This is a genomic window from Rubellimicrobium aerolatum, assembly GCF_017872975.1.
GTDB classification, from domain to species: domain Bacteria; phylum Pseudomonadota; class Alphaproteobacteria; order Rhodobacterales; family Rhodobacteraceae; genus Rubellimicrobium; species Rubellimicrobium aerolatum.
Genome location: NZ_JAGGJP010000001.1, coordinates 111,048 through 165,831 on the forward strand (window position 1 = coordinate 111,048; position 54,784 = coordinate 165,831).

51 protein-coding genes (1 of these 51 running past the window's edge) are annotated in these 54,784 nt (G+C 71.2%); 27 read left to right on the plus strand and 24 right to left on the minus strand.

The features are described 5' to 3' along the window. The 3 genes from mfd to J2Z33_RS00560 all read left to right on the plus strand — a co-directional run. On the plus strand, positions 1-2,121 hold the 3' portion of the coding sequence (gene mfd, locus J2Z33_RS00550; protein WP_209836801.1) for a transcription-repair coupling factor. 1,422 nt of this gene lie to the left of the window's left edge; the window shows 2,121 of its 3,543 coding nt (coding positions 1,423-3,543); its start codon lies beyond the left edge, outside the window; its stop codon occupies positions 2,119-2,121. 68 nt (positions 2,122-2,189) lie between these two features. Further along, positions 2,190-3,596, plus strand: a complete 1,407-nt coding sequence (locus J2Z33_RS00555) for a glycosyltransferase family 39 protein (protein ID WP_209836804.1) — start codon at positions 2,190-2,192, stop codon at positions 3,594-3,596. Between the two features lie 36 nt (positions 3,597-3,632). Further along, positions 3,633-4,256, plus strand: a complete 624-nt coding sequence (locus J2Z33_RS00560; RefSeq protein ID WP_209836806.1) for a helix-turn-helix domain-containing protein — start codon at positions 3,633-3,635, stop codon at positions 4,254-4,256. Positions 4,257-4,317: 61 nt separating this feature from the next. Here the strand turns inward: J2Z33_RS00560 and J2Z33_RS00565 are convergent, their stop codons facing one another. After that, positions 4,318-6,150 carry an extracellular solute-binding protein gene (locus J2Z33_RS00565; RefSeq protein WP_209836808.1) on the minus strand — a complete coding sequence of 611 codons (1,833 nt, stop codon included), beginning with the start codon at positions 6,148-6,150 and terminating at the stop codon, positions 4,318-4,320. Positions 6,151-6,662: 512 nt separating this feature from the next. Here J2Z33_RS00565 and J2Z33_RS00570 point away from each other — a divergent pair. Beyond that, positions 6,663-7,442, plus strand: coding sequence for a 3-hydroxybutyrate dehydrogenase (locus J2Z33_RS00570; RefSeq protein WP_209836809.1), 780 nt, complete (start codon positions 6,663-6,665; stop codon positions 7,440-7,442). Here the strand turns inward: J2Z33_RS00570 and J2Z33_RS00575 are convergent, their stop codons facing one another. The 3 genes from J2Z33_RS00575 to J2Z33_RS00585 all read right to left on the minus strand — a co-directional run bounded on the left by J2Z33_RS00575 (position 7,443) and on the right by J2Z33_RS00585 (position 10,149). Further along, positions 7,443-8,249, minus strand: coding sequence for a DUF502 domain-containing protein (locus J2Z33_RS00575; protein WP_209836811.1), 807 nt, complete (start codon positions 8,247-8,249; stop codon positions 7,443-7,445). It lies immediately after the preceding gene. Between the two features lie 80 nt (positions 8,250-8,329). Further along, the gene (locus tag J2Z33_RS00580; RefSeq protein WP_209836813.1) at positions 8,330-9,244 is read right to left on the minus strand and encodes a pseudouridine-5'-phosphate glycosidase; all 915 of its coding nucleotides are present in this window, start codon (positions 9,242-9,244) and stop codon (positions 8,330-8,332) included. Further along, positions 9,241-10,149 carry a PfkB family carbohydrate kinase gene (locus J2Z33_RS00585; protein WP_209836815.1) on the minus strand — a complete coding sequence of 303 codons (909 nt, stop codon included), beginning with the start codon at positions 10,147-10,149 and terminating at the stop codon, positions 9,241-9,243. Before J2Z33_RS00585 ends, J2Z33_RS00580 begins: the two co-directional genes overlap by 4 nt. A 242-nt stretch (positions 10,150-10,391) precedes the next feature. On the opposite strand from J2Z33_RS00585, the gene rpsB reads away from it, so the two are divergent. Further along, positions 10,392-11,156 carry a 30S ribosomal protein S2 gene (gene rpsB / locus J2Z33_RS00590; RefSeq protein WP_209836817.1) on the plus strand — a complete coding sequence of 255 codons (765 nt, stop codon included), beginning with the start codon at positions 10,392-10,394 and terminating at the stop codon, positions 11,154-11,156. 85 nt (positions 11,157-11,241) lie between these two features. Then, a complete protein-coding gene (tsf, locus tag J2Z33_RS00595; protein ID WP_209836819.1) occupies positions 11,242-12,120 on the plus strand; it encodes a translation elongation factor Ts in 879 nt (292 codons plus the stop codon). Positions 12,121-12,174: 54 nt separating this feature from the next. Here the strand turns inward: tsf and J2Z33_RS00600 are convergent, their stop codons facing one another. The 4 genes from J2Z33_RS00600 to J2Z33_RS00615 all read right to left on the minus strand — a co-directional run bounded on the left by J2Z33_RS00600 (position 12,175) and on the right by J2Z33_RS00615 (position 16,638). Continuing rightward, the gene (locus tag J2Z33_RS00600; protein ID WP_209836821.1) at positions 12,175-12,930 is read right to left on the minus strand and encodes a LuxR family transcriptional regulator; all 756 of its coding nucleotides are present in this window, start codon (positions 12,928-12,930) and stop codon (positions 12,175-12,177) included. A 62-nt stretch (positions 12,931-12,992) separates the two neighbouring features. Beyond that, entirely contained in the window at positions 12,993-14,615 is a 1,623-nt protein-coding gene (locus tag J2Z33_RS00605) for a PAS domain-containing hybrid sensor histidine kinase/response regulator (RefSeq protein WP_209836823.1), read from the minus strand. Between the two features lie 5 nt (positions 14,616-14,620). Beyond that, complete coding sequence (locus tag J2Z33_RS00610) at positions 14,621-15,415, minus strand: alpha/beta fold hydrolase (protein WP_209836825.1); 795 nt, start codon at positions 15,413-15,415, stop codon at positions 14,621-14,623. A gap of 188 nt (positions 15,416-15,603) precedes the next feature. Then, positions 15,604-16,638, minus strand: a complete 1,035-nt coding sequence (locus J2Z33_RS00615) for an ATP-binding protein (protein ID WP_209836827.1) — start codon at positions 16,636-16,638, stop codon at positions 15,604-15,606. A 191-nt stretch (positions 16,639-16,829) separates the two neighbouring features. On the opposite strand from J2Z33_RS00615, the gene J2Z33_RS00620 reads away from it, so the two are divergent. Further along, positions 16,830-17,165: a hypothetical protein gene (locus tag J2Z33_RS00620; RefSeq protein WP_209836829.1), complete on the plus strand. Its 336-nt coding sequence runs from the start codon at positions 16,830-16,832 to the stop codon at positions 17,163-17,165. Here the strand turns inward: J2Z33_RS00620 and J2Z33_RS00625 are convergent. Genes J2Z33_RS00625 through J2Z33_RS00635 form a run of 3 tightly spaced genes read right to left on the minus strand, consistent with a single transcriptional unit; the run spans position 17,134 to position 19,229 of the window. Continuing rightward, positions 17,134-17,685, minus strand: a complete 552-nt coding sequence (locus tag J2Z33_RS00625) for a gamma carbonic anhydrase family protein (RefSeq protein WP_209836831.1) — start codon at positions 17,683-17,685, stop codon at positions 17,134-17,136. The two genes, J2Z33_RS00620 and J2Z33_RS00625, sit on opposite strands and share 32 nt — an antisense overlap. After that, positions 17,682-18,338: a guanylate kinase gene (gene gmk / locus J2Z33_RS00630; protein ID WP_209836833.1), complete on the minus strand. Its 657-nt coding sequence runs from the start codon at positions 18,336-18,338 to the stop codon at positions 17,682-17,684. Before gmk ends, J2Z33_RS00625 begins: the two co-directional genes overlap by 4 nt. Before the next feature lie 3 nt (positions 18,339-18,341). Next, positions 18,342-19,229 (minus strand): YicC/YloC family endoribonuclease, encoded by an 888-nt coding sequence (locus J2Z33_RS00635; protein WP_209836835.1) that lies wholly within the window; start codon positions 19,227-19,229, stop codon positions 18,342-18,344. A gap of 141 nt (positions 19,230-19,370) precedes the next feature. Here J2Z33_RS00635 and J2Z33_RS00640 point away from each other — a divergent pair, with 141 nt between their 5' ends. Continuing rightward, the gene (locus J2Z33_RS00640; RefSeq protein WP_209836837.1) at positions 19,371-20,045 is read left to right on the plus strand and encodes a PAS domain-containing protein; all 675 of its coding nucleotides are present in this window, start codon (positions 19,371-19,373) and stop codon (positions 20,043-20,045) included. Positions 20,046-20,082: 37 nt separating this feature from the next. Here J2Z33_RS00640 and J2Z33_RS00645 read toward each other — a convergent pair whose 3' ends face one another. Next, entirely contained in the window at positions 20,083-21,453 is a 1,371-nt protein-coding gene (locus J2Z33_RS00645; RefSeq protein WP_209836839.1) for a class II 3-deoxy-7-phosphoheptulonate synthase, read from the minus strand. 212 nt (positions 21,454-21,665) lie between these two features. On the opposite strand from J2Z33_RS00645, the gene J2Z33_RS00650 reads away from it, so the two are divergent. The 6 genes from J2Z33_RS00650 to J2Z33_RS00675 all read left to right on the plus strand — a co-directional run bounded on the left by J2Z33_RS00650 (position 21,666) and on the right by J2Z33_RS00675 (position 28,135). Further along, entirely contained in the window at positions 21,666-22,673 is a 1,008-nt protein-coding gene (locus J2Z33_RS00650) for a GlxA family transcriptional regulator (RefSeq protein WP_209836841.1), read from the plus strand. Positions 22,674-22,769: 96 nt separating this feature from the next. Continuing rightward, positions 22,770-23,957: an ABC transporter substrate-binding protein gene (locus J2Z33_RS00655; RefSeq protein WP_209836843.1), complete on the plus strand. Its 1,188-nt coding sequence runs from the start codon at positions 22,770-22,772 to the stop codon at positions 23,955-23,957. Between the two features lie 105 nt (positions 23,958-24,062). Further along, positions 24,063-24,839, plus strand: coding sequence for an ABC transporter ATP-binding protein (locus J2Z33_RS00660; protein ID WP_209836845.1), 777 nt, complete (start codon positions 24,063-24,065; stop codon positions 24,837-24,839). Continuing rightward, positions 24,836-25,669, plus strand: a complete 834-nt coding sequence (locus J2Z33_RS00665) for an ABC transporter ATP-binding protein (RefSeq protein WP_209836847.1) — start codon at positions 24,836-24,838, stop codon at positions 25,667-25,669. Before J2Z33_RS00660 ends, J2Z33_RS00665 begins: the two co-directional genes overlap by 4 nt. Positions 25,670-25,781: 112 nt before the next feature. Further along, a complete protein-coding gene (locus tag J2Z33_RS00670; RefSeq protein ID WP_209836849.1) occupies positions 25,782-26,792 on the plus strand; it encodes a branched-chain amino acid ABC transporter permease in 1,011 nt (336 codons plus the stop codon). Beyond that, complete coding sequence (locus J2Z33_RS00675; protein WP_209836851.1) at positions 26,789-28,135, plus strand: branched-chain amino acid ABC transporter permease; 1,347 nt, start codon at positions 26,789-26,791, stop codon at positions 28,133-28,135. Before J2Z33_RS00670 ends, J2Z33_RS00675 begins: the two co-directional genes overlap by 4 nt. Before the next feature lie 28 nt (positions 28,136-28,163). On the opposite strand, the gene J2Z33_RS00680 is transcribed toward J2Z33_RS00675, so the two are convergent. Beyond that, entirely contained in the window at positions 28,164-29,045 is an 882-nt protein-coding gene (locus J2Z33_RS00680) for an NAD(P)-dependent oxidoreductase (RefSeq protein WP_245218363.1), read from the minus strand. A gap of 82 nt (positions 29,046-29,127) precedes the next feature. On the opposite strand from J2Z33_RS00680, the gene J2Z33_RS00685 reads away from it, so the two are divergent. Next, a complete protein-coding gene (locus J2Z33_RS00685) occupies positions 29,128-31,596 on the plus strand; it encodes a penicillin acylase family protein (RefSeq protein ID WP_209836855.1) in 2,469 nt (822 codons plus the stop codon). A gap of 49 nt (positions 31,597-31,645) precedes the next feature. Here J2Z33_RS00685 and hflX read toward each other — a convergent pair whose 3' ends face one another. The 7 genes from hflX to dusB form a co-directional block, all read right to left on the minus strand. Next, the gene (gene hflX / locus J2Z33_RS00690) at positions 31,646-32,917 is read right to left on the minus strand and encodes a GTPase HflX (RefSeq protein WP_209837463.1); all 1,272 of its coding nucleotides are present in this window, start codon (positions 32,915-32,917) and stop codon (positions 31,646-31,648) included. Between the two features lie 6 nt (positions 32,918-32,923). Beyond that, complete coding sequence (hfq, locus tag J2Z33_RS00695) at positions 32,924-33,157, minus strand: RNA chaperone Hfq (RefSeq protein ID WP_139075918.1); 234 nt, start codon at positions 33,155-33,157, stop codon at positions 32,924-32,926. A 206-nt stretch (positions 33,158-33,363) separates the two neighbouring features. Further along, positions 33,364-34,761 (minus strand): nitrogen assimilation response regulator NtrX, encoded by a 1,398-nt coding sequence (gene ntrX / locus J2Z33_RS00700; RefSeq protein WP_209836857.1) that lies wholly within the window; start codon positions 34,759-34,761, stop codon positions 33,364-33,366. A 4-nt stretch (positions 34,762-34,765) separates the two neighbouring features. Continuing rightward, positions 34,766-37,018, minus strand: coding sequence for a sensor histidine kinase NtrY-like (locus tag J2Z33_RS00705; RefSeq protein ID WP_209836859.1), 2,253 nt, complete (start codon positions 37,016-37,018; stop codon positions 34,766-34,768). Between the two features lie 92 nt (positions 37,019-37,110). Then, positions 37,111-38,484 (minus strand): sigma 54-interacting transcriptional regulator, encoded by a 1,374-nt coding sequence (locus tag J2Z33_RS00710; protein WP_209836861.1) that lies wholly within the window; start codon positions 38,482-38,484, stop codon positions 37,111-37,113. Beyond that, positions 38,485-39,570 carry a two-component system sensor histidine kinase NtrB gene (locus J2Z33_RS00715; RefSeq protein WP_209836863.1) on the minus strand — a complete coding sequence of 362 codons (1,086 nt, stop codon included), beginning with the start codon at positions 39,568-39,570 and terminating at the stop codon, positions 38,485-38,487. Continuing rightward, positions 39,567-40,568, minus strand: coding sequence for a tRNA dihydrouridine synthase DusB (gene dusB / locus J2Z33_RS00720; RefSeq protein WP_209836865.1), 1,002 nt, complete (start codon positions 40,566-40,568; stop codon positions 39,567-39,569). The genes J2Z33_RS00715 and dusB overlap by 4 nt, the downstream gene beginning before the upstream one ends. Positions 40,569-40,758: 190 nt before the next feature. Between dusB and J2Z33_RS00725 the strand changes: the two genes are divergently transcribed. From J2Z33_RS00725 to J2Z33_RS00735, 3 genes are read left to right on the plus strand one after another with little or no spacing between them, the layout of a single operon-like run. Next, positions 40,759-41,895, plus strand: coding sequence for a bifunctional 2-C-methyl-D-erythritol 4-phosphate cytidylyltransferase/2-C-methyl-D-erythritol 2,4-cyclodiphosphate synthase (locus J2Z33_RS00725; protein WP_209836867.1), 1,137 nt, complete (start codon positions 40,759-40,761; stop codon positions 41,893-41,895). Next, entirely contained in the window at positions 41,892-42,392 is a 501-nt protein-coding gene (locus J2Z33_RS00730) for a phosphatidylglycerophosphatase A family protein (protein WP_209836869.1), read from the plus strand. The genes J2Z33_RS00725 and J2Z33_RS00730 overlap by 4 nt, the downstream gene beginning before the upstream one ends. After that, positions 42,389-42,862: a CinA family protein gene (locus J2Z33_RS00735; RefSeq protein ID WP_209836871.1), complete on the plus strand. Its 474-nt coding sequence runs from the start codon at positions 42,389-42,391 to the stop codon at positions 42,860-42,862. The genes J2Z33_RS00730 and J2Z33_RS00735 overlap by 4 nt, the downstream gene beginning before the upstream one ends. On the opposite strand, the gene J2Z33_RS00740 is transcribed toward J2Z33_RS00735, so the two are convergent. Beyond that, positions 42,838-43,296 (minus strand): type II toxin-antitoxin system RatA family toxin, encoded by a 459-nt coding sequence (locus tag J2Z33_RS00740; RefSeq protein ID WP_209836873.1) that lies wholly within the window; start codon positions 43,294-43,296, stop codon positions 42,838-42,840. The two genes, J2Z33_RS00735 and J2Z33_RS00740, sit on opposite strands and share 25 nt — an antisense overlap. Before the next feature lie 132 nt (positions 43,297-43,428). Between J2Z33_RS00740 and hpt the strand changes: the two genes are divergently transcribed. From hpt to J2Z33_RS00760, 4 genes are all read left to right on the plus strand, one after another. Continuing rightward, positions 43,429-43,971, plus strand: a complete 543-nt coding sequence (gene hpt, locus J2Z33_RS00745; RefSeq protein WP_209836875.1) for a hypoxanthine phosphoribosyltransferase — start codon at positions 43,429-43,431, stop codon at positions 43,969-43,971. A 92-nt stretch (positions 43,972-44,063) separates the two neighbouring features. Further along, a complete protein-coding gene (locus J2Z33_RS00750) occupies positions 44,064-44,324 on the plus strand; it encodes a GlsB/YeaQ/YmgE family stress response membrane protein (RefSeq protein WP_209836877.1) in 261 nt (86 codons plus the stop codon). Positions 44,325-44,509: 185 nt separating this feature from the next. Then, positions 44,510-44,980, plus strand: coding sequence for a c-type cytochrome (locus J2Z33_RS00755; protein ID WP_209836879.1), 471 nt, complete (start codon positions 44,510-44,512; stop codon positions 44,978-44,980). Continuing rightward, entirely contained in the window at positions 44,980-45,912 is a 933-nt protein-coding gene (locus J2Z33_RS00760) for a cytochrome c (RefSeq protein WP_209837465.1), read from the plus strand. The genes J2Z33_RS00755 and J2Z33_RS00760 overlap by 1 nt, the downstream gene beginning before the upstream one ends. A 64-nt stretch (positions 45,913-45,976) precedes the next feature. On the opposite strand, the gene lipA is transcribed toward J2Z33_RS00760, so the two are convergent. Beyond that, complete coding sequence (gene lipA, locus J2Z33_RS00765; RefSeq protein WP_209836881.1) at positions 45,977-46,921, minus strand: lipoyl synthase; 945 nt, start codon at positions 46,919-46,921, stop codon at positions 45,977-45,979. A gap of 149 nt (positions 46,922-47,070) precedes the next feature. Between lipA and J2Z33_RS00770 the strand changes: the two genes are divergently transcribed. Next, positions 47,071-47,676 carry a LysE family transporter gene (locus tag J2Z33_RS00770; RefSeq protein ID WP_209836883.1) on the plus strand — a complete coding sequence of 202 codons (606 nt, stop codon included), beginning with the start codon at positions 47,071-47,073 and terminating at the stop codon, positions 47,674-47,676. 15 nt (positions 47,677-47,691) lie between these two features. Here the strand turns inward: J2Z33_RS00770 and J2Z33_RS00775 are convergent, their stop codons facing one another. Beyond that, the gene (locus tag J2Z33_RS00775; RefSeq protein ID WP_245218365.1) at positions 47,692-48,912 is read right to left on the minus strand and encodes a DUF6456 domain-containing protein; all 1,221 of its coding nucleotides are present in this window, start codon (positions 48,910-48,912) and stop codon (positions 47,692-47,694) included. Positions 48,913-49,133: 221 nt separating this feature from the next. Here J2Z33_RS00775 and J2Z33_RS00780 point away from each other — a divergent pair, with 221 nt between their 5' ends. Further along, positions 49,134-49,433 carry a DUF6477 family protein gene (locus J2Z33_RS00780; RefSeq protein ID WP_209836885.1) on the plus strand — a complete coding sequence of 100 codons (300 nt, stop codon included), beginning with the start codon at positions 49,134-49,136 and terminating at the stop codon, positions 49,431-49,433. Positions 49,434-49,501: 68 nt separating this feature from the next. Here the strand turns inward: J2Z33_RS00780 and J2Z33_RS00785 are convergent, their stop codons facing one another. Then, the gene (locus J2Z33_RS00785; protein ID WP_209836887.1) at positions 49,502-51,055 is read right to left on the minus strand and encodes a trimethylamine methyltransferase family protein; all 1,554 of its coding nucleotides are present in this window, start codon (positions 51,053-51,055) and stop codon (positions 49,502-49,504) included. Positions 51,056-51,190: 135 nt separating this feature from the next. On the opposite strand from J2Z33_RS00785, the gene guaA reads away from it, so the two are divergent. The 3 genes from guaA (at position 51,191) to J2Z33_RS00800 (ending at position 54,708) form a co-directional block, all read left to right on the plus strand. Next, a complete protein-coding gene (gene guaA / locus J2Z33_RS00790) occupies positions 51,191-52,774 on the plus strand; it encodes a glutamine-hydrolyzing GMP synthase (protein WP_209836889.1) in 1,584 nt (527 codons plus the stop codon). Positions 52,775-52,842: 68 nt separating this feature from the next. After that, positions 52,843-53,832: a zinc-dependent alcohol dehydrogenase family protein gene (locus tag J2Z33_RS00795; protein WP_209836891.1), complete on the plus strand. Its 990-nt coding sequence runs from the start codon at positions 52,843-52,845 to the stop codon at positions 53,830-53,832. Positions 53,833-53,844: 12 nt separating this feature from the next. After that, the gene (locus J2Z33_RS00800; protein ID WP_209836893.1) at positions 53,845-54,708 is read left to right on the plus strand and encodes a DMT family transporter; all 864 of its coding nucleotides are present in this window, start codon (positions 53,845-53,847) and stop codon (positions 54,706-54,708) included. Positions 54,709-54,784 lie beyond the last annotated feature (76 nt).

The following is a 54,784-nucleotide window of genomic DNA, read 5'->3' on the forward strand; positions in this document are numbered from 1 at the left end:
AACGCGCTGACGCCCGGCGACCTCGTGGTGCACGTGGATCACGGGGTCGGGCGCTACCTGGGGCTGGAGGTGCTGCGCGCGCTGGGCGCGGCGCACGAGTGTCTCGCCATCGAATACGCCGAGAACTCCAAGCTCTACCTGCCGGTCGAGAACATCGAGCTGCTGTCGCGTTTCGGGCACGAGGAGGGCCTTCTCGACAAGCTGGGGGCCGGGGCGTGGCAGGCGCGCAAGGCCCGGCTGAAGGAGCGCATCAAGCTGGCGGCGGAGCGGCTGATCCGCACGGCAGCCGAGCGGGCCTTGCGGAAGGCCCCGGAGCTGGAACCGCCTGACGGCATCTGGGAGCAGTTCCTGGCGCGGTTCCCCTATGCCGAGACCGATGACCAGTTGCAGGCCATCGAGGACGTGCTGGGGGATCTGGATTCGGGCAACCCGATGGACCGGCTGATCTGCGGCGACGTGGGCTTCGGCAAGACCGAAGTGGCGATCCGCGCCGCCTTCGTCGCGGCCATGTCGGGGGTGCAGGTGGCGGTGGTCGCGCCGACGACGCTGCTGGCGCGGCAGCACTACCGCACCTTCGCCGAGCGGTTCCGGGGCTTCCCGCTGGAGGTGCGGCCCCTGTCGCGCTTCGTGAGCGCCAAGGAGGCGGCGCAGACGCGGGACGGGATCGCCAAGGGGACCGTGGACATCGTGGTGGGCACCCATGCGGTGCTGGCCAAGGGGGTGAAATTCGCGAACCTCGGTCTGCTGGTCATCGACGAGGAGCAGCATTTCGGCGTCGCGCACAAGGAGCGGCTGAAGGAGCTGCGGTCGGACATCCACGTGCTGACGCTGACGGCGACGCCGATCCCGCGGACGCTGCAACTGTCGCTGTCGGGGGTGCGCGACCTGTCGGTGATCGGGACGCCGCCGATCGACCGGCTGGCGATCCGCACCTATGTGAGCGAGTTCGACACCATCACCGTGCGCGAGGCGCTGCTGCGCGAGAGGTATCGCGGCGGGCAGAGCTTCTTCGTGGTGCCGCGCCTCTCGGACCTGCCGGAGATGGAGGACTGGCTGCGGCGCGAGGTGCCGGAGGTGTCCTTCGTCGTGGCGCATGGGCAGATGGCGGCGGGCGAGCTCGATGACCGCATGAACGCCTTCTATGACGGGAAATACGACGTGCTGATGGCGACGAGCATCGTCGAGTCGGGGCTGGATATCCCCACCGCCAACACGATGGTCGTCTGGCGGGCCGACATGTTCGGGCTCGCGCAGCTGTATCAGATCCGGGGGCGCGTCGGGCGGGCCAAGACGCGGGCCTATGCGTATCTGACCACCCGGCCCCGGCAGAAGCTGACGCCGCAGGCGGAGCGGCGGTTGCGGGTGCTGGGGAGCATCGATTCGCTGGGCGCGGGGTTCCAGCTCGCGTCGCAGGACCTCGACATCCGGGGCGCGGGGAACCTGCTGGGCGAGGAGCAGTCCGGGCAGATCCGCGAGGTCGGATTCGAGCTGTATCAGCAGATGCTGGAGGAGGAGATCGACCGGCTGCGGTCGGGGCAGGGCGAGCTGGTGGAGACGGACGGTCCATGGGCCCCGCAGCTCAACCTCGGCGTGCCGGTGCTGATCCCGGAGGAGTATGTCCCGGACCTCGACGTGCGGCTGGGGCTGTATCGGCGGCTGTCCGCGCTGTCGACCAAGGTGGAGCTGGAGGGCTTCGCGGCCGAGTTGATCGACCGCTTCGGGGCGCTGCCGCGCGAGGTGAACACGCTGCTCCTCGTGGTGCGGATCAAGGCCATGGCGCGCAAGGCGGGCGTGGCGCGGCTGGATGCCGGTCCCAAGGGGGCGACGGTGTCGTTCCACAACGACAAGTTCGCCTCTCCGGCGGGCCTCGTGGACTACATCCAGGCGCAGGGGGGCCAAGCGCGCATCAAGGACAACAAGATCGTCGTCCTGCGCGATTGGAAAACCGAGGCCGACCGGATCAAGGGAGCCTTCGCCATCGTCAAGGACCTCGCCGAGAAGGTGGCCGAGGCGCAGCCGGCCAAGGCGAAGCGGGACGGCGGGGGCAACGATGCGTCGAAGCCCGCGAAGGTCGCCGAGCCGGCGCCGTCCCCGGCCAAGGTGGCCAAGCGCGCCCGCTGAGGGGCTTTGCGCTCGCCGGAGCCCGGTGCTAGGCCCCGCCACGGGGCAATCGGGCAAGGAGGTTCGGGGTGGGCCGAGGTCAGGATGCGCGCTGGATCGGCGTGTTCGCCGCCTACTTCGCCCTTCAGGCGCTGTCGCGCTGGCTCCTGGGCGGCACGTCGCTGAACTGGGACGAGGCCGAGGCCTTCTTCTTCGCGCGCAACCTCGCCTGGGGCTACGGGCCGCAGCCGCCGCTGTATTTCTGGATGCAATGGGGGGTGTTCCAGCTTCTTGGCGAAGGCGTCCTCGCGTTGACGGCGTTCAAGAACCTGCTGCTCCTCGGGGGGATGGCGCTGCTGTATCGGTTCCTGCGGCGGGAGGTCGGCCCGGCCCCGGCCGGCGTCGCCACGCTGTCGCTGGGGCTGGTCGCGCCCCTGGTCTGGGAGATGCAGCGGGCGCTGACCCATACCGCTCTCGCCATGCTGGTCGCCGTGGCGGCGCTCTGGCTCGCGGTGCGGGCGCTGGAGCGGGGGCGCTGGGGCGACTACCTGCTCCTGGGCCTCGCGGTGGGCTTGGGGACGCTGTCGAAGCTCAACTTCCTCGTCTGGGCGGCGGCGCTGCTGCTGGCGGCGCTGGCCTTGCCGGAGTGGCGGGGGCGGGTGCGGTGGGTCCGCGTGCTGGGCGCGGCGGCGCTGGCGGCGGCGCTGAACGGCCCGGCCGCGCTCTGGATGCTGCGGAACCCGGAATGGTCCACCGTGGGGCTGCAACGGCTGGAGCCCACGGCGGACGGGGGCTGGGCCGCCCGGCTGGAGGGGACGGGCGCGCTGGCCGTCGCGGCGCTGAACCTCCTGATCCTGCCGCTCCTCGTGCTGGGCGGCTACTGGTGGGTCGCCCGCCGGCGGCCCCGAGGCGAGGGCCTGCCGCCGGGCGTGAGGCTTTATGGCCTCGCCTCGGCCCTGACGCTCGGGCTGCTCTGGGCGATGGTGCTGGTCACCGGGTCCACCGAGATCGACCATATCTGGCTGATCCCGCTGGCCTCGGGGCTGGTGCCGGTGGCGGTGCTGGCGCTCTGGCCCCGGTTGAGCGGGCGGGGGCGACGGGGGCTGGCCGGCGCGGCGGCGGGTCTGTGGCTGCTGGCGATGGTCGGGCTGCCGCTGTCGGGGGTGGTCTCGCCCAGCACGAGCAACCGGGGGCTCGACGTCGGGCCGCTGGCGGCGCGGCTGGGGGTGCTGGAGGCCGAGGGGCGCGTGGTGGCGACGGGGAACGTGCATCTGGCCGGGAACCTCGTGCTGCGGGAGCCGGGGCTGGGGCTGCGGATCCTGCGGCCGGGGGCGCGGGACCTGCCCGAGGGGCCGGCGGCGCTGGTGGGACGGCCGAACGATCCCCTGCTCGAATCGTCCGAGGTGCTGCGCCGGATGGAGGGGACGGAGATCTTCGAGCTGCTGCCCGGCGTCGAGGCGCGGCGGCAGGTGGTGACGCGGCTCGCGCCGCGCTGAGTTGCGGGGCGGGCGGGCGGTCGTGTAAGGAGCGCCATGGCCGGACAGGACCCCCGCACGCTCATCCGCATCGCCCGCGCCGACGGCTCGGCCGACCACGCGGCGCCCATCGACCTCGGGCAGCGCGTGAGGGAGCTGCGGCGGGCGCGGGACTGGACGCTGGAGCAGGCGGCCTCGCAGGCCGGGCTGGCGCGGTCCACGCTGTCCAAGATCGAGAACGGGCAGATGTCGCCGACCTACGACGCCCTGAAGAAGCTGGCGGTGGGGCTGGGGATCTCGGTGCCGCAGCTCTTCACGCCGGCGCCGCGGGCGCAGGTGAACGGGCGCATGGCGGTGACCAAGGCGGGCGAGGGGACGGCGCACCTGACGACCACCTACGAGCACGAGCTGCTGGCCGACAGCCTGAGCCGCAAGCAGATGCTGCCCTACCGGGCGCGGGTGCGGGCGCGCAAGCTGGAGGAGTTCGGCGGCTGGGTCCGGCACGAGGGGGAGGAGTTCCTCTACGTGCTGACGGGGGCGGTGCGCCTTTACACCGAGTTCTACGAGCCGGTGGAGATGCGGCGCGGCGACAGCGCCTATTACGACGCCGCGATGGGGCACAACGTCGTGTCGATGAGCCAGGACGACGCCACCATCCTGTGGGTGACGTCGCTGGCATGACGGCTGCGGCGGCGGACTGAGCCCGCCCCGCGGCATCGGGAGGCAGGTCCCGGCGCGCCGATCAGTTGGCGGGGTCGCGCGGCTCCCACCACCAGACGTCGGGCTGCCATCCGGGCCAGTCGCCCATCAGCGGCAGGCGGTCGGGATGGCGCAGCGAGGCCGAGTGCGCGATCAGCGCGGCGTTCCACTGGTAGAAGGGGACCACGTAGCGGCCCGCCGTCAGCACCCGGTCGAGCGCCTGGGCCGTGGCCACGAAGTCCTCGGTCGATTCCACGGTGAGGAGGCGCTCGATCAGACCGTCGATGGCCGGGGACCTGACGCCCATCAGGTTGCGGCCGCCGGGCTCGTCCGCGATGGCCGAGCCCCAGTAGAGCGCCTGCTCGTTGCCGGGCGAGAGCGAGACGGCGCGGCGGAAGTAGGTCATGTCGAAGTCGTAGCCGTCGGTGCGCTGCTTGTACTGCGCGGGATCGACCGAGTTCACCGTCACCTGCATCCCGAGCCGGCCCAGCGCCTCGACATACATGTCCACGATGGAGGCCACCTCGGAGGAGCCGTTCTCCAGCAGGATCTCGAAGGCGAAGGGCTGCCCCTGGGCGTTCCGCAGCACGCCGTCGTCGGCGACGACCCAGCCGGCCTGCATGAGCGAGTCGAGCGCCCGGCGGGTGCCGGCGCGATTCCTCTCGCCGCCCTCGGCCACGGGCAGGGCGTAGCCTTCGAGCGCGTCGGGGGGCAGGGAGGCCTCGTAGGGGGCCAGCGCCTCGGCGACGCGGCCCTCGGCGGGGCCGGAGGTCATCCCGAGGGGGCTGTTGGCGAAATAGGACGTGATGCGGGGCTGCTCGCCGCCGGTCATCGTGTCGTTGATGAACTCGAAGTTGAAGGCCTGGATCATTGCCTCGCGCACGCGGAGGTCCGAGAAGATCGGCTGCCGGGTGTTCATCACGAGGCCGGTCATGCCGGTCGGTCGCTGGTGGGGGATCTCGCTCAGGACGACCCCGCCCTCCCGCGCGAGGGGGAAGTCGTAGGCGGTCGCCCAGCGCGCGGGGTTGGTCTCGCGCATGATGGTGACCTCGCCGGTCTTGAAGGCCTCGAAGGCGGCGGTCTCGTCGCCGAAGAACTCGAAGCGCACCTCGTCGAGGTTCATCGTGCCGCGCCGGAAGGGGATGTCGGCACCCCAGTAGTCGGGATCGCGCCGCAGGGTCACCGAGCGGCCGGGGTCCACCGCCTCCACCACGTAGGGGCCGGAGGTGACGGGGATCGTGTCGAACCCGTCCGAGCTGGCGAAGTCCAGCCCCTCCCATTGCGCCTTCTTGAGGATGGGGCGCAGGCCCGCGAGCATGGCGAGCTCGCGGTCGGGGGCGTTGAAGGCGATGCGGACGCCACGCTCGCCCACCGGCTCGATGGACTTCACCTTCCGCCAGAAGGTGAGGTAGCGGGGATGCCCCTCGGTGCCGATGGTCCGAAAGGACCAGATCACGTCCTCGACGGTGACGGGGCTGCCGTCGGAGAAGCGGGCGTCGGGGTTCAGCGTGAACTCCACCCAGCTCCGGTCGGGGGCGGCCTCGACCGATTCGGCGAGGAGGCCATAAAGGGTGAAGGGCTCGTCGAGCGAGCGGCCCAGGAGCGATTCGCTGGTCAGGAAGGTGAGTTGCCAGGGGACGGTGCCCTTGAGGATGTAGGGATTGAGGCTGCTGAAGCTGCCCAGCTCGGCGGAGACCACGGCGCCGCCCTTGGGGGCGTCGGGGTTGGCGTAGGGCAGGTGGTCGAAGCCGGGCGGGAGCGCGGGCTCCCCGTACATGGCGAGGCCGTGGGCGGGCTCGGCCGAGGCCGCTCCGCCCAGGAGGAGCGGGAGGAGCAGCGCCCTCCAACCGAGACGTGTGGCGAGGGACGGTGACATGGCGAAGGCTCTCCCCTGGTGCCGTGCTGCGGGTCCGAGGGACGCTACGCGCCGGGGCTTGCGAAATCAAACTTTTGGCTAGCGGAGCGACTGCGGAACGCTTATAAGGAAGTCACTGCTCGATAGGTTTCTTGCCTGTATGAAACCTGCCTCAACAACTCAACGCCCGCCCTTTGGCGGGCGTTTTTTTGTGCGCCGGGCCGGGCCTCGGCACGACTTCATCTGATTCCTGAGGATTCCGTGGGATTCCCGTCGTGATGGTCGGTTCGCCTGGCCAGCGGCGGGGTGTGGCGTGCTCTACAACGAAGCGGCGAATCACGTCAAGGCGAGCCGTGAAGGCCGAGTCGCCGCCGGTGTTTGCCCGTGCGCGCAACGGCTTGGGACGGCCCGCTGCGGCGCTGCGTCAGATCGACGGGCCGGCGGGAACCTGCCGATCAGCCTGGATTGGATGAGCCATTGCCGCCGCGCCGCCGTCGCCTAGGATGCCGCGGTGCAACAGGAAGGAGGCTCCCATGGAAGCAGCGCGTCCCCTCGTCGGTCGCAGGGCGGTCGTGACCGGATCGACCTCGGGGATCGGGCTTGGCATCGCCCGGGCCCTGGCCGGGGCCGGGGCCGAGGTGGTCCTCAACTCCTTCACCGATGCGGAGGCGGATCACGCGCTGGCCCGCGAGATGGGCGCGGAGTTCGGGGTCGCGGCGAGCTACCGGCGGGCGGACATGGCACGGGCCGAGGACTGCCGGGCTCTGGTGGCCGGGGGATGCGACATCCTGGTGAATAACGCGGGCGTGCAGCACGTGGCGCCTATCGACTCCTTCCCGCCCGAGGCCTGGGACCGGATCATCGCCATCAACCTCAGCTCGGCCTTCCACACGATCGCGGCGGCGCTGCCCGGGATGCGGGAGCGGGGCTGGGGGCGGGTCGTCAACGTCGCCTCGGCGCATGGCCTGACGGCCTCGCCCTACAAGTCGGCCTACGTGGCGGCCAAGCACGGGCTGGTGGGGCTGACCAAGACGGCGGCGCTGGAGACGGCGGGGCAGGGCATCACCGCCAACGCGATCTGTCCGGGCTATGTGCTGACGCCGCTGGTCGAGGCGCAGATCCCCGACCAGATGGCCGCGCATGGCATGGACCGCGAGACGGTGATCCGCGAGGTGATGCTGGCGCGGCAGCCGTCGCGGCAGTTCGCGACGGTCGATCAGATCGGCGGGACGGCGGTGTTCCTCTGCTCGGAGGCGGCGGCGCAGGTGACGGGGACGACGATCAGCGTCGACGGGGGGTGGACGGCGCTGTGATCATTCGGCGGCGCGGGCGGGCTCGGGGGGCGGCGCGCCATCCACGATCCGCAGGGCCCCGCTTTCGCCCGGGTAGACGAGGCCCGCCGAGATGACGAGCTTGGCCGCGTCCTCGAGGCTCATGTCCAACTCGATGATCTCGCTGCGGGGGACGAAGATGACGTAGCCGGTGGTGGCGTTGGGGGTGATCGGGCGGAACAGCGACACGATCTCCTCGCCGGGGCTGCGGGCCATCAGCTTGTCGCGGATCTCTCCCTTGGGGGGGGCGGAGATGAAGGCGAGGGACCAGGAGCCCTTGCGCGGGAACTCCACGAGGCAGGGACGGTCGAAGCGGACGTCGGACTGTGTGAACAGCGTCTCGGAGAGCTGCTTCACGGCGTTGTAGATGGAGCGGATGACGGGCACGCGGCCGACCATGTTCTCGCCGAAGCGGAGCATGGAACGGCCGACGAGGCCCTTGGCGATCCAGCCGATCAGGAAGGTGAAGACGAGGAAGACGACGACGCCGACGCCGCGGATGTCGAGGTCGATCCAGTCGGCGCTGTCGCGCGGGTTGCCGAGCCAGCGGTTCACCATCGAATCGGGGTGCCAGTAGTTCGGCACCAGCGGCATGACGACGTTGTCCACCCAGCCGACCGCCGTCCAGATCAGCCAGACGGTCAGGCCGATGGGGGCGATGACGACCACGCCGGCGAAGAAGTTGTTGCGGAGCGCGCCGAGGATGCGGGTGATGAGCCAGTGCTGCTGGCGAGGCGGTATCTTCGGCGGGGGGTTCTTCGGCGGGGGGTTCGTCTGCGGCGGGCGCATGGCGGGAGACCTTTGGCTGTCGCCAAGGTTCTAGGCCACGGCCGGGCCGGGGGGCAACACGCCGCTTGGGCGGGTGGGCGTCAGGCGGGCAGGGTGCCCAGTTCCACGGCGATGCGCGCCGCGAGGCGGGCGTTGTTGAGGACGAGGGCGATGTTGGCCTGGAGGCTGCGACCCTCGGTCAGCTCGAAGATGCGTTGGAGGAGGAAGGGGGTGACGGCCTTGGCGGCGATGCCCTGCGTCTCGGCCTCGCGCAGAGCCCGGGCGACGTGGGGGGCGAGCGTCGCGGCCGGGATCTCGTCGGTCTCGGGTATCGGGTTGGCGACGAGCTGGCCGCCGGGGAGGCCGAGGGCGGCGCGCATCCGGTGGGCGCGCGCGATCTGGGCAGGGTCGTCCATCCGCAGGGGCGCGCGCAGGCCGGAGGAGCGCGACCAGAAGGCCGGAAGGTCGTCCTGGCCGTAGGCGATGACGGGGACGCCGAGGGTCTCCAGCACCTCCAGCGTCCGAGGCAGGTCAAGGATCGCCTTGGCCCCGGCGGCGACCACGGTGACGGCGGTCTGCGCCAGCTCGGACAGGTCGGCGGAGATGTCCATGGTCGATTCCGCCCCGCGATGGACGCCGCCGATGCCGCCGGTGGCGAAGACGGCGATGCCGGCGAGGCGGGCGGCGATCATGGTGGCGGCGACGGTGGTCGCGCCGGTGCCGCCGCGCGCGAGGCAGGCGGCGAGGTCGGCGCGGGACAGCTTGGCCACGTCGCTGGATCGCCCGAGACGGGTCAGGTCGTCATCGGCGAGGCCGACATGGAGCCGGCCTTGCAGGACGGCGATGGTGGCGGGGGTGGCGCCCTGGGCGCGGACCTCGGCCTCGACCCGGCGGGCGGTTTCGACGTTGCGGGGCCAGGGCATTCCGTGGGTGATGATGGTGGATTCGAGGGCCACCAGGGGAAGGCCCTGTTCGCGCGCCGCGTGAACCTCGGGGGAATAGACGATTGAGATCATGTGGGCGTGTCCCCGGAGACATAAAGGGCGGCGGCGTGGAGGGCGCGGGCGAGGGCCGCCTCGCGCGGGGCCCCCTCGCGCTCGGCGGTGAGATGGGCGGCCAGGAAGGTGTCGCCCGCACCGGTGACGCGGGTGACGAGGACGGCGGGCGGCTGGAGCGTCAGCAGGCCGTCGCGGTCGGCGTCGGAGACGGAGCGGGCCCCGTCGGTGACGATGACGCGGCGGGCGCCGCGTTCCACGAGGCCGCGCGCGGCCTCGGCGGAGGTCTGGAAATCGCGGTGGCCCAGGATGCGGGCCTCCTCCAGGTTGACGTAGATCGTCGCGCCGGGGTGGCCGAGGAGCGGGAGAAGACGCTCGGCCTTGCCGGGGCTCGCGGGGGCGAGGCGGAGGTCGGCGCGCGAGACGAGCGGCGAGGCGGCGATGCGGGCGAGGAGGTCGGCGGTCAGGTTGCCGTCGAGGACGATGGGGCCGGGCCAGGGCGCGGCGGGGGTGCCCAGGCGGCCGTCCTCCAGCGGGCGAAGGATGCGGTCGCCGGCAGCCTCCAGTGAGTGGGCATCGGCGATGGCGGCGACGAGGCCGTTGCCGCCCTCGACCGCCATGTAGCGATCGGTCGGCAGGTCCTCGGAGCGGTAGGCGAACCCGGTAAGGAGGCCCATGCGCGCGGCCTCGGCCACCAGTTGCTCGCCCTCGGGGTCGCGGCCGATGGCGGTGAGGAGGGCCGGGCGCAAGCCGAAGCGGCGGAGCGTCATGGCGATGTTCATGGCGACGCCGCCGGGAATGCGGACGATGCGGCCGGGCACGTCCGCGCCGAGGCGGAGATGCGACGGCGTGCGGCCGATGATGTCCCACAGGACCGAGCCGATGCAGAGGATGTCGGGAACGGGCGTGTCGGGGGCGGGGGTCATGGCCCCGGCAGTTGCCCCGATGCGCCGTCCGGGGTCAACCCGGCCTTGCCCTCTCAACTTGGCCCAAATACGCAGCGACGCCGGCCACATGGCGCGCCCCTTGCAATCCGGGGCCATTGCGGCTAGATGCCCCCCACTTCGCAGGCGGAGGCGGGCGTTCGGGGGAGACATCCCCGCGCGTCCACCGGTTGGGGGAAACCCTGAGACCCTCCGCCGAGGCTCAAACCGGAAAGGATACGAGCATGGCTCTTCCCGAGTTCTCCATGCGTCAGCTTCTTGAAGCGGGCGTGCACTTCGGCCACCAGACCGCGCGCTGGAACCCGCGCATGGCGCCGTTCATCTACGGCTCGCGCAACGGCATCCACATCCTCGACCTGACGCAGACCGTCCCGCTGCTGGACGAGGCGCTGCGCGTCATTCGCGACACCGTCGCCCGCGGCGGCCGCATCCTGTTCGTCGGCACCAAGCGCCAGGCCCAGAAGGGCATCGCCGACGCTGCCGAGCGGTCGGCGCAGTTCTACATGAACCACCGCTGGCTGGGCGGCACGCTCACCAACTGGCAGACCGTCTCGCAGTCGATCGCGCGCCTGAAGGCCATCGACGAGGCCGCCGAGCGTGGCTTCGAGGGCCTGACCAAGAAGGAGCGGCTGGGCATGGAGCGCGAGCAGGCCAAGCTCCAGGCCACGCTGGGCGGCATCCGCGAGATGGGCGGCGTGCCCGACCTCCTGTTCGTCATCGACGTGAACAAGGAGGATCTCGCCATCCAGGAGGCCCAGAAGCTCGGCATCCCGGTCGTGGCGATCGTGGACACCAACTGCTCGCCCAAGGGCGTGGACTACGTGATCCCCGGCAACGACGACGCCGCCCGCGCGATCCAGCTCTACTGCGACCTCGCCGCCCGCGCCGCCCTTGAGGGCATGAGCGCCCAGCTCGGCGCCGCCGGGGTGGACATCGGCGCGATGGAGCAGCTCGGCGAGGAGACGCTCGAGGACGCGGCGACCGCCTGATCGGCCTGTCCGATCGAGACTGTCGCGAAACCGATACCGGGCGGGTGCGATACCCCGCCCGGATTTCCATTCAAGGAGACATGAGATGGCTGTCACCGCGAGCATGGTGAAGGAACTGCGCGAGACCACCGGCGCCGGCATGATGGACGCCAAGAAGGCGCTGACCGAGACCGACGGCAACATGGAAGCGGCCATCGACTGGCTGCGGACCAAGGGCCTCGCCAAGGCCGCCAAGAAGTCCGGGCGCACCGCCGCCGAGGGCCTGGTGGGCGTCGCCGTCGCGGGCGGGCGCGGCGTGGTGGTGGAGGTCAACTCCGAGACCGACTTCGTGGCCAAGAACGCCGAGTTCCAGGCGCTGGTGCGCGACGTGGCGCAGGCGGCGCTGAACGCCTCCGACCTTGACGCGCTGAAGGCGCAGGACATGGGCGGCCGGACCGCCGAGACCGCCGTGACCGAGGCCATCGCCCGCATCGGCGAGAACCTGTCGCTCCGCCGCATGGCCGCGCTGGAGGGGGAGACGGTCGTCTCCTACGTCCACAACGCCGCCGGCGAGGGCCTGGGCAAGATCGGGGTGCTGGTCGCGCTGTCGGGCACGGACAACGGCATCGGCCGGCAGATCGCCATGCACGTCGCTGCCGCCAGCCCGGCCGCGTTGGACGAGGCTGCCCTCGATCCGGCGCTGGTCGCCAAGGAGCGTCAGGTCCAGTTCGACATCGCCAAGGAGTCGGGCAAGCCCGACGCCGTGATCGAGAAGATGCTCGTCGGCCGGATGAAGAAGTTCATGGCCGAGTCGACGCTGATGGGTCAGGCCTTCGTCGTGAACCCCGACCAGACCGTCGCCGAAGCCGCCCAGGAGGCCGGCGTCACGGTCACGGGCTTCGTGCGGCTTGCCGTCGGCGAGGGCATCGAGAAGGCCCAGGAGGACTTCGCGGCCGAGGTCGCCAAGATGAACGCGGGCGCCTGACGCCCCGGGCGCCGCCGCGTCCGCGCGGCGCCCGTTCCCCCGTCTAGTCGGCGCTCAGGCGTCGATCGTGAACATCTGGTTGTAGAACGCCGCCTTCAGCACGGCCTGGGCGGTGGTCTCCACGTCCAGGGCCTCGCGGGCGAGGCGCAGGTGCTTCTCCACGGTCGCGGCGGTCAGGCCCATGAGCAGGGCGATGTCCTGCGCCGTCTTGCCGTCCCCCACCCATTGCAGGACCTCGCGCTGCCGCTGCGTGAGCTGGCGCGCGCCGCTGTAGGGCAGGGTGAGCAGCTTGAGGTGGAAGACGTTGTTCATCACCGTGATGGTGGGGCCGTGCTCGGCCCAGAGCGCATCCACGTCCTGCTGGGTCAGGCCAGGCCGGGCGCAGAGGCCGATCCCGCCCTTGGCGCGTTGCGAGACGGAGCGGAAGCTGATCGTGTAGCCGCAGGTCACGCCGAGCTGGCGGTTGAACTCCATGGTCCTGATCTCTCCGGCGCTGAGGCCCCCGCGCGCGGCTCGGCCGGCCAGAACGGACCAGGAGCAGGCGCCGTCGTTCTCCAGCGCCCAGCGGACCATGGGGCCGTCGGCATAGAGGCCGTCCTCGATGTAGGGACGCATGTAGGAGGCCGGCATGTTCGTCAGCAGGACCCAGTCCTGCGGGTCGCCCAGCGACCGGCCGCTGCGGTAGCGGGTGTAGCCATAGAGCAGGCGGTCGAAGCCGAAGGACGACATCGCGTCCAGGTGCAGGCGCCACAGCGACTCGACCGAGGCCGCGGTGTTCACGCGATCGAGATGGACGATGAGATCGTGCATGGGCCCGAGGATACCACCTCCGCCCCTGGGCGCACACGGTTTTCGCGCCTTGGCGTGCGGCCTCAGTCGTCGGCCGCCGCAGGGACGGATGCCACCGCGCGCTCGACCGCTTGCGCTAGCTGCACCTGCGAGAAGGGCTTGGCGAGGCGGGGCAGGTCGCCCAGCTCGGAGGCGGCGAGGTGGGCGAAGCCGGTGATCAGCAGGGCGGGCAGGCGGGGATGGCGCTGCCGCGCGGCGGCGACCAGCGCCCGGCCGTCCAGGCCCGGCATGGCGAAGTCGGTCACGAGCAGGTCGGGCGCCGCTCCGTCCAGGAGGTCGAGCGCCGCCGCGCCGGAGGCGGCCTCGGCCACGGCGTGGCCCAGGTCCCGCAGCATATCCGCCACTCCCGCCCGGACGAGGGCGTCGTCGTCCACCAGCAGCACCGTGCGGGCCGGGCCGGGCCGGGGCGGCTCGGGCGGCGGGACGGGGAGCGGGGCAGGGGCGGCCTCGGCCTCGGGCAGCAGCACGCTGACGGTGGTGCCCTGGCCGGGGGCGCTGTCGATCGCTAGGGCCCCGCCGCTCTGCCGCGCCAGCCCCTCGGCCATGGACAGCCCCAGGCCGGTGCCCCGGCCGGGCGCCTTGGTGGTGAAGAAGGGCTCGGCCGCGCGGCTGAGGATCTCGGGCGCCATGCCGATGCCGGCGTCGCGGACGCGGAGCCGCAGGTAGCGCCCCGGGGCCAGGTGCGCGCCGGGCACCGCCTCGGCCTCCACGGCGTCGAGCCGGATCGAGAGGGGGCCCGCGCCGGACATCGCGTCCCGCGCGTTCACGCACAGGTTCAGGAGAGCCATCTCGAGCTGGTTGGGATCGACGCGCGCGGGCGGCAGGCCGGGCTCGGCCTCGATCGCCAGATCCACCATCGGCCCCACGGCGCGCGCCACGAGGTCGCCCAGGCCCGCCACGAGGCCAGCCAGATCGACCGGCCGCGCCTCCAGGTGCTGCCGGCGGGCGAAGGTCAGGAGGCGGCTGACCAGGAGCCGCGCGCGCTCGGCCGCCTCGGCCGCGCCAGCGACCAAGGCGGCGTTGCGCGCGTCGAGCGCGGCCCGGCGCTGGAGGATGTCCAGGCAGGCGACGATCGGGGTCAGCAGGTTGTTGAAGTCGTGGGCCACGCCGCCGGTGAGCTGGCCCAGGCTCTCCATCTTGCGGAGCTGCACGAGCTCGGCCGTGCGCGCCTCGACGCGGGCTTCCAGCTCGGCGTTGAGCCGGGCCAGCGCCTCGGCCGACGCGCGGGCGCGCTCGCGCTCGGCCAGCAGCTCGCGCTCGTAGGCGCGGCGGTCGGTGGCGTCCACCACCATGAAGCGATGGCCCAGGAGCGCGCCGCCCGGGCCGTCGATCCGCCGCCATTCCACCAGCCCCGGCAACCGGCTGCCGTCGCGCCGGCGCAGGTCGAGCGCGATCTGCCGCAGCGCCGGCTCCACCCGGAGGATGGGCGCGCAATGGGTTTCGTAGAAGATGCGCGAGCCCGGCGTGAGGATCTGCTGGAGCTTGCGCCCGAGCAGCTCGGTCATGTCCGGGAGGCCCAGCCATCCCGCCAGGGTCCGGTTGCCGCGCAGGATCGTGCCGTCCGCCGCCAGCGTGAGGTAGCCGACCGGGGCGTCGTCGTAGAGCTCGTCCGCCGTCTCCTCGGGTATGCCGCTCCGATCTGGCATGGCGTCTAGCGGTCCAGGAAGCGGCGGATCGCCTCGCTCGTCTCGCTGGGGGCGCTCATGTGCGGGCAGTGGCCGGTCGCGGTCATCAGCACCAACTCGCTGTCGGGCAGGTGGCGGTGCATGAAGTGGCCGACCTCGACGGGCGCGATCATGTCCTGCTGGGTCTGCAGCACCAGCGACCGCGTGCGGCACCGGGGCACGTCGGCGCGGTGGTCGGACAGGAAGACGACGCGGGCGAACTCGCGGGCGATGTCGGGATCGGTGCGGCAGAAGCTCGCGCTCAGGGTGTCGCCCAGCTCGGGCCGGTCGTCGTTGCCCATGATGGTCGGGGCCATGGCGCGCGACCAGCCCAGGAAGTTGCTGTCCAAGACCTCGAGCAGGCCCTCGATGTCCTCGCGCGTGAAGCCGCCCCGGTAGTCGCCGTCGTCGATGAAGCAGGGCGACGGCGCCACCAGCACGAGCGACGAGAACCGCTCGGGCTGCCGGATCGCGGCCAGGAGCCCCATGTTGGCGGCGGCGGAATGGCCGACGAAGGCGACCTCGGTCAGGTCGAGGGCGTCCAGCACCTCCAGCACGTCGTCCACGTAGCCGTCGTAGCTCGCGTATTTGCCAGACACGTAGGCCGACAGGTCGGAGCCGCCGGACCCCACGTGATCGAAGAGCACGACGCGATGGTCGTCCTCGAAGGACGGGATCACGTCGCGCCAGGCATTGAGATCGCAGCCGAAGCCGTGGGCGAAGACCAGCGGCCGGGTGCCGCGACCCAGAACCTTGACGTTGTTCCGCCGCAGCAAATCCATGGGGCCGCCTCCTTGCCGTTCGGTTGTAGTTCCTTAATGCCTCGTCGAGCGGACAACCGCCATGGGCCAGTGCCGCTTTCCTGAACCTGCGGTTTTTGACATAATATATATTATGCGATAATAACGTCCCGTGACGACACCCTCCCTGACCGGGCCATCCGCGTCCCGGAACCGTCGTCCCATCGCCGTCACTCCACCGGCAGCACGACGCTGAACCGACTGCCCTTGCCGATCTCGCTCTCGATGCGAAGCCGGCCGCGGTGGCGGCTGACGATGTGCTTGACGATGGCGAGGCCGAGGCCCGTGCCGCCCACCTCGCGCGAGCGATGCGTGTCCACGCGGTAGAACCGCTCGGTCAGGCGCGGGACATGATGCGCGGCGATGCCGGGGCCGCGATCGGTCACGCTCAGGCGCACGCCCAGCCGGCGCAGGCCCGGCTGCGGCTCGGGGCTCGACAAGGCGACCTCCACGATCCCGTCAGGCCCGCCATACTTGATGGCGTTCTCCAGGAGGTTCGTCAGCACCTGCCGGAGCTGGCCGGGATCGCCCGGAACCCAGGTCTCGCCGCCTGGCAGGTCGAGCCGCAGGACGCAGCCGGACCGGGAGGCCAGCGGCTCAAGCGCGGCCGCGACCGAGGCCGCGAGGCCCGCGAGGTCCACCCGTCCGGTGGGACGCCGCCGCTCCTCGGCCTCGACGCGGCTGAGGGACAGGAGGTCGTCCACCAGCCGCGCCATCCGCCGGGCCTCGCGGGCGGCGATTCCGAGGAAGCGGTCCCGCGCCGCCGGGTCGTCGCGGGCCGGCCCCTGCAGCGTCTCTAGGAAGCCCAGGAGCGCGGTGAGCGGCGTCCGCAGCTCGTGGCTGACATTGGCCACGAAGTCCCGCCGGATCTGGCCCGCTTCCTCCACCGCCGTGATGTCCTCGAAGGTGACGATGATCCGGCGCGGCTCCAGCGCGACCTCGCGGGCGACGGCCCGCCAGGTGGTGTCGCGCCCCCCGTCCGAGCCGAGGTAGCGCGCCTCGCGCGGCTGGCCGTCGCGCAGGACGCCTTCCACGATGTCGAGCGTCGCCGGCTGGCGCAGCACGGTGATGTAGTGCCGCCCCGTGCCGTCGTGGCCGAACAGGCCGGCGGCCGCCGCGTTGGCCGCCTCGATCCGCTCGGTGCCGTCGATGAGGACCGCCGGGAACGGCAGGGCGGCGACCAGGGCGGGGATCTCGGGCGTCATGGTGTGACCGACTTAGGACGGTTTGTCGCTGGATGAGGGACAGTGGGTGGCGGTCGTTGTGACCGATCGCACAATGTCATAAGCACGACCTGGGGCGACGGACCGGCCGAGAAGGCCGCGCCTCGCTGCGTCCATCGTCCGGGGTGGTCGTCCCGGAACTCGACACATGGCGACAAGGATGTTCCCCTGGAATGATTCTCGTGATCGGAGATCTCGAAAGCTGGGAGCGCGAAGGTCGTCCCGTTCCCAGGATGGACGGCTTCCGCTTCGCGACCTTCGCCAAGCTGACGGGACCTCTCCTGGAGGAGACGCGGCCTGAGATGGTGCTCTCGCCGCTGATGGGCGACGGGTTCGACGCCATGGACATCGCGCGGCGCCTGGTCGAGGCCGGGTTCCAAGGCCGCTATCGCGCGCTGACGGACGATCTGCCCGACTCGGAGGCTGTCCGGGAGGAGATCCGAGAGATCGCCCCGGACCTCGACTTCGACCTGTTCCTCATCCGCCCGTCCCTGGGCCCGTCTGGCTGAGGTTCGCCGGCCTGAGGTTCGTCGAGAATCGGGCCGCGTTCTCGGCATAGCCTCGCGCGGACCGCTCCAGCGCCGCCACGCCCGCGTCGTCGAGCGAACGGACGGCGCGGGCCGGGCTGCCGACGATCAGGCTGCGGGGCTCGAAGGCCTTGCCCTCGGTCACCAGCGCCGCCGCCCCCACGAGGCTGTCGCGCTCGATCCGCGCGCCGTTGAGCACGGTGGCCGACATCCCGACCAGCGTGTTCGGCCCGATCGCGCAGCCGTGCAGCATGGCGCGGTGGCCGATCGTGCAGCCCGCGCCCACCGTCAGCGGGAAGCCCCAGTCGGAATGGAGGCAGGACAGGTCCTGGATGTTGGTCCCCTCGCCCACCTCGATCCATTCGTTGTCGCCGCGCAGCACCGCCCCGAACCAGACCGAGGCGCGGGGGCCGATGCGGACGCGGCCGATCACCTGCGCGTCCGGGGCGATCCAGGCGGTCGGGTGGATCTCGGGCCCCTCGCCGTCCAGCGTCCAGATCATCGCGCCTCCTCGAACTCGCGGGCCAGCCCCCGCACGAAGTCGTTCAGCCAGGGCTGCCGCTCGCGCCGCAGCCGCTCCACCTCGACGACGTGGCGCACGCGCGCCTCGGTCTCGTCCAGGTCGCGGTTCACCAGAACGTAGTCGTATTCGGCCCAGTGGCTCACCTCGGCCATGGAGCGCGCCATGCGGCCGGCGATCACCTCGGGCGAGTCCTGCCCGCGCGAGCGCAGGCGCCGCTCCAGCTCGGCCAGGGAGGGGGGCAGGATGAAGACCGACACCACCTCGCGCCCGAGGGGCGAGTTGCGGACCTGCTGCCCCCCCTGCCAGTCGATGTCGAAGAGCGTGTCGCGTCCCTCGGCCATCGCCGCCTCTATGGGCCGGCGGGGCGAGCCGTAGAGGTTGCCGAAGACCTCGGCGTGCTCCAGCAGCTCGCCGGCCGCGATCATCGCCTCGAACTCGGGCCGGGTGACGAAGTGGTATTCCCGCCCGTCCACCTCGCCCGGGCGCGGCGGGCGCGTGGTGGCCGAGACGGAGAAGCCCATGGCCGGGTCGGCGGCGAGGAGCCGGCGCGCGATGGTCGTCTTGCCGGCCCCGGATGGGGAGGAGAGGATCACGAGCAGGCCCCGCCGGCTGGGCACGTCCTGGGCCGTCATGCGTCACTCCACGTTCTGGACCTGCTCGCGCATCTGGTCGATGGCCGCCTTGAGGTCAAGGCCGATGCGGGACAGGCCCGAGGAGCCGGACTTGGACAGGAGGGTGTTGGCCTCGCGGTTCAGCTCCTGGGCGAGGAAGTCGAGCCGGCGGCCGACCGGACGGGGGTCGGCGACCAGCTCGCGCGCCTGCGCGACATGGGCGCGGAGCCGGTCGATCTCCTCGGTCACGTCCGACCGGACGGCGATCAGGGCCAGCTCCTGCGCGAGCCGGGCCTCGTCCATCTCGGGCATGGCCTCGGCCACGCGCCGCAGCGCTGCCCGCAGCTCGCCCCGGGATTCGTCACGCCGCGCCTGGGCGAGCCGCTGGGACTCCTCCACCAGGGATTCGATGCTAGCTATCTGATTCGCCAAAAGAGTCTCCAGCGCGGCCCCCTCGCCCTCCCGTGCCGCCATGAAATCATCAAGGAGCCCTTCCAGGTCCGCAAGCAGCGCCGCCCGAAGCCCCTCCTCCTCCGGCGCCACCGCCGGGACCGCCACGCCCCTCTGCGCCAGCACGTCCGCCGCCGTCGCCTGCCCGAGCGTGACGCCCAAGGCGAAGGCGCGCTGCTGCACGTGCTCCAGGGCGTGCAGCACGCGGTCGAGCTGCGCCTCGTCGATGGCGAGGCCCCCCTCGCCCGCGCCGCGCGACAGCCGCAGCGCCAGAGACACGCTCCCCCGCGACAACCGGGCCGAGAGGGCGGCGCGCACCCCTGCCTCCAGCCCCTCGATCCCCTCGGGCAGGCGGAGCCGCAGGTCGAGCCCCCGCCCGTTCACGCTCCGCAGGTCCCAGTCCCACACGATCGCGTCCAGGTCGCCCCGGCGGCTGGCGAAAGCGGTCATCGAACGGATCATCGGTCCTCCTGGCGGGCGACGACGGCCGGAGCGGCCTTAACCCTTTAACACTTTAGTAACGGACATCGGCCGGAAGGTCGCTATTTTAAGAAACAGGAAACGATCATCCCGTCCCCGTCCAGCCCGCCCGAGGAGAGCCCCATGTCCCGTGACGATCAGCCCAGCGATCTCCTGGCGAACCTCGGACCGACCGGCCAGCGCCCTCTGTCGCCGCTGTTCCGCAAGGTGCCGGAAGGCCGGGCCGCGATGACGCTCCTCGAATCCTACTGGCGCGAGCTGGGCGGCGACCGCCGGCCGCCGCGCCGCCGCGACCTCGACGCCAGCCGCATCGAATCCGCCCTGCCCCACGCCTTCCTTCTGGAGCGCATCGCGCCCGGCATCGCCCGCTTCCGCATCGGCGGGCAGGAGCTCTGCAACCTCGCGGGGCTGGAGCTCGCCGGCCTGCCGATCTCGTCGCTCTTCGCCGGTCCCGGCCGCCAGCGGCTCCGCGTCTGGCTCGACCGCTGCTTCGACGACCCGGCCCTCGTCGATCTTCCGGTGAGCGGCTGGCGCGGCGTCCTGCAACCGCCCCTGACCGGCCGCCTGCTGCTTCTGCCGCTCGCCGACCGGGAGGGGCGGGTCACGCGCGCCGTGGGCGGCCTGTTCCTCGACCGGCCGTCCCGGCTCTCCCGCGTGCGCCTCGACATCCTGGAGGACGAGACGCTGCGGATCGAGAAGGTCGGGCCCCCTGCCCCGCCCATCCCGGCGGTCCCAGCCGCGGCCGGCCCCGCCCGGTCGGCGCGGCCCTACCTGCGCCTCGTGGTGTCGAACGACTGATCGGGGGCGGCGGCCCGCCGCCCCCGGCCCGGCCCGGTCACACGGCTTCGGCCCGGCTCAGGTCCGCGCGCCGGCCCGACAGCTCCTCGGCCACGAGGAAGGCCAGCTCCAGCGCCTGGCTGGCGTTGAGGCGCGGGTCGCAGGCGGTGTGGTAGCGGTCGGAGAGGTCCTCGTCGGTGACGGCGCGGACGCCGCCGGTGCATTCGGTCACGTCCTTGCCGGTCATCTCGAAATGCACGCCGCCAGGGATCGTGCCCTCGCCGTTGTGGACCGCGAAGAACTCCCGCACCTCGCGCAGCACCGACTCAAAGGGCCGGGTCTTGTAGCCCGACGACGACTTGATCGTGTTGCCGTGCATCGGGTCGCAGGACCAGACGACGTTCGCCCCCTCCTCCTGCACGGCACGGATCAGGCGCGGCAGGTGCTCGGAGACCGTGCCCGCCCCGAAGCGGGCGATCAGCGTCAGCCGCCCGGCCTCGTTGCGCGGGTTCAGCCGCTGCATCAGCGCCTTGAGGTCCGAGGCCCTCATCGACGGCCCGCACTTGAGCCCGATGGGGTTCTGGACGCCCCGGCAGTATTCGACGTGCGCCCCGTCCGGCTGCCGCGTGCGGTCGCCGATCCAGATCATGTGGCCCGAGCCCGCCAGCCATTGCCCGGTGGTCGAATCGACCCGAGTCAGAGCCTCCTCGTATTCCAGCAGCAGCGCCTCGTGGGAGGTGAAGAACTCCACCGTCTCCAGCGCGTGCGCGGCCTCGTCGTCGATGCCCATCGCCGCCATGAAGTCGAGCGTGTCGGAGATCCGGTTGGCCAGCTCGCGGTACTTCTCGGCCTCGGGGCTGGCGGTGAAGCCCAGCGTCCAGGCGTGGACCTTGCGCACGTCGGCGTAGCCGCCAGTCGAGAAGGCGCGCAGAAGGTTCAGCGAGGCGGCGGCCTGGAGGTAGGCCTGGAGCATCCGGTCGGGGTCGGGCAGCCGCGACTCGGGCGTGAAGTCGAAGCCGTTGATGATGTCGCCCTTGTAGGACGGAAGCTCGACGCCGCCCACCGTCTCCAGCGCGGCCGAGCGCGGCTTGGCGAACTGCCCGGCCATGCGGCCCACCTTCACCACCGGCACCTTGGCGCCGTAGGTCAGGACCATCGCCATCTGCAGGAGCACCTTGAAGGTGTCGCGGATGTTGTCGGCCGAGAACTCGGCGAAGCTCTCGGCGCAGTCGCCGCCCTGGAGGAGGAAGGCCTCGCCGCGCGAGACCTTGGCGAGATGGGCCTTGAGCCGCCGCGCCTCGCCCGCGAAGACGAGCGGGGGATACGAGGCGAGCCGCGCCTCGACGCCGCGCAGCCGGTCCGCGTCGGGATAGTCCGGCATCTGCACGCGCGGCAACCTGCGCCAGTCGGTCTTCTGCCAGTCTCCCATGGTCGCCCTCCTCGGCCGTGACGGGGAAACGGAGCCCCCAATTGCCGGCGCTTATCCCCTCGGGCCGGGCAAGTCCATTGCAAAACCGCCCGAACGGCCCTCTGGACATCCCTTCCGCGACATCGCCGTGTCGCATCCGAGCGCCCTTGTGGCGGATCGGGGAACCTGAGAATGTCGCTCCCAGGCGATAAGTCGTCGCCCGGGGTATCCTCATGAACATCCAGCCCCAGCTCGTCGAGCTCGACAGCCCTGGCCCTCGCGCCCGCCGCTTCGTCTTCGTGCTGCTGGACGACTTCACTATGCTCAGCTTCGCCTGCGCGGTCGAATCCCTGCGGATCGCCAACCGCATGGCGGGCCGGACGCTCTACACCTGGGTCCTGGCCGGCGAGAGCGGCGAGAGCGCCACCTGCTCGAACGGCAGCGTCTTCCGGCTCGACATGGACCTGGGCGAGCTGTCGCGCGACGACACCTTGATGGTCTGCGGTGGCCTCGACGTGCAAGCGGCGACGACGCGGACCCTGGTCAACTGGCTCCGGCGCGAGGCGCGGCGCGGCGTCGTCATCGCCGGCCTCTGCACGGCGGCCCACAGCCTCGCCAAGGCGGGGTTGCTCGACGGCAAGCGCGCGACGATCCACTGGGAGAACCAGGACTCCTTCCTCGAGGAGTTCGAGGAGGTGGACCTCACCCGCTCGGTCTTCGTGATCGACGGCAACCGCATCACCACCGCCGGCGGCACCGCCTCCATCGACCTGATGCTCAAGCTCATCGCCGACGACCACGGCGAGGAGCTGGCCAACGCCGTCGCCGACCAGCTCATCTACAGCTCCATCCGCACCGGCCAGGACACGCAACGCCTGTCGATCCCCACCCGGATCGGCGTGCGCCATCCCAAGCTCTCCCGCGTCATCCAGGTCATGGAGCAGGCCATCGAGGAGCCGATCTCCCCCGCGACGCTGGCCCGCGACGTGGGCCTCTCGACCCGCCAGCTCGAACGCCTGTTCCGCCGCTACCTCGACCGCTCCCCCAAGCGCTACTACATGGAACTCCGGCTCCAGAAGGCGCGCAACCTGCTCATGCAGACCGACATGAGCGTCATCAACGTCGCGCTGGCCTGCGGCTTCGCCTCGCCCTCGCACTTCTCCAAGTGCTACCGCGCCCATTACGGCACCACCCCCTACCGCGAGAAGGGCACGCAAGGCGTCGTCCGCCAGCCCGCCTGACCCCGGCCCGCGCTGCCCTTGGAAGGTGCCTTTCCTTTCGGCAGGTGCGCGTCTAGCCTGCCCGCCGGAATGAAGAATCCGTCAGGGAGACGACGCATGAAGAACCTCCTCCTGGCCGCCTCGGGCCTAGCGCTGCTGGCCGGCGCCGCCGCCGCGCAGGACGCCGCCGCGCCGAAGATCGGCATCCTCCTGGGCTTCACCGGCCCGCTGGAATCGATCATGCCGAACATGGCCACCGCCGCCGAGATCGCCATCGCCGAGGTCAACGCCGCCGGCGGCATCCTCGGCCAGCAGGTCGCCTCCGAGCGCGCCGACTCCACCTGCGTCGACTCCGCCGCCGCCACCGCCGCGGCCGAAGGGCTGGTGAACGGCGGCGTCAACGCCATCATGGGCGCGGACTGCTCGGGCGTGACCGGGGCGGTCCTGGCCAACGTCGCCGTCCCGAACGGCATCGGCATGATCTCCCCGTCGGCGACCTCGCCGGGCCTGTCCACCGCCGAGGACAACGGCCTCTTCTTCCGCACCGCCCCCTCCGACTCGCGGCAAGGCGAGATCCTGGCCCAGGTGCTGACGGAACGCGGCACCACCGACGTGGCCCTGACCTACACCAACAACGACTACGGCAAGGGCCTGTCGGACTCGTTCACCCAGGCCTTCCAGGCCCAGGGCGGCACCGTCTCCATCACCGTCCCGCACGAGGACGGAAAGGCCGACTACTCGGCCGAGGTCGGCTCGCTCGCCGCTTCGGGGTCTGACGTTCTGCTGGTGGCGGGCTACACCGACCAGGGCGGCCGGGGCATCGTGCAGAACGCGCTCGACACCGGCGCCTTCGAGACCTTCGTGTTCCCCGACGGCATGGTCGGCCAGGACATCGTGGACGCCCTGGGCGACGGCCTGTCCTCCTCCTTCGGCACCCTGCCCGGCTCGGACAGCCCCGGCGCCACCCGCTTCCAGGAGATCGCCGCCGCGCAGGACCTCGACGGCACCTCGGTCTACACGGGCGAATCCTATGACGCCGCCGCGCTGATGATGCTAGCCATGGCCGCCGCCGGCTCGACCGCCGGCGCCGACTGGACCGCCCAGGTCGAGGCGATCGCCAACGCCCCGGGCGAGCAGATCCTCCCCGGCGAGCTGGGCCGCGCGCTGGAGCTGATCGCCGCCGGCACGGACATCGACTACGTCGGCGCCACGGCGGTGGAGATGATCGGCGGCGGCGACTCGGCCGGGAACTTCCGCGAGGTGGAGTTCGGCACCGGCTCCATCGAGACCGTCCGCTTCCGCTGACCTCAAGTTCCGATTGACGGACTTGCGCGGCCCGGGGTAAGGCCCCGGGCCGTCGCGTATCCAAGGGACCCGGCCCAGGGTCCTTTCCCCAGAAGGGTCCCCCGCATGATCGAGGTCCACGACCTCCACAAGCATTTCGGTGGCTTCCACGCCGTGGACGGCGCGAGCCTCCGCATCCGCAAGGGCTCGATCACCGGGCTGATCGGCCCGAACGGCGCGGGCAAGACGACCCTGTTCAACGTCATCGCCGGGCGGCTGCCGCCGACCTCCGGCCGCGTCACCATGGCGGGCGAGGACATCACCGGCCTGCCCCCGCACGCCTTGTTCCACAAGGGCTTGCTCCGCACCTTTCAGATCGCGCATGAATTCTCCTCCATGACGGTCCGCGAGAACCTGATGATGGTCCCCGCCGCCCAGGCGGGCGAGAGCCTGTGGAACGCCTGGTTCGCCCGGGGCCGCATCCGGCAGGAGGAGGCCGCGCTCCGCCGCAAGGCCGACGAGGTGCTCGACTTCCTCACCATCGCCCATGTCGCCGACGAACGGGCCGGCAACCTGTCGGGCGGGCAGAAGAAGCTGCTCGAACTCGGCCGCACGATGATGGTGGACGCCAGGATCGTGTTCCTGGACGAGGTGGGCGCGGGCGTGAACCGCACGCTCCTGAACACCATCGCCGACGCCATCGTGCGGCTGAACCGCGAACGCGGCTACACCTTCTGCGTCATCGAGCACGACATGGACTTCATCTCCCGCATCTGCGACCCGGTGATCGTCATGGCGCAGGGCAAGGTGCTGGCCGAGGGCTCGGCGCAGGAGATCCTTCGGAACGAGGCGGTGATCGAGGCCTACCTGGGCACCGGCCTCAAGAACAAGGTCCCGGCATGACCGACACCCATGATCCCCTCCACGACGACCGGGGCAACAACGACGCCTCCATCGTCAAGCCCGGTGGCGGCGGCCTCCACGTCGCCGACAACAGCGGCACCCGGCCCGCGCCACGGCTGACCGACGCCTTCCTCGTCGGCGAGGGGATGGTCGGCGGCTATGGGCGGGGCCCCAGCATCCTGAACGGCTGCACCATCGCCGCCGAGAAGGGGCAGATCGCCGTGATCGTCGGCCCCAACGGCGCGGGCAAGAGCACCGCCATGAAGGCGGTCTTCGGGATGCTCGACCTCCGCCAGGGCTCGGTGCGCCTGAATGGCGAGGACATCACCCGCCTCAGCCCCCAGGCCCGCGTCGCCAAGGGCATGGCCTTCGTGCCCCAGGTCCGCAACATCTTCGCCTCCATGACCGTGGAGGAGAACCTGGAGATGGGCGCGTTCCTGCGCCGCGACGACATCCGGGGCACCATCGAGCAGATCTACGACCTCTTTCCCATCCTCAAGGCCAAGCGCCGCCAGCCCGCCGGCGAGCTGTCGGGCGGCCAGCGCCAGCAGGTCGCCGTGGGCCGCGCGCTGATGACCCAGCCTTCGGTCCTGATGCTCGACGAGCCCACGGCCGGCGTCTCCCCCATCGTCATGGACGAGCTCTTCGACCGCATCATCGAGGTCGCGCGGCAGGGCATCACCATCCTGATGGTGGAGCAGAACGCCCGGCAGGCGCTGGAGATCGCGGATCGCGGCTACGTCCTCGTGCAGGGCGGGAACGCCTTCACCGGCACCGGCAAGGAGCTGCTGGCCGACCCGCAGGTCCGCAAGAGCTTCCTGGGAGGTTAACGATGCGCCGCCCCGTTAACTTCGTGGTAAACCCACCGTTCGTTGCTGTCAGGATTCGTGAACCCGGCTCGTGGCATTCTGCCGCTCCGATTCCCAGCCGCCGGAGACCCTGATGGACCTGCTCAACGCCCTCGTCACCTTCCTGAACTTCGTGTTCATCCCGGCCGCCGCCTATGGGGCGCAGCTCGCGCTGGGCGCGCTCGGGGCGACGCTCGTCTACGGCATCCTGCGATTCTCCAACTTCGCGCATGGCGAGACGATGGCCTTCGGGACGGCGGCGACGATCCTCCTGACCTTCGGGTTGCAGGCGCTCGGCGTGACCTTCGGCCCGCTGCCGACGGCGCTGCTCGCGCTGCCCTTGGGCATCGCCGCGACGGCGCTCCTCGTGCTGGGCACCGACCGGGCGGTGTATCGCTTCTACCGCGTCAAGCGGGCGGCGCCTGTGATCTACGTCGTCGCCTCCCTGGGCGTCATGTTCATCATGAGCGCGATCACCCGCTTCCTCGTCGGCGTGGAGGACATCCAGTTCACGGACGGCGCGCGCTTCGTGATCAACGCCCGCGACTTCCGCGACTGGTCGGGGCTGGAGGAGGGGCTGGCGCTTCGCTCCACCCAGCTCATCACGCTGGTGGTTGCGGCGCTCGCGGTGGCGGCGCTGTTCTGGTTCCTGAACCGCACCCGCACCGGCAAGTCGATGCGGGCGTTCTCGGACAACGAGGACCTCGCGCTGCTGTCGGGCATCAACCCCGACCGTGTGGTGGCCGTGACCTGGATCATCGTCGCGGCGCTGACGACCACAGCGGGCGTGCTCTACGGCCTCGACAAGAGCTTCAAGGCATTCACCTACTTCCAGCTCTTGCTGCCGATCTTCGCGGCCGCCGTCGTGGGCGGCCTCGGCAACCCGCTCGGCGCCATCGCCGGCGGCTTCGTGATCGCCTTCTCCGAGGTCATGGTCACCTATGCCTGGAAGCAGGTCGTGGCCTACGCCGTGCCGGGCGACTGGGTGCCGGCGGGCCTGCTGCAACTCATGACCACCGAATACAAGTTCGCGGTCTCCTTCGCGATCCTCATCATCGTCCTCCTGTTCAAGCCCACGGGCCTCTTCAAGGGTCAATCGGTATGACCACCCTCCCCGACGCGACCCTAGCCAAGCCCATCGCCCGCCCGGACCACCTCCGCGCCGTCCTGCTTTATGCCGGCATGGCGGCGCTGATCGCGGTGACCGGCGCGGCGATGGGCTGGAACTACGCGCTGACCGTCGTGAACATGGGCCTGATCTCGGCCATCATGGCGCTGGGCGTGAACCTGCAATGGGGCTTCGCCGGGCTCTTCAACGTGGGCGTCATGGGCTTCGTCGCCCTGGGCGGCCTCGCCACCGTCCTGGTCGCCACGCCGCCCCAGCCGGAGGCCTGGAGCGCCGGCGGCCTGCGCGTCATCGCAGGCCTGGCGCTCGGAGCGCTCACCGTCGTGGCGCTGGTCGTGCTGCGCGGGCGCATGACGGCGGGCCGTGGCCGGGCGCTGGCCCTGGTCGTCGTCGGTGTCCTCGGCTTCCTCGCGGCCCGCTGGGTCCTCGACCCCGGCGTGCTCGCCGTCGAGGCGGTGAACCCCTCGGTCAGCGGCAACCTCGGTGGCCTCGGCCTCCCCGTCCTGCTCGCCTGGCCCGCCGGGGGGCTGCTCGCCGCCGGCGCGGCCTGGATCATCGGCAAGACCGCCCTGGGCCTGCGCTCGGACTACCTCGCCATCGCGACGCTGGGCATCGCCGAGATCATCCTCGCGGTGATGAAGAACGAGGACTGGCTCGCCCGGGGCGTCAAGAACGTGGTGGGCCTGCCCGCTCCCGTGCCGCAGGAGATCGCGCTCCAGACCGACCCGGCCTTCGTCGCCCGCGCCGCCTCGCTGGGCCTGAGCGCGGTGGACGCCTCGACGCTCTGGGTGAAGGTGCTCTACCTCGGCCTCTTCGCCGTGGTCCTCGCCGGGCTCCTCCTCCTGGCGCAGCTCGCGCTGAAAAGCCCCTGGGGCCGGATGATGCGCGCCATCCGCGACAACGAGGTGGCGGCCGAGGCGATGGGCAAGGACGTTACCGCCCGGCATCTCCAGATCTTCGTCCTGGGGTCGGCGCTCTGCGGCATCGCCGGGGCGATGATGGTGACGCTCGACGGCCAGCTCACGCCGGGCTCCTACCAGCCGCTCCGCTACACCTTCCTGATCTGGGTGATGGTGATCGTCGGCGGCTCGGGCAACAACTGGGGCGCGGTGCTGGGCGGCTTCCTGATCTGGTGGCTCTGGGTGATCGTGGAACCGGTGGGCAACGCGCTCTTCGGCGCCCTCGCCACCGTGCTGCCACCCGATTCGCCCATCGCGTCGCACCTCCAGGACGCGAGCGCGCATATGCGGCTGCTGACCATGGGTCTCGTGCTGCTCCTGATGCTGCGCTTCTCGCCACGGGGCCTGATCCCGGAACGCTGAAGGCGGGCGGGCTCCCGGTCCGCTCCCTTTAACGCCGCAGCCTTTTGATGAGGCTCGACGTGTCCCAGCGCCCGCCCCCCATGGCCTGCACGTCGCCGTAGAACTGGTCCACGAGGGCTGTGACGGGCAGGCTCGCCCCGATCTCCCGCCCGGCGTCGAGGCAGATGCCGAGGTCCTTCCGCATCCAGTCCACCGCGAAGCCGTGGTCGAAGCGGTCCTCCAGCATCGTCCCATGCCGGTTCGCCATCTGCCACGACCCGGCCGCGCCTTGGGAGATCACCTCGACGAGCGCCCGTCCGTCGAGCCCCGCCTTCTCGGCGAAGGCCAGCGCCTCCGACAGCCCCTGCACGAGCCCCGCGATGGCGATCTGGTTCGCCATCTTCGCCATCTGGCCCGCCCCCGCCTCGCCGAGCCTCCGGCAAACCTTGGCGTAGGGTGCCACGATCGCCTCGGCCTGTGCGTAGTCGCCTTCCGCGCCGCCGCACATGATCGAGAGCTGGCCCTTCTCCGCCCCCGCCTGCCCGCCCGAGACCGGCGCGTCCACGTAGCCGATCCCGCGCCGCGCGGCCTCGGCGGCCAGCTCACGCGTGACCTTGGCGCTGACCGTGGTGTGGTCGATGAAGAGCGTTCCTTCCGCCATTCCCGCGAAGGCCCCGTCGGGGCCAAGGCAGACGCTTCGCAGGTCGTCATCGTTGCCCACGCAGGCCAGGACGGCCTGGACCGCTTCCGCCGCCTCGCGGGGCGTGGGCGCGCTCCGGTGCCCATGCTTCGCCACCCAAGCCTCCGTCCTGGCGGACGTGCGATTGTAGACCGTGACCGATGCGCCGGCGCGCGCCAGATGCCCGGCCATCGGTCCGCCCATCACGCCCAATCCCAGGAAGGCGAGCCGTTCCCCCGTCCTGTCCGCCATGCGCTTGCCCCCTTCGCCAAAGCCTGCCAAACGGTTGCCCGCACCTTCCGACCGCGTCAACCAAGTCTCCTGGAGCCCTCCCTTGGTCATCCTCTTCCGTTGGCTGTTCCGGGCGACGGTGGCGCTCATCGCCTTGGGCGTCGCGGGCTTCGGGCTGGCTTACTGGCTCGCCGCGCGCTCGCTGCCCGACTACGACGCCACGGCCGAGGTCGCGGGCCTTTCGGCCCCGGTCGAGATCGTGCGGGACCATTCGGACGTGCCGCACGTCTTCGGCGCGACCGACGAGGACGTGTTTTTCGGCTTGGGCTACGCGCAGGCGCAGGACCGGCTCTGGCAGATGATCCTGCTGCGCCGCACTGCCCAGGGCCGCTTGTCCGAGATCTTCGGAGAACGGACCCTGCCCATCGACCGGCTGATGCGACGGCTCGACCTCTACGCCCTCGCCACCCGCTCGGTCGAGGCGCAGGACGCGGAGGCGCGGCGTGCCCTCGACGCCTATAGTGCTGGGGTGAACGCTTGGCTGGCCGAGGTCAACGAGGGCGCCCGGGGACGCGGCGCGCCCGAGATGTGGCTCTTCCCGCAGGCGATCGCGCCCTGGCAGCCGGCCGACTCGCTGGCGGTTCTCAAGCTGATGGCGCTCCAGCTCAACGCCCAGATCGACGCCGAGGTGCTGCGAGCCCGGGCCTCGCTCGTCCTCGCCCCGGAGCGCCTGGCCGACCTCCTTCCCGACATGCCGGGACCCGGCGTGGCCGCCCTGCCCGCCTATGCCGAGCTTGTCCCCGGCGCGCGACCGAGCTTTGCCCAGGCGGCGCCGCGCGACCCTCTGTTCCCCAACGCCGGCCTGCCCTTCGCCGGAGCCTCGAACGCTTGGGCGGCGGGGGTGGCGCGCTCGGCCTCGGGCGCGACGCTTCTCGCCAACGACCCGCATCTCGGGTTGACCGCACCCTCGCTTTTCTACCTCGCCCGTCTGGAGCTGCGGAGCGGCGGCGTCATCGGCGGCACCATCCCCGGCCTGCCGCTGATCCTGTCCGGCCGCTCCGCCGACCTGGGCTGGGGCGTCACCTCCAGCTACCTCGACGACCTGGACATCCATGCCGAGGAGGTGAACACGGAGGACCCAAGCCAGTATCGCACCCCGGACGGCTGGGCGGCCTTCGTGACCCGCGACAGCATCATCGAGGTGAAGGACGCGCCTGCCGTCACTATTCGGCTAGAATGGACGCAGAACGGCCCCGTCCTTGGCCCGGAAGACTTCGACCTCGGCCTCGTCCGCCCGGCGGGCCACGTCATGTCGTTGTCGTGGACGGCGCTCTCGGACCGCGACACGACGTTCAGCGCCGGCCTGCGCCTGATGCGCGCCCACGACGTGGAGGAGGGGCTGGCAGCGGGGCGACTCCTCGTCGCGCCGTCGCAGAATCTCGTTTTGGCCGACCGCAACAGGATCGCCATGACGACGGTCGGCGCGATCCCCGTCCGCGATGCAGGCCACGAGAGCCAGGGCCGGATGCCGACGCTGGGTTACAAGCCGCAGAACCGCTGGAAGGGGGTCCGCCCGGCCTCGGCCAACCCGGTCTTCCTCGATCCCCCGGGCGGCCTCGTGGGGAACACCAACAACAAGATCCTCGACGCGCCCTTCCCGGACCACCTGTCCTTCCTCTGGGGCGACAGCCAGCGCATCCAGCGGTGGCAGTTCCTGATGCAATCGCGCGAGCTGCACAGCCGCGACAGCTTCGTCGAGGCGCAGCTCGACACCGTGTCCCCCGCCGCGCGCACCCTCCTGCCGCTGGTCGGCCGCGACCTCTGGTTCACCGGCGACGCCGCCCCCGACGGCACGCCCGAGCGGCAGCGCCAGCGCGCGCTCGAACTCCTGGCCGAGTGGAACGGCGAGATGAACGAGCACCTTCCCGAGCCCCTGATCTATTCGGCCTGGATGCGCGCGCTGCAGGAGCGGCTGATCCGCGACGAGCTGGGGCCTTTGGCCGACCCCTTCACCCACATGGAACCGCTGTTCATCGAGCGGGTGTTCAGGGACATCAATGGGGCCTCGGTCTGGTGCGACGTGCGGCAGTCCGCCCCTGTGGAGACCTGCGACGACATCGCCCGTCAGGCGCTCGACGACGCCCTGGTCGCAATCGCCGAATCCCGCGGGGCCGCGCTTGAGTCGCTGCGCTGGGGCGATGCCCACGAGGCGGCGCACAACCACCCCGTGCTCGGTGGGACGCCGCTCCTGTCCTGGTTCGTCAACCTCCGCCAGTCCACGAGCGGCGACGATCACACGCTGAACCGCGCCCGCACTCTCGGCACGGGACCGAACCCCTATCTCAACGTCCACGCGGCGGTCTATCGCGGCGTCTACGACTTCGCGGACCCGGACTCGTCGGTGTTCATCGTCTCGACGGGCCAGTCCGGCCACCCGCTGTCGCGCCACTACGACGACCTGGGCGAGCTCTGGCGGCGGGGCGAATACATTCCGATGTCGCTCGACCCGGCGCTCGCGCGCGCCGCGGCGGTGGGGATCACGGAGCTGGTGCCGGAGGCCACGGCCCCATAAGGGGGACCCAAGCCCGCCACCATCGCTCCGGGCAAGGCCGAGGTCCGTCCTACAGCGTCAGGAATCTATCCTTCTGCCGCGCGGTCCAGCGCACCCGCATCCGCGTGCCGCGCTCCTCCTCCTGCTCCGACAGCACGAGCCGGTTCTCGTGGAGCCAAGCCCGCAGACGCCCGGCGGCGAAGGGGACCACGATCTCCTCCTCCTCCCGGGGCTCATCGAGCCGCCGCGCAACCTCGGCCAGGAGGACATCCAGCCCCTCCCCGCTCAGCGCCGAGACGGGGAACACGGCAGGCTCTCGGTCCCCTTGGACCTGCACGGCCGCGCGGCCCCCCCCGTTCAGGAGGTCGATCTTGTTCCAGACCTCGATCAGCGGCGTCGCCTCGGTCACGCCGAGGCTCTGCAGGATCGTCTCCACGTCCCGCGCCTGGGAGTCGGTCTGCGGATGGCTGATGTCGCGGACGTGCAGGATCAGGTCGGCGTCCAGCACCTCCTCCAGCGTGGCGCGGAAGGCCGCGACCAGTTCCGTCGGCAGATCGCTGATGAAGCCCACCGTGTCCGACAGGATCACGTCCAGCCCCGCAGGGAGTCGCACCCGCCGCATCGTCGGGTCCAGCGTGGCGAAAAGCATGTCCTTCGCCAGCACCTCGGCCCCGGTGAGGCTGTTGAAGATCGTGCTCTTGCCGGCGTTGGTGTAGCCCACCAGCGCCACCACCGGGAACGGCACCTTGGCCCGCGCCGCGCGGTGCAGCGTCCGCGTCCGCGCCACCCGGTCGATCTGCCGCCGAAGCTTGATGAGCTGGTCGTCGATCGCCCGCCGGTCGGCCTCGATCTGCGTCTCGCCGGGGCCGCCGACGAAGCCGAAGCCGCCACGCTGCCTCTCGAGGTGGGTCCACGATCGCACCAGCCGCGTGCGCTGGTAGCTCAGCGCCGCCATCTCGACCTGCAACACGCCCTCGCGCGTCCGCGCCCGGTCGGCGAAGATCTCCAGGATCAGCCCTGTCCGGTCGAGGAGCTTCACGCCCCATTCCTTCTCGAGGTTGCGCTGCTGCACAGGGCTCACCGACCCGTCCACCAGAACCAGCTCGACCTCATGAGCCTGGAAGCGGGCCTTCAGCTCCTCGATCTTGCCCGAGCCGAACAACATCCCTGGATGGACCCGAGCGAGCCGCACCACCTCCGAGCCCTGCACGTCGAGCCCCGGGAGCGCCGCCGCGAGCGCCACCGCCTCGGACAGCGCCGGATCGGCGGGCCGGGCGTCGCGGTCGCCCTTCACCTCCGGATGGATGACCCAGGCCTTGGTCGCCTTGTCGCCCCGCTCCAGCAAGGACTACTCGTCCCCGTCGTAGAGGTTGATCGGCTGCGCCGGCATGATGGTCGAGATCGCGCTCTTGTAGACGAGCTGGGACTGGCCGTCCCGGCGCAGCAGCACGCAGAACGAATCGAACCACGTGATGACGCCCTGCAGCTTGACGCCGTTGATGAGGAAGATGGTCACGGGAACCTTGGTCTTGCGGACGTGGTTGAGGAACGCGTCCTGAAGGTTCTGCTTGCTGTCGGCCATGCCGGCTCCCGTCTTGTTCTTGCGGCCCTGCATCGGCGAGCCGTCCCCGTCAGCCTCACTATGCCGCGACACGGCCGGGGACTCCATCCCGGTGGAAGGCACTGGCGCGACAACTGTGGCGGGTTTGCCCTGGGTGGCGGCCGCCCTGGTGGCGGCCAGCCCCAGGACCCGCCGCGGCGCCGGACTCTGACCTTCGTCGTTCGACATCACCCTTCCTCCGCATAGACGAGTCGCGGCGTCGTCTTCAGCCCGGTCACGACCCCGAGAGACTTCAGCTTACGATGTAGCGCGGAACGTTCCATCCCCACGAAGGCCGCCGTGCGAGAAATGTTGCCGCCGAAGCGGTTGATCTGCGTCAGCAGGTATTCCTTCTCGAAGAGCTCCCGCGCCTCGCGGAGCGGCAGCGTGGCGAGGCCGCCCGACAGCACCACGCGGCCCTCCTCGGTGGCGCCCTCCTCGGGCGAGGGCAGCTCCCTGGCGCAGATGTCGCCGGAAGGCTCGCCCAGGATCAGCACGCGCTCGATCACGTTCCGCAACTGGCGGACGTTGCCGGGCCAGAGCATCGTCTGGAGGAGAGCCCGCGCATCCTCGCCAATCCGCCGCAGCGGCAGGCCCTGGGTGCGGTTGAGAAGCTGGACGAAATGCTCGGCCAAAAGCGGGATGTCCTCCCGCCGCTCCTCCAGCGAGGGCACGGCGATGGGGACGACGTTGAGCCGGTGGAACAGCTCCTGCCGGAAGCTGCCCGCCGCGATGGCCGCCTGCAGGTCGCGATTGGTCGAGGAGATCACGCGCAGGTCCACCTGCACCTTGTCGCCGCCACCGACCCGCGTGAACTGCTGATCCACGAGCACCCGCAGGATCTTGGACTGGGTGCCCAGCGGCATGTCCGCCACCTCGTCGAAGTAGATCACCCCCCCGTGCGCCTGTTCCATCAGGCCTTTCTCGACGCCCTTGCCGGCGCTCTCGCGGCCGAACAGTACCTCCTCGAACCGCTCGGGCGCGATGGAGGCGGAGGAGACCACCACGAAGGGGCCGCCCGCGCGGTTGGAGTTCGCGTGGATGTAGCGCGCCGCCGTCTCCTTGCCGGCGCCGGGCTCGCCGGTCAGCATCACCCGGCCGTTCGACTTGGTCACCTTGTCGAGCTGCGAGCGGAGCTGGCGCAGCGCCGCCGACTCCCCCAGCATCTCGGCCTTCTGACTGTCGCCGCGCTTGAGCGCGATGTTCTCGCGCCGCAGCCGAGAGGTCTCCATCGCCCGGCGGATCACCACCAGGAGCTGCTCGATGTTGAACGGCTTCTCGATGAAGTCGTAGGCCCCCTGCTTGATCGCGGCGACCGCGATCTCGATGTTGCCGTGCCCCGAAATGATGATGATCGGGATCTCGGGATGCTCGCGCTTGACCTGCTTGAGGATGTCGATCCCGTCCATCCGGCTGTCCTTGAGCCAGATGTCGAGGATCATCAGCGCCGGGACCTCCCGCGCGATCTCGGCCATGCACTGGTCCGAGGTCCCGGCGAGCCGGGTCGAATAGCCCTCGTCCTTCAGGATGTCCGAGATCAGCTCGCGGATGTCGCGCTCGTCGTCGGTGATCAGGATGTCGCCCATCTCTTTAGACCGCCCTTCTTGCCTGTGCTGTTTCTGCTGCTGCTTCGATGTCGTGCCGCGCCTTGATCGGCAGCCGGAGGACGGCGCGAGCCCCCCGACCTTCGCCGTCCTCGAGCGCCAGCGTTCCGCCGTGCTCCTCGATGATCTTCTTGACGATGGGAAGGCCCAGGCCCGTCCCCTTCGCTCGTGTCGTGACGTAGGGCTCGAACAGCCGGGCGCGATCCTCGGGCAATCCGATGCCGTTGTCCTCGATGGCAACCCGCGCCACGCGGCCCTGCACGGTCAGGGCGACGCGGATGGTGGGCACGAACCCCTCTTCCGGTCCCTGCTCCTGCCGGCTCTCGATGGCCTCGCCCGCGTTCTTGATGAGGTTGGTCAGCGCCTGCGAGATCATCGTCGGATCGACCTCGGCCGGGACCGCCTGCGCCGGCAGCACGGTCTCGAACCGGACGCCGGGCTGCCCCGCCTCCTGAAGCGTCACGGCATCGCGCACCAGCGCCGTCAGGTCCGAGTCGCGCCGGTCGGGCTCGGGCATCCGCGCGAAGCGCGAGAACTCGTCCACGATCCGTCGCAGGTCCTCGGTCTGGCGCACGATCACGTCGGTCATCTGCTCCAGGTCCGCCGCCTCGTCCCCGAGCCTGCGGCCGAACTTGCGCTTGATCCTCTCGGCCGACAGCCGGATCGGCGTCAGCGGGTTCTTGATCTCGTGGGCGATGCGCCGGGCCACGTCGCCCCAGGCCGCCATGCGCTGCGCCGACACGAGGTCCGTCACGTCGTCGAAGGCCACCACGTAGCCTTCCAGCGAGCCGTCGTCCGTCCGCCGGGGCGACATCCGCACCAGCAGCATCTCCTGCTTGCCGCCGCGCACCAGCGCGACCTGCTCCTGCACCGTCTCGCGCCCCTCGCGGCGCAGAGTCTGGAACAGAGGCTCGAACTCCGGCACGGCGGCGACCAGCGCCGTCTCCGTCCGCACCCCCTCCACGTCGAGCAGCCGCAGCGCCGAGCGGTTGGCGAAGGTCACGCGCCCCGAGGGATCGAGCCCCACCACCCCCGACGTCACCGAGGACAGCACCGAGTCGAACAGCCGCCGCCGCCGCTCGATCTGCCCCGTCGTCTCCAAAAGCGTCTCGCGCTGCGCCTTGAGACGGCTGGTCATCTGGTTGAAGTGCCGGCCCAGCGCGGCGATCTCGTCGTCGCCGTCCTCCTCGATCACCCGCACGTCGAGGTCGCCTGCGCCCACCCGCTCCGAGGCGCCCAGCAATCGTCCGATGGGCTTGGACAATCCTTCCGCGAACCATAGCCCCAGCCAGACCGCCGCCAGGATCAGGATCAATGCGAAGCCGAGGTAAAGAAGCCCGAACTCGAACAGCAGCCGCCCCTTGTCGCGGTCGAGCTGGCGGTAGAGGTCCACCGTCTGCTGCGTCTCGTCGAGGAGAGACAGGATCTCCCCATCCACATGGCGCGTGACGTAGAGATAGCGGTCGAGGAACGACGGCATCGGGATCAGCGCCCGGAACTCGTTGTTGCCCCAGTCCTCGATGATGCGGACACCCTCGGCCTCGGCGAGCCGCAGGTCCTCGTCGGTGGGCCGCTCGTAGCCGAACTCGTAGCTGCGCGCTCCCCGCGCCCGGATCTGGCCCGAGCCGTCGATCACGAAGGCCTCGGTCAGCCCTCGCTCGATCTGGCCCTGCATCCGCCCCAGCGCCTGCCGCAGGTCGCCGTCCGACACCGCCAAGTTGGCGCGCTTCTGCTCGTCGAGATAGCGGGCGAGGCTGCGCCCGTCGCGCTCCAGCTCCTGCCGGTGCTCCTCCTTGTAGGCCTGCGCCGCCTCCAGCGACGAGGACACCACCTCGCGGACGCGGGAGGAGAACCAGCCCTCCAGTCCGACATTGATGGTGAGGACCGAGAAGATGGCCACCAGAACCGTCGGGATCAGCGCCAGCGCTCCGAAGACCCCGACCAGCCGCAGATGGAGCCGGCTCCCGGCCGATCGAGCCCGTCGCGCCGCGACCATGCGCCCGGTCTCGCGGAACACCAGCGTCGCCACGACCAGCACGTAGACGAGGTCCGCCAGCAGCACGAGACGCAGGGTTCCCGACGACTCCCCCTGATCGAGCGGCCCGAGCACAACATAGGTCAGGGCCGCCAGAACGGGGCCAAGGACCACGAGGCCCAGAGTTCCGGCGTTGCGGACCCGGCGAAGGCGCGCCCAGCGGCCAAGCCGCGTCAAACCCCTGCCCGCCAGCCCTCGCTGCACGCTCGTCGCCTCATGATGGGGCCCCTGCGGAACCCATGACCGCCCTCGCCGCGGTCCCCCGCTTGCGCGAGGGCCACGGTTCTGTGGCGGTTTTACATCAACTTCCGACGACGTGTCACGCGAATATCGAGGTCGGTGATCTTCTTCCGCAACGTGTTCCGGTTGATCCCCAGGAGGTCCGCGCAGCGGGCCTGGTTGCCGGCAGTGGCGTCCAGCGCGATCTCGATCAGCGGGACCTCCACCTCCCTGAGGATGCGATCGTAGAGCCCGACCGGCGGAAGCACTCCCCCGTGCAGGTCGAAGTAGCGCCGCAGGTGCTTGGCGACCGAGCCCATCAGCCGTTCGCCGTCGCCACCGCCGCGCAGCGGCTCCATGGCGGGCTGGTTGCCCAGGACCGACTCGACCTCGGCCTTGGTGATCTCCTCCTCCGTGGCGGTGACTACCATGCGCCGGATCGCGTTCTCCAGCTGCCGCACGTTCCCCGGCCACGAATAGCTCCGCACCAGTTCCAGCGCCCCCGGCGACAGCCGCCGCGCCGCGGCGCCCTCCTTCTCGGCCCGCGCCAGGAAGTGCTCGGCCAGGAGAGGGATGTCATCCACGCGCTCCCGCAGGCTGGGCACCACGATGGTGACGCCGCCCAGCCGATAGAACAGGTCCTCGCGGAAGCGCCCGGCTTCCATCCGCGCCATCAGGTCGGCGCGCGAGGTCGCCATCACGCGGGGGGCGCCGTCGCCCAGACCGTCGAGCATCCGAACCAGCCGTCCCTGCGCCTCCTCCGGCAGGTCGCCCACCTCGTCGAGAAGGATCGACCCGCCCCTGGCCCGCGCCACCACCGTCGCCGGTCCCTCCACCCCCTGCAGGTCGGCCGCCGAGACGGTCACGAAGGGCTGCCCCCGCCGGTCCGAGAAGTCGTGGATCGCCCGCGCGATCAGCGACTTTCCGGTGCCGGATTCCCCCGTGATCAGAACGGGAAGCGTGGTGTTCATCACCTTGGCCACGAGCCGGTAGAGCGCCTGCATCGCCGGGGTCCGCCCCACCAGCGGCAGGTCGCCGCCCCGCGACTCTCCCTCCGCCATGGGCTTCGCCATCGGTGCCGCGCGGCGCTTCACGTCCAGCGCCCGCGCCGCCCGCTTCATCAGGTCGGGCAGGTCGAAGGGCTTGGGCAGGTAGTCGTAGGCCTCGGCCTCGGCGGCCTGGATCGCCGTCATGATGGTATTCTGCGCCGAGATGACGATCACCGGCAGCCCCGGCCGCGCCGCGCCGATCTTGGGCAGCTGCTCGATCCCGTTCCCGTCCGGCATGATGACGTCCGAGATGACCAGGTCGCCCTTCCCTTCCTCCACCCAGCGCATCAGCGTCACCAGCGAGGAGGTCGCATGGACCTTGCAGCCCGCGCGGGTCAGCGCTTGGGTCAGCACGGTGCGGATCGTGCGGTCGTCGTCGGCGACAAGGACGGTGCCGTCCATTCAGCGTTCTCCTTCAGGGGGTTCGGGGGCGTCCTTGGGGGCGAGAGGCAGCGAGACGCGGAACACCGTCTTGCCCGGCACCGACTCGACCGAGATCCAGCCGCCGATGTCGCCCAGGAGCTTGGAGACGAGCGCAAGTCCCAGCCCCGTTCCGTTCTCGCGGCCCGAGACGAAGGGCTCGAAGATGTCGGCGGCGATGTCGGGCGGCAGCCCCGGCCCGTCGTCCACGATCTCGACCTGCAAGGGCAGCCGCGCCTGCGTCCCGTCCTTGCGCCGCAGCCGAAGCGAAGGCTCGTAGAAGGTCCGCAGCCGGATCGTGCCGCCCGGCTGGCCCGCCTCCGAGGCGTTCTTGATGAGGTTCAGGAAGACCTGCACGAGCTGGTCCGGGTCGGCCAGGGTGCGCGGCAGCGAGGGGTCGTAGTCCTCCACGAACCGCATATGCGCGCCCCAGCCCACGGCGGCCGACTGCCGCGCCCGGTCGAGGATGTCGTGGACGTTGACCGCCCGCACCGCCGGGGGCCGCAGGTTGCCGAACTGCTCCACCTGCTCAAGCAGCTTCACGATCCGCCGGCTTTCCTCGACGATGAGGTCGGTCAGCTCCAGGTCCGCGCCGTCCAGCCCCATCGACAGGAGCTGCGCCGCCCCAGTGATCCCGGCGAGCGGGTTCTTGATCTCGTGCGCCAGCATCTCGGCCATGCCGATGGCCGACTTCGCGGCCTTCTGGCTGCCGACGTTCTGAGTCATCCGCGACGCCATCTCGCGCGGGCCGATGAGCATCAGCATCCGGCCCTCGCTCCGCACCAGCGGCGCGAAGTGGAGGTTGCACTGCAACGGCGGCCTTTCGCCCGAGCCCACGTCCACGTCGTTGACCGACAGCGACGACCTCTGGTCCCTTGCCCGGCGGAACGCCTCTTCCAGGGGCGCGTCGATCATCACCTTGTCGAAGACCGGGGCGCCGAGCAGCGCCTTGGCCGACAGGTTCAGGAACAGCTCGGCCGCCGGGTTGGTGTCGAGGATGCGGTCGTCCGGCCCGAGCAGCAGGGCAGGTACGGGCAGCGAGGCCCAGAGCGCGTCGTTCTCGATCATGCCGCCCGCGCCTCTTCGGGCACGTCCATCAAGGCGCGCGGCAGGAGGCGCAGCACCGCCGAAGGCTCCGGGGCGGTCAGCACCAGCGCCCGCAGGTCGCACGGCGTGCCCGCCGTGTCCATGTACCAGCCCAGGTGCTTGCGCGCGACCTTGGCGCCCAGCGCGCTCCCGTAGAACGTGAGCATCGCCTCGTAATGTTCGCTCGCCATGTCGGAAAACGCCGTTCTGATCGGCACCTCCGGCGCAGCCCCGCCCGTCAGGCCAGCCGCCACCTGCGCGGGCACCCAGGGCCTCCCCTGCGCCCCACGACCGATCATCACCCCCTGCGCGCCCGAGCGCCGCAGCGCCTCCCGCGCGGTCGGCAGGTCCACGATGTCGCCGTTCGCGATCACCGGGATCGTCACCGCCGCGCGGAGGCGCCCGATCGCGTCCCAATCGGCACGACCCTTGTAGAACTGGCACCGCGTCCGGCCATGGACCGTCACCATCCGCACGCCCGCCGCCTCGGCCCGCCGGACGACATGGACCGCGTTCCGGCACTCGTCGTCCCAACCGAGCCGGGTCTTGAGCGTCACCGGCACCTTGACCGCGCCGACCACCGCCTCGATCAGCCGCAGCGCGTGGTTCGGCTCGCGCAGCAGCGCCGAGCCCGACCAGCCGTTCGTCACCTTCTTGGCCGGGCAACCCATGTTGATGTCGATGAGCCGCGCGCCGTTGGCCTCGACCATCCGCGCCGCCTCGGCCATCCAATAGGGGTCGCGCCCCGCGATCTGCACGGCGGTATTGGCCTGCCCGAACCCGAGCTCCGCCTTCTCGCGCACGCCCGGCTTGGCTTGCACCATCTCCTGGCTCGCCACCATCTCGGACACGACCCAGCCCACGCCGAACCGCGCCACCAGCGTGCGGAACGGCAGATCGGTGATCCCCGCCATTGGCGCCAGCGCTACGGGAGACGCCAGGCCGAGGCCCGGAAGGTCAAGGTCGGCGAGGTCGGACATGGGCGTGCTGCTTCCTTGGACATTTGCCCGAAATTAAGGCTTGCGCCGGTCCTACATGGAACGCCCCACCACCACAACGCGGCGATCCGTCCACCGGGCAGCCGAAACTCCGGTTGCTCAAAGTTTCATCATCAATGGCCCGGAAGCGAGGCGGTTTGCGCCGCCCCGCCAACCGCGCTAGGGACCTGCCATGGATACGGGCAAGCGCGTGGCAGGGATCGTCGTGGCCGGAGGCCGAGGCTCGCGCCTGGGCGGCCCGCCCAAGCAGTGGCGCGATCTCGGGGGGATGACCGTCGCCGGGCGGGCCGTCGAGGCTCTGGCCCGCGCCGGCCTTTCGCCCCTGGTCCTCGTCCATCCCGCTTCCGAGGCCGCCGAAGCCGCGCAACTCCGCCCCGGCCTCCTCCTCGTGCCCGGCGGCGCGACCCGCTCCGACAGCGTCCGCGCCGGGCTGGAGGCGCTCGCCGCCGATCCCCCCGACCTCGTCCTGATCCACGACGCCGCTCGCCCCTGCGCCACGCCCGCGCTGATCGCGCGGGTCGTCGCGGCGCTCGACGACAGCCCCGGTGCCGCCCCGGCCCTCCCGGTGACCGACGCCCTCTGGCGCGGCGGCTCCATCGTCGAGGGAACCCAGGCCCGCGACGGACTCTGGCGCGCGCAGACCCCGCAGGGCTTCCGCTTCGACGCGATCCTCGCCGCGCACCGCGCCCATCCGGGCGGCGCGGCGGACGACGTGGAGGTGGCCCGCGCCGCCGGGCTTGCGGTGGCCATCGTCGCGGGCGAGGAAGACAACATCAAGGTCACGCATCCGGGCGACCTCGAACGTGCCGCCCGCATCCTGGAGCAGCGCATGGACGTCAGAATGGGCAACGGCTACGACGTCCACGCCTTCGGGCCGGGCGACCACGTCACCCTCTGCGGCGTCCGCATCTCCCACTCGCAGGGCGTACTCGCCCATTCCGACGGCGACGTGGGGCTCCACGCGCTGACCGACGCGATCCTGGGCGCGCTGGCGCTCGGCGACATCGGCCAGCACTTTCCGCCCTCGGACCCGCAATGGAAGGGCGCCGACAGCACCCTCTTCCTCCGTCACGCCGGCGCCCTGGCGCGCGAGGCCGGCTACCGCGTCAGCAACGTGGACGTGACCGTGGTCTGCGAGGCGCCCAAGGTCGGCCCCCACGTTCCCGCCATGAAGCAGGCCATCGGCCAGAGCCTCGGCCTCACCCCCGACCGGGTCAGCATCAAGGCCACCACCTCCGAGCGCCTCGGCTTCACCGGCCGGCGCGAGGGCGTCGCGGCGCTGGCCACCGCCACCCTGGTGAGCGCATGAGCCGCCTCGTCGCCTCCCTTTTCGGCGTGGGCTTCCTGCGCCCCGCCCCCGGCACCTGGGGCTCGCTCGCCGCCCTGATCCTCGCCTTCCCGATCCTGCGCCACCTGGGCGCGACCGCCTTCGTCCTGCTCCTTATCGCCGTCATCGCCCTCGCCTTCTGGTCGATCCGCGACCTCCTCGCCAAGCTGGGCGAGCCCGGTCCCCACGACCCCTCCTGGGTCGTCATCGACGAACTGGCCGGCCAGTGGATCGCGCTCCTCCCCGTCGCCTTCGGCGCGGCGGCGCGCGGCGTCCCCGTGGAGCGTCTCTGGCCCGGCTGGATCGCCGCCTTCCTGCTGTTCCGCCTGTTCGACGTGTGGAAGCCCTCGCTCGTCGGCTGGGCCGACCGACGGCCCGGCGCGGGCGGCGTCCTTCTCGACGACCTCATCGCCGGCCTCTTCGCCGCCCTCGGCGTGATCGTCCTCGCCGCGATCTCCCACGGACTCCTGATGCAATGACCGCCGACCAGCTCCTCCGGGCCGCCCGCGCCCAGGGCCTCCGCCTCGCCGTCGCCGAAAGCTGCACCGGCGGCCTCCTCGCGGGCGCGCTGACCGCCCCGGCTGGCGCCTCGCTGGTCTTCGAGCGCGGGTTCGTCACCTACTCCAATGAGGCCAAGCAGGACCTCCTTGGCGTCCAAGCCGCCACTCTCGCCGCCCACGGCGCCGTCTCCGAGGAGGTCGCGGCAGAGATGGCCGGGGGTGCGCTCGCCCGCTCCCGCGCAGACCTCGCCCTGTCGATCACCGGCATCGCCGGCCCCGGCAGCTCCGACCACAAACCCGAGGGCCGCGTCTGCTTCGGCCTCGCCGCCCGCGACGGCACCCGGACCGAGACCGTCGAGTTCGGCCCCCTCGGCCGCGACGCCGTGCGCGCGGCTTCCGTCCAACACGCCCTCGCGCTCCTCGTTCAGGCGGTGGAACGCGCCCCGTAAAGCTGCTGCGCCCGCTTCTCGAAGGCGCGGACGACCTGCTGCATCGCCTGATGGAAAAACACCCCCGCCGCGTGCTGGAGCAGGCGGTTGCGGAACTCGAAGTCCGTCGCGAACGACACCTCGACGCCGCCCGGCACGTCGCGGAAGCCCCAGACGCTTTCCATCCGCTTGAACGGCCCCTCAATGTATTCCGTCTCGATCCGCTTGGGCTCCGGGAACAGCCGCACCCGACTGCCAAAGCTCTCGCGGAACAGCTTGAACGACACCACGAGGTCCGCCAGCATCTCCTGATGATCCCCCCGGTCCTCGACCGACCGGATGCGCGCCCCGGCCGTCCAGGGCAGGAACTCGGGATAGCGGGCCACGTCCGCCACGAGGTCGTACATCTGCTGCGCCGTGTAGGGCAGCACGCGGGTTTCGGAATGGCGGGTCAACGGCGTATCCTGACTGTTCGCGGCGTCATGTCGGACAGGACGGCCCCGGGATCAAGGGGCCGGGCCGCGAATAGCCCTTGAGTTCCCATTCGCGCGGCGCGACGACACGCGCGCCAGACCCCCGAGAGAGCCATGCCCCAGCGCCCTTACGCCATCGACCAGCTCATTTCCGCCAAGGCCATCGCCGCGCGGATCGAGGACCTCGCCCGCGAGATCGCGGCCGAGTTCGCGGGCACCGACAAGCTGGTGGTCGTGGGCCTGCTGCGCGGCTCGTTCGTGTTCATCGCCGACCTCGTGCGCGAGATCGACCTGCCGGTGGAGGTCGATTTCCTGGAGGCCTCCTCCTACGGCGACGCCACCGAGTCCTCGCGCGAGGTCCGCATCCTCAAGGACCTCCGCGCCGCCATCGAGGGCCGTGACGTGCTGCTGGTCGAGGACATCGTGGACACCGGCCACACGTTGAACCACGTCACGCGCTACCTGCTCACCCGCAAGCCGCACCGGCTCAAGACCATCGCGCTCCTCGACAAGCCGTCCCGGCGCGAGGTGGACTTCAAGGCCGACTGGATCGGCTTCTCCATCCCCGACGAGTTCGTGGTGGGCTACGGCATCGACTTCGCCCAGCGCAACCGAAACCTCCCCTACATCGGCAAAGTCCGCTTCAGCGAGGACTGATCCCGGCGCGCTTCGCTTGGATCAAAACGCCCCGTTCCGCGTTGGGAGCCCGGCAGGTCGCGCCACGGGCGGCCACAACGGAGGACTGCACAATGTCGATCATCGCCTGGATCATTGTCGGCATCATCGCTGGCTGGATCGCGGAGAAGATCATGGGCCGGAACGACGGCCTGCTGATGAACCTCGTCATCGGCGTCGTCGGCGCGCTCGTCGGCGGCTGGATCTTCGGCGCCTTCTTCGACGCGGGCGACGCGACCAGCGGCGGCTGGATCTGGAGCATCTTCGTCGCCGTCATCGGCGCCGTCGTCCTGCTCTGGATCATCAACATGGTCCGGGGCCGCAAGGCGCGCTGACCGTGCCGACCCGGACGCGGCCGGAGCCGCCGGCTCCGGCCGACCCGATCCCCGCCGCGCCATGCACCGAGCCGATCGGACCTTGGTCCGACGCGCAGCGCAGTGTGCGTTTTTCGGATTGGGACAACGGCGCGTCCGCCCTTAGTCTGCCCACACAGCCACCTCCAGCCAAGGAAGCCCGTCCGATGCGCCGTCTCACCAAGATCGCCTGCCTCGCCGCCACCGCGCTGACCGCCACCTCCGCCCTCGCCCAGGACCAGAGCCCCGAGCAGACCGCCCTGGAGATCCGTCAGGGCCACATGCTCAACTACGCCGCCAACCTGGGCGTCGTCGGCGGCATGGCGCGCGGCGATCGCGAGTATGACGCCGCCGCCGCCCAGGTCGCGGCCGACAACCTCCTGCACCTCGCCTCGATCAATCAGTCCTACTACTGGCCCGAGGGCACATCGAACGCCGACATGGAGGAATCGCGCGCCCTCCCGGCCATCTGGGAGAACATGGCCGACTTCGACGCCAAGCAGGAGACCCTTCTCCAGGCCGTGACCGCCCTCCAGGCCGCCGCCGGCACCGACCTCGCCACGCTTCAGGGCGCGATGGGGGCCGTGGGCCAGTCCTGTGGCGGCTGCCACGAGGACTACCGCGAATCGGACGAATGATGCGACGGGCGCTGACGGCCCTGGGTGCCTTGGCCCTCGTGGGCGCTGGCGTGGCCTGGTGGCTGACGGCGCCCGACCCTCTCCCCGAGGAGGAGCTCGCCGCGTTGCAGGGCGACGCCGCGCGCGGCCGGACGATCTTCGCCGCCGCCGGCTGCGCCTCCTGCCACGTCGCCCCCGACAGCCCGACGACCGACGCGCCCGTGCTCGCCGGCGGCCAGCGCTTCGTCACCCAGTTCGGCACCTTCGTCGCGCCCAACATCTCGCCGTCGCCGCAGGGCGTCGGCGACTGGACCGACGCGCAGGTGATGAACGCCGTCCTGCGCGGCGTCTCGCCCGAGGGGCGGCACTACTACCCCGCCTTTCCCTGGAACGCCTACAACAAGGCCGATCCGCAGGACGTGGCCGACCTCGTGGCCCACCTGCGGACGCTCCCCCCCTCCGACGCCGAGAGCCTGCCGCACGAGGTCCCCTTCCCCTTCAACATCCGCCGCTCGCTCGGCGGCTGGAAGCTCCTGTTCATGCAGACCGACTGGGTGATCGCAGGTGACCTCACGCCCGAGCAGGAGCGTGGCCGCTACCTCGTGGAGGCGCTGGGCCATTGCGGCGAATGCCACACCCCGCGCAACATCCTGGGCGGCCTGCGCACCTCCGCCTGGCTGTCCGGCGCGCCCGATCCCTCGGGCACCGGCCACAACCCCAACATCACCCCCGCCGGCCTGCAATGGAGCGAGGCCGACATCGTCGCCATGCTCCAGTCCGGCTTCACCCCCGACTTCGACGTGGTCGGCGGCGAGATGTCCGAGGTCGTGGCCAACACCGCCCAGCTCACGGACGAGGACCGGCAGGCCATCGCCGCCTATCTCAAGGCCGTCCCGCCCATCGAATCCGCCGCGCCCGAGCCCGGCACCGGCGACTCGACCGCCGAGGAATAGCTCCACCTCGTAGGGCGGGCCTCAACCCGCCACCGGCGCGACAGGGCGGGCTCGGGCCCACCCTTCACGCCAGCTTCGCCTCCCGCGCCGCCCGCAGCTTCGCGAAGTCGTCTCCCGCATGATAGCTCGACCGCGTCAGCGGCGAGGCCGAGACCATCAGGAACCCCTTGCCTCGCGCCGCCTGCTCGTAGTCGGCGAACTCCTCGGGCGTCACGAAGCGATCCACCCGGTGATGCTTGGGGCTCGGCTGGAGATACTGACCGATCGTCAGGAAATCCACGTCCGCGGCCCGCATGTCGTCCATGACCTGCAACACGCCCTGCCGGTCCTCGCCCAGGCCCACCATGATCCCCGACTTGGTGAAGGCCCCCGGCCAGATCTCCTTGGTCCGTTGCAGCAGCCGCAGCGAATGGAAGTAGCGCGCCCCCGGCCGCACCTCGGGATACAGCCCCGGCACCGTCTCGAGATTGTGGTTGAACACGTCCGGCCGCGCCGCGAGCACCACCTCCAGCGCCTCCGGCCCGCATTTCAGGAAGTCGGGCACCAGCACCTCGATGGTCGTCGCGGGCGACCGCCGCCGGATCGCCCGGATCGTCATGGCGAAATGCTCCGCCCCCCCGTCCGACAGGTCGTCGCGGTCCACGCTGGTCACGACCACGTGCGACAGCCCCAGCTTCGCCACCGCGTCCGCCACCCGCCCCGGCTCGAAGGCGTCGAGCGCCGACGGCCGCCCCGTCGCGACGTTGCAGAAGGTGCAGCCGCGCGTGCAGATCTCGCCCATGATCATCATGGTGGCGTGGCCCTGGCCCCAGCACTCGCCGACGTTGGGGCAGCCCGCCTCCTCGCAGACCGTGGTCAGCCGATGCTCGCGCATGATCCTGGCCGTCTCGCGATAGCCCTCCGAGGTCGGCGCCTTCACCCGGATCCAGGCGGGCTTCCTCGGCTGCTCCTGGTCGGGCCGGTGCGCCTTCTCGGGATGCCGCTCCCCGGGGATCGTCAGGTCGCGCATGATGGCCCTCTCCGTGCTGGCGTCTCCCGCCCTAGATAGGCGTCCGCGCGCCCGGACGCCAGCGCCGCCGGCCCGGCCATGCGACCCCGCGCCGCGCGACCGCCCCGGGCATTGACGCAGGGGCCGTTCCCGCCCATGTCGCTCCCGCCATGACCCCGATCGAGACCGCCCTCGCCATCTGCGCGCTCCTGGTCACGCCGGGGCCGACCAACACGCTCATGGCCATCGCCGGGGCCGAGAGGGGCTGGCGCCGCGCCATCCGCCTCGTTCCGGCCGAGCTTTGCGCCTATCTCGCCACGACGCTGCCGCTCGCGCTCCTGGGCGCCGCGCTCCTCGCGCGGGCGCCGCAGGCCAAGGTGGCGGTCACGGCGCTGGCGGCGCTCTGGGTCGGCTGGCTCGCGGTCGCCATGTGGCGGGTGCCGCCGGCCCGCGCGGGCGTCGTCACCGTGACGGCCCGGCGGGTGGCGGTGACCACCCTCCTCAACCCCAAGGCGCTGATCTTCGGTCTCGTGCTGCTGCCCGGGCCCGATGGAGGGCTCGACGGGGGGCCCGATGGGGCCCGGCTCGGGGCCAACGTCGCGATCTTCGCCGCCGAGGTCGTGGCGGTCGCGCTGCTCTGGGCCGGGCTCGGCGCGGCGCTGCGCCGGGGCGGACGGCAGGAGCCCGGCCTGCCCGCGCCGTGGCGGCGCGCGGCCTCGGTCTGGCTGGGCGCGCTGGCGGTCTACCTCATGGGGCGGGTGGTGGGCCTGGCCTGACATCATCGCCCCTCCTCAGCCGATCGTGGGCACGTCGAGCCGGTAGTGCTGGCCCAGCCGCTCCAGCGCGATCCGCAGCACCACCTTGCCCGACCGCGCCGACCAGCCCAGCCGCTTCTCGACCTGCTCCAGCCCTTCCAGCAGGCAGCAGGCCCGCAGCGCCACGTCCGCGAGGCCGGGGCCGAGGTCGGCCAGCGCCCTTTCGATGCGCGCCCGCGCCGCCTCGGGGCCGGGGGCCTGCGTGGCCGGGGGCAGGGCCTGGAGGTCCGGCAGCCGCTCCAGCAGGGCGTCCCAGTCCTCCAGGCTCGGCCGCAGCTCCTGCGCGATCTCGAAGTCCTCGCGCAGCCGCTCCCCGGCGGCCACCAGGCCGCGCGGCAGGAAGGGCCGCCCGTCCTCGTCCCGCCGCCGCGCCAGCGCGCAGAGCGGGCTCTCGGCCAAGGCGGACCTCATGTGCCGGAGCCGGGCGTCCTCCACGACCTCCTCGGACGCGACGGCGCCCAGGAAGGCCGCCGGCCCCTCGGCCAGCCCGCCCTGCCGCCGCCCGTCGAGGAGGCGGCGCAGCATCGCCCGGCCCGGCGTGGTGATGCGGTAGCGGCGGACCCGCGAGCCGGGGTCCGGGCAGGCGATCCAGTCGCGCAGCGCCATGGCCTCGGCCAGCCGGCGGCTCACCACCGCGAGCCGCGTCGGCTCGACGCCCGGCACCTCGCGGACGATGATGCCCTTGTCCATGTCGCGCGCCACGGCCAGGACCGAGCCCGCCTCGGCGAGTCGGCGCAGCACCGGCATCGCCTCGCGCGCCAGGAGCCTCTCGCCGACCTTGGACAGCGCGGCCGGCGCCGGCGCGGCCAGGGCCGTCCCGGCCGGGACCGGCTCGGGAGTCGCGGCCGGGTCCGTTCCCGGCGTCGAGGCCGGGGCCGCCCTCCGGCCCGGGACGGGCGCCGGGCCGAAGGACACCGCGTCGGGCGCGACGGGAAGGGGTGCCCCGTCCGACAGCCGCCGCAGCACCGAATCCACCAGCGGATCGTCGCGCAGCGACTCCATCCGCCGCACGCGGCGCAGGATCGTGGACGGATGCACCCGCGAATCGCGCGCCAGGGCGCGGATGGCCCGCCCGCCCTCCGTGTGGGCCAGGTAGTCGCGCGCCGCCGAAGGCACCCAGTCCGGGAACGCCTCTCCCCGATCGGGGCCGCCCACGAATTCCGCACCCTTCTGAGCCACTTGCTCGAACATCGCCATCCGTCTCTCCTTCCTCGCGACGCGGCCTTGCCGCCGTCCGTCGCCCTCGGGCCAATCCTGTGGCCGTCGCGGGAAAGCACGGCGGCCGTCCCCAAGGATGGTTGCCAGTCCCTAAACATCCCTGACAGCAACGAACGCTCAGCCCCCGATTCGCGCAACACCCCCCAAACTCGTGAGAAAGTGTCGGCATCGAACGCGCGCCAACAGGGAAGGGACCGGATATGCTCGATGTTTTGGGGATGATCGCGACGCTGCACCGGCCGGGGCTCCTGGTCCGGGCCGCCCGCTTCGGGGTCAATGGTTACGACAGGGTAAAGCACCTGCCCCGCCTGCTGCGGCTGGCGCGGGCGCCCCGGCACGGGGACGCGATCCTGCGCCTGCTGGAGCTCGAAGCGGTGCTGGAATGGCGGCGGGTCCACCGCGCGGCCGGCTACCGGCACGGACGGCACGTCGCCGTCCTGAGCGCGCTGCTGGGCGAGGCGCGGGCGCTGCGCGCGGCCTCGCGGCCGGTGGCGCCGTGACGGCCCCGGCGCGCAGCACCCGGGGGACGGACGGGCCGCGCGGCGTCGCGCGGCCCGTCCTCCCGCCGTCAGAGGAAGGCGTCGGGCACGGCGGCCTTCTTGCGCGCCACGTAGTCGTCGAGCGACTCGCGGATCGCGGGGTCAAGGTCGGGCTGGCGGTAGGTCTCCAGCATCCGCTTGACGCGCGCCGAGGCCAGCGCCTGCGTGTCGCGGCCCCCTTCCTCGTCCCAGGTCTCGAAGGGCTTGTAGTCGAGGAGGTCCGAGCGCCAGAAGGCGTCCTTGAAGTTGGCCTGCGTGTGGGCGCAGCCGAGGAAGTGCCCGCCCGGCCCGACCTCGCGGAGGGCGTCCATCGCCTGCCCGTTCGCGTCCATCGCCACGCCGCGCGCGAAGTGGTGCAGCGCGCCGAGCTGGTCCGCGTCCATCACGAACTTCTCGTAGGACGACACGAGCCCCCCTTCGAGCCAGCCGCAGGCGTGGAGCATGAAGTTGACGCCCGACAGCAGCCCCATGTTGAGGCTGTTGGCCGATTCGTAGGCCGCCTGCGCGTCGGGCAGCTTCGATCCGCAGAAGCCCCCCGCCGACCGGTAGGGCAGGCCCAGCCGGCGCACGAGCTGGCCGGTGCCGTAGGTGATGTGGCTGGCCTCGGGCGTCCCGAAGGTCGGCGCGCCCGAGTTCATGTCGATGGAGGTCACGAAGGCCCCGGCGATGACCGGCGAGCCCGCGCGGACGAGCTGGCTGTAGGAGACGCCCGCCAAGATCTCGGCCAGGACCTGCGTGAGGGTGCCCGCGACGCTGACCGGCGCCATCGCGCCGCCGACGATGAACGGGGAGACGATGCTGGCCTGGTTGTTCGCCGCATAGACCTCGAGCGCGCCCATCATGATGCCGTCGAAGGTCAGCGGCGAGTTGATGTTGATGAGCGAGGTCATCACGGTGTTCGCTTGGACGAAGTCCGCGCCGAACAGCAGCGACGCCATGTCCACGCTGTCCTGCGCCCGGTCCGGCGCGGTCACGGACCCCATGAAGGGCTTGTCCGACAGCGTCATGTGGGCATGGAGCATATCGAGGTGGCGCTTGTTCACCGCGATGTCGGTCGGCTCGCAGACCGTCCCGCCCGAGTGGTGCAGCCACTTGCTCATGTAGCCGAGCTTCACGAAGTTGCGGAAGTCCTCGATAGTGGCGTAGCGGCGGCCCCCTTCGGCGTCGCGCACGAAGGGCGGGCCGTAGACGGGGGCGAAGACCAAGGCGTTGCCGCCGATCTCCACGTTGCGCTCGGGGTTGCGGGCGGCCTGAGTGAAGCGGCCGGGCGCGGTGGAGCAGAGCTTGCGGGCGAGGCCGCGCGGGATGTGCACCCGCTCGCCCCGCACGTCCGCGCCGGCGTCGCGCCAGCGGACCAGCGCGCCGGGGTTCTCGACGAAGTTGACGCCGATCTCCTCCAGCACCGTCTCGGCATTGGCCTCGATGATCTGGAGGGCCTCCTCGTTGAGGACCTCGAAGTTGGGGATGTTGCGCTCGATGAAGCGGGCGGTCTCGACGCTGACGGCCGTGCGCTCGGCCCGGCGGGCGGCGCCGCCCCCGCCCCGCGCCCGGCGTCCCGTTCCAGCTTCGGCCACGTCAGCCATGGTGCATCTCCCTCGTGCTTTCCCGCCTCATACCGGGGCAACCCCGACGGCCGGAAGGAGGATGCGCCCCTTCGCGCCCAAAAGCGACATCCGGAGCGCTTGCGCCGCTGCGCCTGCCGTCCTATGGCCCGCCGCATGACCCTTGACACCGCCCAGATCGCCGCCGCCGCGCACCAGCGCCTGCTCATCATCGACTTCGGGAGCCAGGTCACGCAACTGATCGCCCGACGGTTGCGCGAGCTGTCGGTCTATTGCGAGATCCACCCGTTCAACGCGGTGACGCCGGAGTTCATCCGCGATTTCGCCCCGCAGGCGGTGATCCTGTCGGGCGGACCGGCGTCGGTCTTTGCCGAGGGGGCGCCGCTGCCGCCGCGCGAGGTGTTCGAGCTGGGCGTGCCGGTGCTGGGCATCTGCTACGGCCAGCAGGCGATGATGCATATGCTGGGGGGCAAGGTGGAGTCGGGCCACGGCACCGCCGAGTTCGGGCGGGCCTATGTGACCCCTGGCGACGACACGCTCGACCTCCTCAAGGGCTGGTTCCTGGAGGGGCGCGAGGAGGTCTGGATGAGCCACGGCGACCACGTGAGCCGCCTTGCGCCGGGCTTCCAAGTCTATGGCACATCGCCCAACGCCCCCTTCGCCATCACGGCGGACCCGGAGCGGCACTTCTACGCCGTGCAGTTCCACCCGGAGGTGCACCACACGCCGAACGGCCGGACGCTGTATGCCAACTTCCTGCGGCTGGCGGGATTCCGGGGCGACTGGACCATGGCCGGCTACCGCGACGAGGCGATCCGCAAGATCCGGGAGCAGGTGGGCGACGCGAAGGTGATCTGCGGGCTGTCGGGCGGGGTCGATTCGTCGGTGGCGGCCGTGCTGATCCACGAGGCGATCGGGGACCAGCTCACCTGCGTCTTCGTGGATCATGGCTTGCTGCGGAAGGGCGAGGCCGAACAGGTCGTGTCGATGTTCCGCGACCACTACAACATCCCTCTCGTCCACGCGGACGAGTCCGAGCGGTTCCTGACGGCGCTGGAGGGGCTCGACGACCCCGAGCAGAAGCGCAAGACCATCGGGCGGCTGTTCATCGACGTGTTCCAGGAGCACGCGAACGCGGTCGGCGGGGCCGAGTTCCTGGCGCAGGGGACGCTGTATCCCGACGTGATCGAGTCGGTCAGCTTCTCGGGCGGGCCGTCGGTCACGATCAAGAGCCACCACAACGTCGGCGGCTTGCCTGCGAAGATGGGGCTGAAGCTGGTCGAGCCGCTGCGCGAGCTGTTCAAGGACGAGGTGCGGCAGCTCGGGCGCGAGCTGGGGCTGCCCGAATCGTTCATCGGACGGCATCCGTTCCCCGGCCCCGGCCTCGCGATCCGCTGCCCCGGCGTGGTCACGCGCGAGAAGCTGGCGATCCTGCGCGAGGCGGACGCGGTGTTCATCGACCAGATCCGCCGGCATGGCCTGTATGACGAGATCTGGCAGGCCTTCGCCGCGATCCTGCCGATGCGAACCGTGGGCGTGATGGGCGACGGGCGGACCTACGACTACGCGCTGGCGCTGCGGGCGGTGACCTCGGTGGACGGGATGACCGCCGACTACTACCCGTTCACCCACGAGTTCCTGGGCGAGACGGCGACGCGGATCATCAACGAGGTCCGGGGCGTGAACCGGGTGTTCTACGACTGCACGTCGAAGCCGCCGGGAACCATCGAGCTCGAATAGCGGCTCCCTCTGGCCCCTGCCCTCGGTCCGTGCTTCGTTGGGGCGCGTCGCGTAAAGGGGGGAGCGCCATGCAGGCAGGCCGTCTGATCGAGGTCGGGCAGTTCGAGGTCATGGAGGTGCCCGAGCCGGTGCCCGCCCCCGGCGAGGTGCTGGTCCGGGTCGCTGCCGCCGGGATCTGCGGGACCGACCGCCACCTGCTCAGGGGCGAGTTCCTGGGCACGCCTCCGGTGGTGCTGGGGCACGAGTTCTCGGGCGTCGTGGAGGCGCTGGGCGAGGGCGTGACGGGTCTCCAGGTCGGCGACCGCGTGGCCTGCGATCCCAACATCGCCTGCGGGGCCTGCCCCTCCTGCCTGCGGGGCCGGATCAACCTGTGCGAGCGGCTGGTCGCGGTGGGCGTGAACCGGGACGGCGGCTTCGCGGAGCTTTGCGCCTTTCCGGCGCATCGGGCGGTGCCGCTGCCTGCCGGCCTTGGCCTGCGTGAGGCGGCGCTGTCGGAGCCGCTGGCCTGCTGCCTCCATGCGCTCGACATCGCCGCGCCCCGACCGGGCGAGCGGGCGATCATCCTGGGCGGCGGGGTCATCGGGCTCCTCTGCCTCCAGCTCTGCCGCCTCGCCGGGGCCGAGGTCCTGCTGGTGACGCGCTCCCCCGACCGGCGACGGATCGCGGAGGGCCTGGGCGCGCGGACCGTCGCCTTGGCCGAGGAGGCGCGGGGCGTCTGGCCGCGCGGGGCCGACCTCGTGCTCGAATGCGCGGGCGTGGCCGAGACGGTGGCCGAATCGCCCCGCCTTGCGGCGCGCGGCGGGCGGGTGGTCATCGTCGGCGTGCTGGCGCGGGGCGAGACCGTGGCCATCGAGCCCTTCGACCTCCTCGTGCGCGAGGTGGATTTGCGGATGGCCTTCGTGAACCCCTTCACGCAAGGGCGCGCGGTGCAGCTTTTGGCCAGCGGCGCGATCGAGGCCGACCCCCTCATCACCCGCGAGGTCGGGCGGGAGGAGCTGCCGGGCCTGCTGGCCGCGCGGCCCGGCCCCTCCGAGGTCAAGGTGCTGGTGACAGGGTGACAAGGTGACGAGATGACGGGCCGACACGGCGGGACGGCCGTCGCCGCCGCCTGGATGGCGGGGGCCATCGCCGCCTTCTCGCTCCTTGCCGTGGCGGGGCGCGAGGTCAGCCCCGAGTTCGACACCTTCGAGATCATGCTCTGGCGCAGCGGATTCGGCCTTTTGGTCGTCACGGCGCTGATGGTCGCGCGGGGGCGGCTGGCCGACGCGCGGCCGCGCCGGCTGGCGGTCCATGGCGCGCGGAACCTCATCCACTTCGCGGGCCAGAACCTCTGGTTCCATGCCCTGGCGGTGCTCCCCCTCGCGCAGGTCTTCGCGCTGGAGTTCACCTCGCCGCTCTGGGTGCTGCTGCTCGCGCCGCTGCTGCTGGGCGAGAGGCTGACGCGGCGGGGGCTCCTGGCCGGGGCCGTCGGCTTCCTCGGCGTGCTGCTTGTGGCGCGGCCGGGCGTCGTCGCGATCAGCCCCGGCCTCCTCGCCGCCGCGCTCTGCGCCGTCTGCTTCGCGCTCACCTCCATCGTCACCAAGCGGCTGACGCGGACCGAGCCCGTGACCGCGATCCTGTTCTGGCTTTGCCTGATCCAGCTCGGCCTTTCGCTCCTCGTCACCGCGCGCGACGGGGTGGTGCCGGTGCCCGGCCCGGACCTGCTGCCCTGGTTCGGGGTGATCGGGATTGCGGGCCTTGCCGCGCATTGGTGCCTGACAAGCGCGCTGAGCGCCGCCCCGGCCTCGGTGGTGATGCCGCTCGACTTCCTGCGTCTGCCGGTGATCGCGGTCGTGGGCTGGGCGGCCTATGGCGAGGCGCTGGACCCGCTCCTGTTCCTGGGGGCCGGGCTGATCCTGGCGGGGAACCTCCTGACGCTCCGCCCCTCCTCGTGACGCGCCGTCACGGACGAGGTCGCGCGTTGACGCAAGGCCGTCCGGGCCGTGATGCTTCCTCCAAAGAACGATTGAA

What these genes read in the sequence shown, in the direction of transcription:
- J2Z33_RS00560 (WP_209836806.1), top strand. Translation starts at nt 3,633, where the DNA reads ATGGCCGGACAGGACCCCCGCACGCTCATCCGCATCGCCCGCGCCGAC.
- J2Z33_RS00565 (WP_209836808.1), bottom strand. Translation starts at nt 6,150, where the DNA reads ATGTCACCGTCCCTCGCCACACGTCTCGGTTGGAGGGCGCTGCTCCTC.
- J2Z33_RS00570 (WP_209836809.1), top strand. Translation starts at nt 6,663, where the DNA reads ATGGAAGCAGCGCGTCCCCTCGTCGGTCGCAGGGCGGTCGTGACCGGA.
- J2Z33_RS00575 (WP_209836811.1), bottom strand. Translation starts at nt 8,249, where the DNA reads ATGCGCCCGCCGCAGACGAACCCCCCGCCGAAGAACCCCCCGCCGAAG.
- J2Z33_RS00580 (WP_209836813.1), bottom strand. Translation starts at nt 9,244, where the DNA reads ATGATCTCAATCGTCTATTCCCCCGAGGTTCACGCGGCGCGCGAACAG.
- J2Z33_RS00585 (WP_209836815.1), bottom strand. Translation starts at nt 10,149, where the DNA reads ATGACCCCCGCCCCCGACACGCCCGTTCCCGACATCCTCTGCATCGGC.
- rpsB (WP_209836817.1), top strand. Translation starts at nt 10,392, where the DNA reads ATGGCTCTTCCCGAGTTCTCCATGCGTCAGCTTCTTGAAGCGGGCGTG.
- tsf (WP_209836819.1), top strand. Translation starts at nt 11,242, where the DNA reads ATGGCTGTCACCGCGAGCATGGTGAAGGAACTGCGCGAGACCACCGGC.
- J2Z33_RS00600 (WP_209836821.1), bottom strand. Translation starts at nt 12,930, where the DNA reads ATGCACGATCTCATCGTCCATCTCGATCGCGTGAACACCGCGGCCTCG.
- J2Z33_RS00605 (WP_209836823.1), bottom strand. Translation starts at nt 14,615, where the DNA reads ATGCCAGATCGGAGCGGCATACCCGAGGAGACGGCGGACGAGCTCTAC.
- J2Z33_RS00610 (WP_209836825.1), bottom strand. Translation starts at nt 15,415, where the DNA reads ATGGATTTGCTGCGGCGGAACAACGTCAAGGTTCTGGGTCGCGGCACC.
- J2Z33_RS00615 (WP_209836827.1), bottom strand. Translation starts at nt 16,638, where the DNA reads ATGACGCCCGAGATCCCCGCCCTGGTCGCCGCCCTGCCGTTCCCGGCG.
- J2Z33_RS00620 (WP_209836829.1), top strand. Translation starts at nt 16,830, where the DNA reads ATGATTCTCGTGATCGGAGATCTCGAAAGCTGGGAGCGCGAAGGTCGT.
- J2Z33_RS00625 (WP_209836831.1), bottom strand. Translation starts at nt 17,685, where the DNA reads ATGATCTGGACGCTGGACGGCGAGGGGCCCGAGATCCACCCGACCGCC.
- gmk (WP_209836833.1), bottom strand. Translation starts at nt 18,338, where the DNA reads ATGACGGCCCAGGACGTGCCCAGCCGGCGGGGCCTGCTCGTGATCCTC.
- J2Z33_RS00635 (WP_209836835.1), bottom strand. Translation starts at nt 19,229, where the DNA reads ATGATCCGTTCGATGACCGCTTTCGCCAGCCGCCGGGGCGACCTGGAC.
- J2Z33_RS00640 (WP_209836837.1), top strand. Translation starts at nt 19,371, where the DNA reads ATGTCCCGTGACGATCAGCCCAGCGATCTCCTGGCGAACCTCGGACCG.
- J2Z33_RS00645 (WP_209836839.1), bottom strand. Translation starts at nt 21,453, where the DNA reads ATGGGAGACTGGCAGAAGACCGACTGGCGCAGGTTGCCGCGCGTGCAG.
- J2Z33_RS00650 (WP_209836841.1), top strand. Translation starts at nt 21,666, where the DNA reads ATGAACATCCAGCCCCAGCTCGTCGAGCTCGACAGCCCTGGCCCTCGC.
- J2Z33_RS00655 (WP_209836843.1), top strand. Translation starts at nt 22,770, where the DNA reads ATGAAGAACCTCCTCCTGGCCGCCTCGGGCCTAGCGCTGCTGGCCGGC.
- J2Z33_RS00660 (WP_209836845.1), top strand. Translation starts at nt 24,063, where the DNA reads ATGATCGAGGTCCACGACCTCCACAAGCATTTCGGTGGCTTCCACGCC.
- J2Z33_RS00665 (WP_209836847.1), top strand. Translation starts at nt 24,836, where the DNA reads ATGACCGACACCCATGATCCCCTCCACGACGACCGGGGCAACAACGAC.
- J2Z33_RS00670 (WP_209836849.1), top strand. Translation starts at nt 25,782, where the DNA reads ATGGACCTGCTCAACGCCCTCGTCACCTTCCTGAACTTCGTGTTCATC.
- J2Z33_RS00675 (WP_209836851.1), top strand. Translation starts at nt 26,789, where the DNA reads ATGACCACCCTCCCCGACGCGACCCTAGCCAAGCCCATCGCCCGCCCG.
- J2Z33_RS00680 (WP_245218363.1), bottom strand. Translation starts at nt 29,045, where the DNA reads ATGGCGGACAGGACGGGGGAACGGCTCGCCTTCCTGGGATTGGGCGTG.
- hfq (WP_139075918.1), bottom strand. Translation starts at nt 33,157, where the DNA reads ATGGCCGACAGCAAGCAGAACCTTCAGGACGCGTTCCTCAACCACGTC.
- ntrX (WP_209836857.1), bottom strand. Translation starts at nt 34,761, where the DNA reads ATGGGCGACATCCTGATCACCGACGACGAGCGCGACATCCGCGAGCTG.
- J2Z33_RS00710 (WP_209836861.1), bottom strand. Translation starts at nt 38,484, where the DNA reads ATGGACGGCACCGTCCTTGTCGCCGACGACGACCGCACGATCCGCACC.
- J2Z33_RS00715 (WP_209836863.1), bottom strand. Translation starts at nt 39,570, where the DNA reads ATGATCGAGAACGACGCGCTCTGGGCCTCGCTGCCCGTACCTGCCCTG.
- dusB (WP_209836865.1), bottom strand. Translation starts at nt 40,568, where the DNA reads ATGTCCGACCTCGCCGACCTTGACCTTCCGGGCCTCGGCCTGGCGTCT.
- J2Z33_RS00725 (WP_209836867.1), top strand. Translation starts at nt 40,759, where the DNA reads ATGGATACGGGCAAGCGCGTGGCAGGGATCGTCGTGGCCGGAGGCCGA.
- J2Z33_RS00730 (WP_209836869.1), top strand. Translation starts at nt 41,892, where the DNA reads ATGAGCCGCCTCGTCGCCTCCCTTTTCGGCGTGGGCTTCCTGCGCCCC.
- J2Z33_RS00735 (WP_209836871.1), top strand. Translation starts at nt 42,389, where the DNA reads ATGACCGCCGACCAGCTCCTCCGGGCCGCCCGCGCCCAGGGCCTCCGC.
- hpt (WP_209836875.1), top strand. Translation starts at nt 43,429, where the DNA reads ATGCCCCAGCGCCCTTACGCCATCGACCAGCTCATTTCCGCCAAGGCC.
- J2Z33_RS00750 (WP_209836877.1), top strand. Translation starts at nt 44,064, where the DNA reads ATGTCGATCATCGCCTGGATCATTGTCGGCATCATCGCTGGCTGGATC.
- J2Z33_RS00755 (WP_209836879.1), top strand. Translation starts at nt 44,510, where the DNA reads ATGCGCCGTCTCACCAAGATCGCCTGCCTCGCCGCCACCGCGCTGACC.
- J2Z33_RS00760 (WP_209837465.1), top strand. Translation starts at nt 44,980, where the DNA reads ATGCGACGGGCGCTGACGGCCCTGGGTGCCTTGGCCCTCGTGGGCGCT.
- lipA (WP_209836881.1), bottom strand. Translation starts at nt 46,921, where the DNA reads ATGCGCGACCTGACGATCCCCGGGGAGCGGCATCCCGAGAAGGCGCAC.
- J2Z33_RS00770 (WP_209836883.1), top strand. Translation starts at nt 47,071, where the DNA reads ATGACCCCGATCGAGACCGCCCTCGCCATCTGCGCGCTCCTGGTCACG.
- J2Z33_RS00775 (WP_245218365.1), bottom strand. Translation starts at nt 48,912, where the DNA reads ATGGCGATGTTCGAGCAAGTGGCTCAGAAGGGTGCGGAATTCGTGGGC.
- J2Z33_RS00780 (WP_209836885.1), top strand. Translation starts at nt 49,134, where the DNA reads ATGCTCGATGTTTTGGGGATGATCGCGACGCTGCACCGGCCGGGGCTC.
- J2Z33_RS00785 (WP_209836887.1), bottom strand. Translation starts at nt 51,055, where the DNA reads ATGGCTGACGTGGCCGAAGCTGGAACGGGACGCCGGGCGCGGGGCGGG.
- guaA (WP_209836889.1), top strand. Translation starts at nt 51,191, where the DNA reads ATGACCCTTGACACCGCCCAGATCGCCGCCGCCGCGCACCAGCGCCTG.
- J2Z33_RS00795 (WP_209836891.1), top strand. Translation starts at nt 52,843, where the DNA reads ATGCAGGCAGGCCGTCTGATCGAGGTCGGGCAGTTCGAGGTCATGGAG.
- J2Z33_RS00800 (WP_209836893.1), top strand. Translation starts at nt 53,845, where the DNA reads ATGACGGGCCGACACGGCGGGACGGCCGTCGCCGCCGCCTGGATGGCG.